51 protein-coding genes, 1 tRNA gene and 1 pseudogene (1 of these 53 running past the window's edge) are annotated in these 57,671 nt (G+C 50.5%); 16 read left to right on the top strand and 37 right to left on the bottom strand.

Going from position 1 to position 57,671, the window contains the following annotated elements; all coding sequences use genetic code 11:
• From ACG2F4_RS09000 to ACG2F4_RS08960, 9 genes are all read right to left on the bottom strand, one after another.
• Nucleotides 1-1,239, bottom strand: the 5' portion of a protein-coding gene (locus tag ACG2F4_RS09000; RefSeq protein ID WP_395259964.1) for a hypothetical protein. It extends 903 nt beyond the left edge of the window; only the first 1,239 of its 2,142 coding nucleotides appear in the window; it begins with the start codon at nt 1,237-1,239; its stop codon lies off the left edge, out of view.
• Between the two features lie 1,053 nt (nt 1,240-2,292).
• Nucleotides 2,293-2,379, bottom strand: a tRNA-Ser gene (locus tag ACG2F4_RS08995).
• An 86-nt stretch (nt 2,380-2,465) separates the two neighbouring features.
• Nucleotides 2,466-3,095 (bottom strand): energy transducer TonB, encoded by a 630-nt coding sequence (locus ACG2F4_RS08990; protein WP_395259962.1) that lies wholly within the window; start codon nt 3,093-3,095, stop codon nt 2,466-2,468.
• A gap of 80 nt (nt 3,096-3,175) precedes the next feature.
• Nucleotides 3,176-3,910 (bottom strand): lysophospholipid acyltransferase family protein, encoded by a 735-nt coding sequence (locus ACG2F4_RS08985; protein ID WP_395259959.1) that lies wholly within the window; start codon nt 3,908-3,910, stop codon nt 3,176-3,178.
• A gap of 1 nt (nt 3,911) precedes the next feature.
• Nucleotides 3,912-4,850, bottom strand: a complete 939-nt coding sequence (gene murQ, locus ACG2F4_RS08980) for an N-acetylmuramic acid 6-phosphate etherase (protein WP_395259956.1) — start codon at nt 4,848-4,850, stop codon at nt 3,912-3,914.
• An 83-nt stretch (nt 4,851-4,933) separates the two neighbouring features.
• Nucleotides 4,934-5,299, bottom strand: a complete 366-nt coding sequence (locus ACG2F4_RS08975) for a DUF4260 domain-containing protein (RefSeq protein WP_395259955.1) — start codon at nt 5,297-5,299, stop codon at nt 4,934-4,936.
• 152 nt (nt 5,300-5,451) lie between these two features.
• On the bottom strand, nt 5,452-6,957 hold the full coding sequence (gene accC, locus ACG2F4_RS08970) for an acetyl-CoA carboxylase biotin carboxylase subunit (protein WP_395259953.1): 1,506 nt from the start codon (nt 6,955-6,957) through the stop codon (nt 5,452-5,454).
• A 6-nt stretch (nt 6,958-6,963) separates the two neighbouring features.
• On the bottom strand, nt 6,964-7,683 hold the full coding sequence (locus ACG2F4_RS08965; RefSeq protein ID WP_395259950.1) for an esterase family protein: 720 nt from the start codon (nt 7,681-7,683) through the stop codon (nt 6,964-6,966).
• A gap of 73 nt (nt 7,684-7,756) precedes the next feature.
• Complete coding sequence (locus tag ACG2F4_RS08960) at nt 7,757-8,734, bottom strand: phytoene/squalene synthase family protein (RefSeq protein ID WP_395259948.1); 978 nt, start codon at nt 8,732-8,734, stop codon at nt 7,757-7,759.
• Nucleotides 8,735-8,914: 180 nt separating this feature from the next.
• On the opposite strand from ACG2F4_RS08960, the gene ACG2F4_RS08955 reads away from it, so the two are divergent.
• Nucleotides 8,915-9,865 (top strand): phosphoribosylaminoimidazolesuccinocarboxamide synthase, encoded by a 951-nt coding sequence (locus tag ACG2F4_RS08955; RefSeq protein WP_395259946.1) that lies wholly within the window; start codon nt 8,915-8,917, stop codon nt 9,863-9,865.
• Between the two features lie 62 nt (nt 9,866-9,927).
• On the opposite strand, the gene ACG2F4_RS08950 is transcribed toward ACG2F4_RS08955, so the two are convergent.
• On the bottom strand, nt 9,928-10,269 hold the full coding sequence (locus tag ACG2F4_RS08950; RefSeq protein WP_395259944.1) for a gamma-butyrobetaine hydroxylase-like domain-containing protein: 342 nt from the start codon (nt 10,267-10,269) through the stop codon (nt 9,928-9,930).
• A gap of 97 nt (nt 10,270-10,366) precedes the next feature.
• Here ACG2F4_RS08950 and ACG2F4_RS08945 point away from each other — a divergent pair, with 97 nt between their 5' ends.
• Entirely contained in the window at nt 10,367-11,071 is a 705-nt protein-coding gene (locus tag ACG2F4_RS08945; RefSeq protein ID WP_395259943.1) for a hypothetical protein, read from the top strand.
• 185 nt (nt 11,072-11,256) lie between these two features.
• Complete coding sequence (locus tag ACG2F4_RS08940; RefSeq protein WP_395259942.1) at nt 11,257-11,745, top strand: YajQ family cyclic di-GMP-binding protein; 489 nt, start codon at nt 11,257-11,259, stop codon at nt 11,743-11,745.
• Between the two features lie 49 nt (nt 11,746-11,794).
• Here the strand turns inward: ACG2F4_RS08940 and ACG2F4_RS08935 are convergent, their stop codons facing one another.
• Nucleotides 11,795-12,232, bottom strand: coding sequence for a CoA-binding protein (locus tag ACG2F4_RS08935; protein WP_395259940.1), 438 nt, complete (start codon nt 12,230-12,232; stop codon nt 11,795-11,797).
• 152 nt (nt 12,233-12,384) lie between these two features.
• On the opposite strand from ACG2F4_RS08935, the gene ACG2F4_RS08930 reads away from it, so the two are divergent.
• A complete protein-coding gene (locus tag ACG2F4_RS08930; RefSeq protein WP_395259939.1) occupies nt 12,385-13,479 on the top strand; it encodes a DUF2914 domain-containing protein in 1,095 nt (364 codons plus the stop codon).
• Nucleotides 13,480-13,873: 394 nt separating this feature from the next.
• Nucleotides 13,874-14,308, top strand: coding sequence for a peptidylprolyl isomerase (locus tag ACG2F4_RS08925; RefSeq protein WP_395259938.1), 435 nt, complete (start codon nt 13,874-13,876; stop codon nt 14,306-14,308).
• 356 nt (nt 14,309-14,664) lie between these two features.
• On the opposite strand, the gene ACG2F4_RS08920 is transcribed toward ACG2F4_RS08925, so the two are convergent.
• The gene (locus ACG2F4_RS08920) at nt 14,665-16,092 is read right to left on the bottom strand and encodes a PQQ-dependent sugar dehydrogenase (protein ID WP_395259936.1); all 1,428 of its coding nucleotides are present in this window, start codon (nt 16,090-16,092) and stop codon (nt 14,665-14,667) included.
• A gap of 404 nt (nt 16,093-16,496) precedes the next feature.
• Here ACG2F4_RS08920 and ACG2F4_RS08915 point away from each other — a divergent pair, with 404 nt between their 5' ends.
• From ACG2F4_RS08915 to ACG2F4_RS08895, 5 genes are all read left to right on the top strand, one after another.
• Nucleotides 16,497-17,186 carry an AAA family ATPase gene (locus ACG2F4_RS08915; RefSeq protein ID WP_395259934.1) on the top strand — a complete coding sequence of 230 codons (690 nt, stop codon included), beginning with the start codon at nt 16,497-16,499 and terminating at the stop codon, nt 17,184-17,186.
• Nucleotides 17,187-17,370: 184 nt separating this feature from the next.
• The gene (locus ACG2F4_RS08910) at nt 17,371-18,360 is read left to right on the top strand and encodes a Gfo/Idh/MocA family protein (RefSeq protein WP_395259931.1); all 990 of its coding nucleotides are present in this window, start codon (nt 17,371-17,373) and stop codon (nt 18,358-18,360) included.
• A gap of 66 nt (nt 18,361-18,426) precedes the next feature.
• Entirely contained in the window at nt 18,427-18,951 is a 525-nt protein-coding gene (locus ACG2F4_RS08905; protein WP_395259929.1) for a hypothetical protein, read from the top strand.
• A 111-nt stretch (nt 18,952-19,062) separates the two neighbouring features.
• A complete protein-coding gene (locus ACG2F4_RS08900; protein WP_395259927.1) occupies nt 19,063-19,254 on the top strand; it encodes a hypothetical protein in 192 nt (63 codons plus the stop codon).
• 22 nt (nt 19,255-19,276) lie between these two features.
• A complete protein-coding gene (locus ACG2F4_RS08895; protein ID WP_395259924.1) occupies nt 19,277-19,909 on the top strand; it encodes a cysteine hydrolase family protein in 633 nt (210 codons plus the stop codon).
• Nucleotides 19,910-19,971: 62 nt separating this feature from the next.
• On the opposite strand, the gene ACG2F4_RS08890 is transcribed toward ACG2F4_RS08895, so the two are convergent.
• The 17 genes and pseudogenes from ACG2F4_RS08890 to trpE all read right to left on the bottom strand — a co-directional run bounded on the left by ACG2F4_RS08890 (nt 19,972) and on the right by trpE (nt 40,899).
• Nucleotides 19,972-21,051, bottom strand: a complete 1,080-nt coding sequence (locus ACG2F4_RS08890) for a 2-oxoacid:ferredoxin oxidoreductase subunit beta (RefSeq protein WP_395259922.1) — start codon at nt 21,049-21,051, stop codon at nt 19,972-19,974.
• 58 nt (nt 21,052-21,109) lie between these two features.
• Nucleotides 21,110-22,957, bottom strand: coding sequence for a 2-oxoacid:acceptor oxidoreductase subunit alpha (locus ACG2F4_RS08885; RefSeq protein ID WP_395259919.1), 1,848 nt, complete (start codon nt 22,955-22,957; stop codon nt 21,110-21,112).
• 256 nt (nt 22,958-23,213) lie between these two features.
• A complete protein-coding gene (locus ACG2F4_RS08880; protein ID WP_395259916.1) occupies nt 23,214-26,507 on the bottom strand; it encodes an amidohydrolase family protein in 3,294 nt (1,097 codons plus the stop codon).
• 109 nt (nt 26,508-26,616) lie between these two features.
• Nucleotides 26,617-27,891 (bottom strand): annotated as a pseudogene (gene bioA / locus ACG2F4_RS08875) (adenosylmethionine--8-amino-7-oxononanoate transaminase); the annotation flags it as partial.
• Between the two features lie 268 nt (nt 27,892-28,159).
• Nucleotides 28,160-28,789, bottom strand: coding sequence for a dethiobiotin synthase (bioD, locus tag ACG2F4_RS08870; RefSeq protein ID WP_395259913.1), 630 nt, complete (start codon nt 28,787-28,789; stop codon nt 28,160-28,162).
• Between the two features lie 160 nt (nt 28,790-28,949).
• Nucleotides 28,950-29,750 (bottom strand): methyltransferase domain-containing protein, encoded by an 801-nt coding sequence (locus ACG2F4_RS08865; protein WP_395259911.1) that lies wholly within the window; start codon nt 29,748-29,750, stop codon nt 28,950-28,952.
• Nucleotides 29,751-29,833: 83 nt separating this feature from the next.
• On the bottom strand, nt 29,834-30,517 hold the full coding sequence (locus ACG2F4_RS08860) for a hypothetical protein (RefSeq protein WP_395259907.1): 684 nt from the start codon (nt 30,515-30,517) through the stop codon (nt 29,834-29,836).
• Nucleotides 30,507-31,682 carry an 8-amino-7-oxononanoate synthase gene (bioF, locus tag ACG2F4_RS08855; protein WP_395259905.1) on the bottom strand — a complete coding sequence of 392 codons (1,176 nt, stop codon included), beginning with the start codon at nt 31,680-31,682 and terminating at the stop codon, nt 30,507-30,509. The genes ACG2F4_RS08860 and bioF overlap by 11 nt, the downstream gene beginning before the upstream one ends.
• A 16-nt stretch (nt 31,683-31,698) precedes the next feature.
• A complete protein-coding gene (locus ACG2F4_RS08850) occupies nt 31,699-32,814 on the bottom strand; it encodes a DUF4837 family protein (protein WP_395259902.1) in 1,116 nt (371 codons plus the stop codon).
• Nucleotides 32,815-32,837: 23 nt separating this feature from the next.
• Nucleotides 32,838-33,653 carry a tryptophan synthase subunit alpha gene (trpA, locus tag ACG2F4_RS08845; protein ID WP_395259899.1) on the bottom strand — a complete coding sequence of 272 codons (816 nt, stop codon included), beginning with the start codon at nt 33,651-33,653 and terminating at the stop codon, nt 32,838-32,840.
• 99 nt (nt 33,654-33,752) lie between these two features.
• Nucleotides 33,753-34,937 carry a tryptophan synthase subunit beta gene (gene trpB, locus ACG2F4_RS08840; RefSeq protein ID WP_395259896.1) on the bottom strand — a complete coding sequence of 395 codons (1,185 nt, stop codon included), beginning with the start codon at nt 34,935-34,937 and terminating at the stop codon, nt 33,753-33,755.
• 36 nt (nt 34,938-34,973) lie between these two features.
• Complete coding sequence (locus tag ACG2F4_RS08835; RefSeq protein ID WP_395259893.1) at nt 34,974-35,648, bottom strand: phosphoribosylanthranilate isomerase; 675 nt, start codon at nt 35,646-35,648, stop codon at nt 34,974-34,976.
• Between the two features lie 126 nt (nt 35,649-35,774).
• Nucleotides 35,775-36,599 (bottom strand): indole-3-glycerol phosphate synthase TrpC, encoded by an 825-nt coding sequence (trpC, locus tag ACG2F4_RS08830; RefSeq protein WP_395259891.1) that lies wholly within the window; start codon nt 36,597-36,599, stop codon nt 35,775-35,777.
• 8 nt (nt 36,600-36,607) lie between these two features.
• A complete protein-coding gene (trpD, locus tag ACG2F4_RS08825; RefSeq protein WP_395259888.1) occupies nt 36,608-37,636 on the bottom strand; it encodes an anthranilate phosphoribosyltransferase in 1,029 nt (342 codons plus the stop codon).
• 92 nt (nt 37,637-37,728) lie between these two features.
• On the bottom strand, nt 37,729-38,322 hold the full coding sequence (locus ACG2F4_RS08820) for an anthranilate synthase component II (RefSeq protein ID WP_395259886.1): 594 nt from the start codon (nt 38,320-38,322) through the stop codon (nt 37,729-37,731).
• Nucleotides 38,319-39,335 (bottom strand): tryptophan--tRNA ligase, encoded by a 1,017-nt coding sequence (gene trpS / locus ACG2F4_RS08815; protein WP_395259884.1) that lies wholly within the window; start codon nt 39,333-39,335, stop codon nt 38,319-38,321. The genes ACG2F4_RS08820 and trpS overlap by 4 nt, the downstream gene beginning before the upstream one ends.
• Nucleotides 39,336-39,420: 85 nt before the next feature.
• On the bottom strand, nt 39,421-40,899 hold the full coding sequence (gene trpE, locus ACG2F4_RS08810; protein WP_395259882.1) for an anthranilate synthase component I: 1,479 nt from the start codon (nt 40,897-40,899) through the stop codon (nt 39,421-39,423).
• 314 nt (nt 40,900-41,213) lie between these two features.
• Here trpE and ACG2F4_RS08805 point away from each other — a divergent pair, with 314 nt between their 5' ends.
• From ACG2F4_RS08805 to ACG2F4_RS08795, 3 genes are read left to right on the top strand one after another with little or no spacing between them, the layout of a single operon-like run.
• Nucleotides 41,214-42,773, top strand: a complete 1,560-nt coding sequence (locus ACG2F4_RS08805; protein WP_395259879.1) for a hypothetical protein — start codon at nt 41,214-41,216, stop codon at nt 42,771-42,773.
• Nucleotides 42,774-42,775: 2 nt separating this feature from the next.
• Nucleotides 42,776-43,792 carry a PorV/PorQ family protein gene (locus ACG2F4_RS08800; protein WP_395259877.1) on the top strand — a complete coding sequence of 339 codons (1,017 nt, stop codon included), beginning with the start codon at nt 42,776-42,778 and terminating at the stop codon, nt 43,790-43,792.
• On the top strand, nt 43,789-44,721 hold the full coding sequence (locus ACG2F4_RS08795) for a PorV/PorQ family protein (RefSeq protein ID WP_395259874.1): 933 nt from the start codon (nt 43,789-43,791) through the stop codon (nt 44,719-44,721). Before ACG2F4_RS08800 ends, ACG2F4_RS08795 begins: the two co-directional genes overlap by 4 nt.
• 150 nt (nt 44,722-44,871) lie before the next feature.
• On the opposite strand, the gene pssA is transcribed toward ACG2F4_RS08795, so the two are convergent.
• From pssA to ACG2F4_RS08755, 8 genes are all read right to left on the bottom strand, one after another.
• Nucleotides 44,872-45,675, bottom strand: coding sequence for a CDP-diacylglycerol--serine O-phosphatidyltransferase (gene pssA / locus ACG2F4_RS08790; RefSeq protein ID WP_395259871.1), 804 nt, complete (start codon nt 45,673-45,675; stop codon nt 44,872-44,874).
• Nucleotides 45,676-45,767: 92 nt separating this feature from the next.
• A complete protein-coding gene (locus tag ACG2F4_RS08785; protein ID WP_395259869.1) occupies nt 45,768-46,472 on the bottom strand; it encodes a phosphatidylserine decarboxylase family protein in 705 nt (234 codons plus the stop codon).
• 4 nt (nt 46,473-46,476) lie between these two features.
• Complete coding sequence (gene rseP, locus ACG2F4_RS08780) at nt 46,477-47,814, bottom strand: RIP metalloprotease RseP (protein ID WP_395259867.1); 1,338 nt, start codon at nt 47,812-47,814, stop codon at nt 46,477-46,479.
• Between the two features lie 15 nt (nt 47,815-47,829).
• The gene (locus tag ACG2F4_RS08775) at nt 47,830-48,978 is read right to left on the bottom strand and encodes a 1-deoxy-D-xylulose-5-phosphate reductoisomerase (protein WP_395259865.1); all 1,149 of its coding nucleotides are present in this window, start codon (nt 48,976-48,978) and stop codon (nt 47,830-47,832) included.
• Between the two features lie 200 nt (nt 48,979-49,178).
• Nucleotides 49,179-50,081 carry a histone deacetylase gene (locus tag ACG2F4_RS08770; RefSeq protein WP_395259863.1) on the bottom strand — a complete coding sequence of 301 codons (903 nt, stop codon included), beginning with the start codon at nt 50,079-50,081 and terminating at the stop codon, nt 49,179-49,181.
• A gap of 18 nt (nt 50,082-50,099) precedes the next feature.
• The gene (gene pgeF / locus ACG2F4_RS08765; protein ID WP_395259861.1) at nt 50,100-50,864 is read right to left on the bottom strand and encodes a peptidoglycan editing factor PgeF; all 765 of its coding nucleotides are present in this window, start codon (nt 50,862-50,864) and stop codon (nt 50,100-50,102) included.
• Complete coding sequence (aroE, locus tag ACG2F4_RS08760) at nt 50,845-51,705, bottom strand: shikimate dehydrogenase (RefSeq protein WP_395259859.1); 861 nt, start codon at nt 51,703-51,705, stop codon at nt 50,845-50,847. The genes pgeF and aroE overlap by 20 nt, the downstream gene beginning before the upstream one ends.
• A gap of 75 nt (nt 51,706-51,780) precedes the next feature.
• The gene (locus ACG2F4_RS08755; RefSeq protein WP_395259857.1) at nt 51,781-52,287 is read right to left on the bottom strand and encodes an SRPBCC family protein; all 507 of its coding nucleotides are present in this window, start codon (nt 52,285-52,287) and stop codon (nt 51,781-51,783) included.
• Nucleotides 52,288-52,455: 168 nt separating this feature from the next.
• Between ACG2F4_RS08755 and ACG2F4_RS08750 the strand changes: the two genes are divergently transcribed.
• The 3 genes from ACG2F4_RS08750 (at nt 52,456) to ACG2F4_RS08740 (ending at nt 57,437) form a co-directional block, all read left to right on the top strand.
• The gene (locus ACG2F4_RS08750; protein ID WP_395259855.1) at nt 52,456-53,811 is read left to right on the top strand and encodes a DUF1302 family protein; all 1,356 of its coding nucleotides are present in this window, start codon (nt 52,456-52,458) and stop codon (nt 53,809-53,811) included.
• Between the two features lie 418 nt (nt 53,812-54,229).
• Nucleotides 54,230-56,563, top strand: a complete 2,334-nt coding sequence (locus ACG2F4_RS08745; RefSeq protein WP_395259853.1) for a carboxypeptidase-like regulatory domain-containing protein — start codon at nt 54,230-54,232, stop codon at nt 56,561-56,563.
• Between the two features lie 130 nt (nt 56,564-56,693).
• Nucleotides 56,694-57,437 (top strand): hypothetical protein, encoded by a 744-nt coding sequence (locus tag ACG2F4_RS08740; protein WP_395259850.1) that lies wholly within the window; start codon nt 56,694-56,696, stop codon nt 57,435-57,437.
• The last annotated feature ends 234 nt before the right edge of the window (nt 57,438-57,671 follow it).

Here is a 57,671-nt window from a genome sequence, read left to right as displayed (position 1 = left end):
AAGCGCATCGATGGTAATAGTTTGCGCCTCATTGTCGTTAAACAGGTCAACCACATCGGTCCCGTTGGAGGGGTCATCGTCATTCACGATCACGTTGCGCGGTACAACCACTCCAAAGGCCTCGTCTATTGCCAGGTTGTTGATTCCGACTGTCGCTCCCATCTGATCAGATTCATTGATCGTGCGGATATCTCCGGAACCGTCCTGGGTGTTTTCCGTCGCCCCCTTGATGTTATACACCAGCTTATTATCCTCGGCAAAGATCCGTACATCCGAAAGGTCAATACTTTCGTCCGGGGCCGTGCCGGAACCGGATCGCGGTATTTGGTCAAACTGAACGGTTACGCTGTCTCCGGGATTATAGGGCGCCCGCCGTATCCCTGGAAATGAGATGATCAGCGGTTCTATTCCCAGATCGATATCGTTTACAATCTGGTCTATCTGCAGCTCTCCCGTTGCTATCTGGATGTAGTGGGTGGGATCTTCAAATCGAAAATTCGCATCGTCAATGGCCACTGACCCGCTGGTTGAAAATTCCTGGGCTTTTATTGCCGCTTCGACCTGCGAGGCAACAACATTTTGTCCCTCCAGCTGGCTCACGATCAGCTCATCCGGGTCATCCTCCATCGGCTGGCTGTTCCAGCTTACATCTACTTCAGCTTTTAAATTCTGCAGAACATCTCCATCCGAGAAGTTGATCTGAAATGAGCGTGAGTTCCCGTCTTCCAGCTGCTCACCCGCCCCCATTTGATCGGTGCCGAGAGTCACGTCTGGACTTCCTCCCGATATTAACCGAAGGGTGATATCGTCAATGGTAAATCCAAGCTCGTTGGTGACATCAATGGTGATGCTGCCTGTATTCCCTTTTATTGTGGCGCTCTGCAGATAATCGGTCGAAATATCAATTTCCACCGTTTCAGAGCCTCCCGGTATGGTGGTTGGGGGACCAAAAAGCGCGGGGTCCAACCCGGTTACTGATTGGAAACCGGCACTCCCGAGATTGCCTGACGATGAAGAAAAATTATTCAGCGCAATTTCGCCCACGCTTGCGTTCACCGAGGTAGGATCGACATCAATTTCAGGAATTGCCCCGTCGAGTTCGCCAAAATCGAAATCCTCTTCCTTCGACAACCGGATGAATCCGTCATTATCCGTTGAAAAAAGAGATTCAAAATCAGGATCTGTCGTATCAATCAGGGCGTCGCTGCTTCCCATAAACTGGTAAGTCTTCTCTGACATTAAAGGCGCCTGTACCTTTTGGTCGACCTTGAAATCAGGACTGTTGGGCTGCTCGCATGCCGTAAGAGTAAGAGCAAAAAATAGAACTGTAATATATAGCGACTTCATAACCGTGTGATCGTTAAATATATAGAATGGTGATTTTGTTGCACCCCTGTTAAACCGGTGGAAACTAATGACATATTTTGTCAAGAATCAACATAAAATTTATTCAAAAGGTATATTTTATTTTCAATAAATACTGAATCCTTATGGGTATATCCTTGCAAAACAGTCTTTTAGGTCACTATACTGGTAAAAATATTAACAATGTATAATCAATCTTATCCGCTCGGGCATTCTCCGCAGATACATCTGACTGATATCGGACATATACGAAACTGAAACAGGCATTCTGGTTGAGAATTATCTCGAATCCAGGATAGGTATGACAACCAACTGAAGCTCAGATTGGAGCGGTGCATACAGCGGCTATTGTAAAATGGAAACAAACGTTAGATCGGATTAATATTCATACAGCTGGTCGCGGGGAAATGGCATCGACCGAAGGAACTTCCCTTTTCAATATTTATTTATTTATTTGGGACCCATGCAGAGCCTCCTGTTTTGCTGGGAAGTGGTTGTGCCACCGACCTTGTTGACCCAGCCCATATTACCTTACAATAATGTATGCATAAATATATGTACCCTGATGGCAGGCAGTATCTAACATCATATGTTACCGAGCTTTTTAGTTGACAGGGTATAAAGCGCTGCGAGATTTGCCCTTCAGCTGCGTTAAAGGGAAATTACCTGCTTAAGGTACAACGGTACGCCTGCGCGGCCATTTCCCCTTTGCCTTGCTGAAGAACAAATTTCCTGGTGAGAAATTCGGGCTAAACGGAAGTATAGCTGCGCCAGAGCGAGGAATTGAGGTTCTGTAAAATCCTCTTATTGGAAGCCGGTTCGCTCCTGTACGCATGAAAGGAAAGCTGAACTGCGTACGGCATCAAAAGAACAACTTCGTCAGGCAAACCAATATAAACTTTGCCTGACAAGTGCTTGAACATACAGCGGAGAGGGAGGGATTCGAACCCTCGGTACCCGTGAGGGCACACTCGCTTTCCAGGCGAGCCCGTTCGACCGCTCCGGCACCTCTCCAAGGAAGTGCGCAAATATAGAGGAATGTGGCAGTTTAATCAAAAGAAATTTCTCTTGATCTCTCCTGGCTGTTAACGATTTACCTGTTAAAAGCCGAATGAAAAGATATGCTCCGTAAAAGCCTTTACCGGTTCCCCGTTGTTCTTTGCCGGCCTGAACTTCCACTTCAAAGCAGCTTCCAGAGTGGCCTCGGTCAATCCATAATTTATGCTGTTTACGATCTCGAAGGAATCACCTTTTTTGTCATATAGCTTAATCCTGGATATTGACGCCTCTTCCACATTGCCTTCCGTATTTACCAGGAAGCTAACCCAAATCTCCGCCTTTATATCCGCCTTTTTGGCTTCTTCAGGCACGGTGGGTTCCACGATACGCACCAGGCTGGGCGATTGCTCCGGGTTGGCGGCCACCTGGTCTCCTTCTCCTCCGGGACCAGTTCCAATTTCCTCGATGGGGTTGGGCAGATTTTGGCGATTCAACTCTTCAACCACAATCGGTTCCTCCTCAATAATCTGATCGTTCGGCACCGGTACCGGCACCTGGGGAGTGGGCGGTGGCGGTGGCGAGCTCCGTTGCGTGGTTATCTGTACATCTTCAATAGCAATGGCGTCGTCAATCGGCTCAAAATCCTGGTAAGTACCGCCGCTCTTTTGCTCAACGGGCCAGAAAAGAAATAACGCTATCATCAACACTTCGGCCACAATGATAGTACCCATAATTTTGATACGGTAGGGCTGACGATGCAGTATGTCTGTTATCTTTTGAAACAATAATATCTCTCCGTTAATACGGTAGTTTATGAGTCTGGATCGCTTCTAAGCGCGTTTAATTCGTTGATCAACCGGGTGTGGACATGTTCTCTCAGATCTTTAACCGTATCAAAATCATTGGGGTTCACCGGCTCCAGCACCGATACCGAGAAACGCTGTTTAAAGTTGAATTTCCATGTTCCCACAGGCATCGCCTGGTATCCCCCTTCCAAAACGAGCGGCTGTATTCTAAAATTATATCGGCGGGCCAGCGTAAAAGCTCCATCTTTAAACTGACCGATCTCGCCCGTTTCAGTGCGCGTCCCCTCCGGAAAGAACATGGCGGGAATACCCGACTGAATCGGCTCTACCAGCTCGTCCAGCAATTTAACGGATTTCAGGCTCTTGCGGTCAATACCTAAATGGCCCGTCATCGTAATAATCCACCCGAGAAAGGGAATCTTGAACAGGCTTTTTTTGGAGACCCATTTCATGGTCCACGGCAGCAGATAGGTTAACGGCATATCCAGGAAACTTTGATGATTGGCAACAAACACGGTCGGTATTCCCGGTTCATAATTTGAAGTGCCTTTAATCGTAATTTTCCAGCCTGGAACCACTTTGAGCAAACAAAACGCAAGTCCCTTTAACATACGATTGGGCAGCTGGCGGTGCCGGTCAAAAGGGAAGGTGAGTATAAACGTGATGGTGACCAGCACAAAAAAAGTGACGAAACACACGGTCCACCAGATCCAGTTAATACCACTCCAAAAAGTGCGCATATCACTGCCGGTTATCTTTTAAGCTCAGAAACGCTTTCCGTATAAAACCGTCATGTTTTTCAAGGAGTTTCCGGGCGCTGTCGGCGGACAGGTCGCCAAGGGCCATAAGCAGCGCAGTTTTGACATGTCCACCGGCCTCTTCCAGCTTTTGGGCGGCCTGGGGGTAGTTCAGGTCAGTAAAATTCATAATGATGCGCTTGGCCCGCTCGCGCAGCTTATTGTTGGTCAACATCAGGTCGACCATCACATTTTCATATACTTTACCCTGGCGTATCATTACACCGGTGGTAATCATGTTGAGAACCATTTTTTGGGCGGTCGCACTTTTCATACGGGTACTGCCCATTATTACTTCAGGACCAACCGGTACGTCAATAAGCAGATCCACCTGCAGGTTAAACTGACCGGGGGGTACGGTAGTCACAAAAATGGTTTTGCATCCCCGATTACGTGCCTCCTTTACCGCCCCGTGCACATACGGGGTGCGCCCGCTGGCCGCCAGTCCACAAAGGATATCAGGCGGATCCAGTTCGATCTGCTCCACCGCCTCGGCGCCGTTGGATTCATAATCCTCGGCCCCCTCCTGTGCCACAAACATCGCCTCCCGGCCACCTGCGATCAGCCCCACGACCTGTTCGGGATCTGAACCAAATGTGGGTGGACATTCTGCGGCATCGAGCACGCCCAGCCGTCCGCTGGTGCCGGCTCCCGCGTAGATCAACCGCCCCCCTTCCTGTAGCGATTCTTTAACCATTTCAATCGCCTCGGCAATACGATCCAGCTTTTTTTCCACCTGGAAAGCTACCTTTTTGTCCTCCTCATTGATAAGCCGGGCAATTTCATGCGCATCAGCCAGGTCGATGCCGCGGGTGGCGGGATTCCGCTGTTCGGTATCAAGCTTTTTGAGCTGGTCGAAAAGATCCTGGTTCTTCTGTGACAAAACAGGGTATTTTGGAGTTCGAGATTATGAGCGGAGACAATAACAATCAGCGTTGACCCGGAACGGACCTGGAGCAAATCTAACTATTCTGAACCATTTTTGTTGCCAATCCATCCCAGGTGGGTGTGCTTGAAGGAGTCAGCATGTTTAAGTCCGTATCCCAGCATGCGATCCATCGAGGAGTGGGCAAACAGGATAATGCCGATCATCTGCGTGGTCGAATCAATAAGATAGTAGCCCACCAGGTATATCAAAACCGCGATCCCCCGGTGATGAAAGAGATTGTAGATGAAAGCCCCGACTTTAGTTCCCGCCCCATAGCCGATCATCGAAATATCCGGTACAAGGATGAGCAGCAAAAACCACCACCAGGGATAGCCCGTGGTAGAGAAAAGGACGATTGAGAGCAGCAGCATGCCGAGTTCTTCCAGGCGAACCAGTGTTTTCATGTTATCGGTACTTTGTATTTCGAAAAAGCGATTGATTAAAACGCTTCCCCTCGGTTGCAAACAAATGAATTTAATAACGCCGGGAGTCTGCCCGACAGACCAGCAGTCGATACCGGGGCGAACACAGCGCAGCTGCTAAGCGAACACCCTCGCTACATATTCCGGCGTTTTTGCCACCAGTGAGAATTAGAGTTACGGGCAGGCTTCATCTCTTCATTTTCCTTCACACCGCCGTTTTCTCCACTCCGGGCACGTTTGAGCAATGTCGCCGCAATCGATTGTAAATCACGATTACTCTGATGCAGTTTGTCCGGTTTAAAATGATCGGGTACAAAGTGCGTGTCATACTCCGCGTTCCGGAACGCTTCATGCCTCAGCACATAACGACAAAAGGGGATGGTGGTGCGGCATCCCGCAATCTCATATTCCTCGAGCGCCCGCAACATCCGCCGTATCGCCTCATCGCGATCTTTACCATGGCTGCACAGCTTTGAGATCATCGGGTCGTAATTGATCGTTACCTCTTGTCCCTCCTCCACCCCGGCATCCACCCGGATTCCGTGGCCCGACGGGATGCGGTGTTTCGTCAGCCGGCCGGTGCTGGGCAAAAAGTTGTCGCACGGATCTTCTGCATAAATCCGGCATTCGATGGCATGTCCCTGTTGTGTAATATCTTCCTGTTTAATCGGCAGCGTTTCGCCCTCCGCCACCCGTATCTGCAACTCTACCAGGTCCAGACCCGTCGTCAGTTCGGTTACCGGATGTTCAACCTGCAGCCGCGTATTCATCTCAAGGAAGTAGAAATTGCGATCCCTGTCGACCAGGAACTCGATCGTTCCCGCCCCCACGTAGTCGCAGGCACGGGCCGCAGCTATGGCCGCCTCGGCCATTTCCGCTCTCAATTCGGGCGTAAGGATAGCACAGGGCGCCTCCTCAATCACCTTTTGATGCCGGCGTTGAATCGAACATTCGCGGTCATACACGTGCAGCACATTCCCCTGCTCGTCCGCAATAATCTGGAACTCTACGTGCCGGGGCTCCACCAGGTATTTCTCGATATAGACGCGATCATCCCCGAAGGCGTTTCGCGCTTCCGAACGCGCGGCCTTAATTCCGGACCGAAAGCCGCTTTTTTCACGAATAATGCGCATTCCTTTGCCACCGCCGCCTGCCGCTGCTTTTACCAGCACAGGGTACCCGATCTCTTCAGCGATCTTTTCAGCTTCTTCGGGATCCCTGAGCGCCTCCTTTGTCCCTGGTGGATATGGCACCTCCGCCCTGCTCATCAGCTCGCGGGCTGCCATTTTATCTCCCATCAGCCGGATGGAGTCGGCACCGGGACCGATAAAAATGAGATTCTCCTTTCGGCACCGTTCTGCAAAATCCCCGTTTTCACTGAGGAACCCGTATCCCGGGTGAATGGCATCGGCTCCCGTCTGCCGGGCGGCATCGATAATCTTGTCGAACACCAGGTAGCTTTCCGAAGAGGCGGCGGGACCGATATGCACCGATTCGTCGGCGTGCAGGACATGAGGAGTGTTGGCGTCCGGGTCGGAATAGACGGCAACGGTCTCGATACCCATATCCCGACAGGTGCGTATCACGCGAAGGGCAATTTCCCCGCGATTGGCAACCAGTACTTTTTTAATTTTGGTCATATCCCTCTATACGATGTGGATTTTAAACATCTGCTTCCATATTTCCCACTCCTTCTCCTCGTCCGTCTGCATCTGCCAGACATCCAGCTCGTGCTCCATCATTTTAGTCTTGAAAATTTCATCAAGCCTGTATGCCAGCTCTTTTCTCGGGTCGTTGACATAACTGACCAGCCGGAAGTCGACCTGCCGCACCTGTTCCAGCAGTTTCTCATTGTTCAGGTTGGGGACATAATCTACCGGGTTATTGTAGTAGATATTTTCATCATAGTAATCGTCCATGAATGGTGTGATGTCGTAGACTCCGCTAATGCCGATCGCCTTGCCGAAACTTTTCGGGTGTTTAAGGCCCAGGTTGATGGCGTGATACCCTCCCATGTCGACCCCGGCTATAATCAGGAAATCGATAGCACTTTTTTCCTCAATTTTCGGAACGACCTCCTCAATAATGTAGGATTCATACTGGATCTGGCGGATAATCCGTTGTGCCGGTGAAATACTGGTGTTGAAAAAGCTCTCCTCGTCGGCAGATTCAATACAAAACAGCTGGTTGTACCCGTTCTCCAGCTGGAAGGAGATCGCTTCCACCATCCCCTTCTCTTCCCACTGTTTCGCTCCCTTGCCGCGGGTCGGAATCGCAAGAACGGGAGTCCCCGCCTCGCCATAGGTGCGCAGTTCCATATTTTTACCTAAACTCGGACTCCGCCATTTCTCAACTTGTTTCTCCATGTAACAGGCCTTTCTCTTGTTTGGAATTTAAAATCAATATAAAAGATCGAAATCTAATGTGTAAGGACTATTATCAGGAAGAAAAATATTTCATCCGGTAGAGCACGCGAGGCAGGATGGTTATTTTTTCGGTTGCATTCAGGTAGGCTCGTTTTTCAAACACGTTGTAGCCGTTCTCCTCAATTTTATCGAGGATGCGACCGTAATTGAAACTCGCAAGATACACCGGCAGGCGGCTGTCTTTTTCCAGCATTTCGATGCCCCTGTCTGTACTTCGGTAGTAGTTGCGTGTTCGCTCAATCTGGAACTGCATCAACTCGATGAATGCGTCGGTCCGGCGGTGGGAAAACATGTCTTTTTCCGTTACCCCAAACCGGTCGAGCTCCTCCTTTGGCAGGTAAATCCGATTTTTCTCCAGATCTTCGCCCACATCCCGCAAAATGTTGGTAAGCTGCATGGCGATACCGAGATCGATGGCGTGCTGCAGGGCCTGTTCATCACTGTAACCGAACACCTCGCTGGTCATCAGTCCCACAGTCGAAGCCACTTTGTAGGAATAATCCCAGAGCTCCTCAAACGTTTCATAACGATTTTTATACAGGTCCATGCAGACGCCTTCCATCAGTTCAAAGGGCAGTTCCACCGGAATCTGGTAGCTGCGAAGCACGTCGGAAAATGCCAGCAGTATCGGGTCGTCAAACCGCTTGCCGTTGTAGGTCTCTTCCAGTTTCTGTTTCCACCGGTCTATTCTGTTGCGGATATCCGGATATGTAACCTTTTCCCGGTCAATCAGGTCCTCGGCTTCATCCACCAGATCGTCCACATACCGGCAGAGAGCGTATATCGCAAATATTCCGCGCTGTTTCTTGTTGGGCAGGAATCGCGTAGCCATGTAAAACGTCTTGGCGTGCTGGCGGGTCATCTCGCGACAGCGGATATAGGCCTCTTGCAGCTGCTCGTTCTCCACTTCCTCCACCACCGAACGGTGCAGGGAGGTCCGCTCATACAGCGGGCGAATCAAATTATAAGGTATCCGGAAAAGATCAGTCATTTTGCCTTTATCTTGCTTTATAGCCTACCATACAAATGTTGCAACCGCCGCTAATAGTTCCCATCGTACATGCCGACCGATAAATTATTGCGCGGAAATAAGAATTGGATTTCAGATTAAGCAGATATTTTTTGATTTTCCTTCAGGTTAAATTTTGTCAATACAATCATATCAAGTTACATGGATCGAGATGAAGCGTTGAAACACTGTATTACTCAAACCAGTGTACCGGGGCTGCCCGCTCCCTACCGCGGGAAGGTGCGCGAGGTGTATGAACTGGATCGCGACACCCTTGGCATTGTGGTGAGCGATCGCATTTCTGCCTTCGATCATATTATGCGGCAGGCCATACCGTACAAGGGACAGATCCTGAACCAGCTGTCGGCATTCGGTTTTGAAAAAGTAGATGACCTGGTGGATACGCACGTGCTGGATGTGCCGCACGCCAACGTCACAATTGCCAAAAAATGCGACCCGGTTCCGGTAGAAGTGGTGATCCGGGCCTGCCTCACGGGACATGCCTGGCGGGTCTACAACGCCGGGGAACGCCGGCTCTGTGGGGTTTCGCTGCCCGAGGGCATGGCAGAAAATCAGCGATTCAAAGAACCGATCCTGACGCCCGCCACCAAGGCCGAAGAGGGACACGATGAGGATATATCGGAACAGGAGATTCTGGAGCAGGAAATTGTTGAGGAGCATGTTTGGCGGGAAATCCGCGAAAAAGCGTTCCGTGTTTTTGAACGAGGGCAACAGGTGGCGGCCGAGCAGGGGCTGATTCTTGTAGATACCAAGTATGAATTCGGGCTGCACAACGGCCAGGTTACTTTGATCGATGAAGTTCATACGGCCGATTCCTCCCGCTACTTTTATGCGGATGAGTATGAACAGCGCCTGAAAGCGGGTAAACCTCAAAAACAGCTTTCCAAGGAGTTCCTGCGGGAATGGCTGATGGAGCATGATTTCCAGGGCCTTGAAGGACAAACACTGCCCGATCTTCCCGACGACTTCCGGTGGGAGGTGTTTGAACGATATGCTGAGCTCTTTGAACAGCTAACCGGCCGGCAGTTCGAACCGACACCGGTAAGAAACTTTGACGACACGCTGAAAGCCATTTTTACGGAGTATAACTGATCGATGGCAGACTGCCTGTTTCGCCCCCGGACATTTGCCTTGACTTTCCGGGATGCCGAATCTTACTTCTGCCGGGAATAACACTGCTTGCAGGGACACAGCTTCCGCAGGGTCTCCCACTGGTACATACCGTCGCTGTGGCCGTCACTCCAGAATATTCGCACGGCGTGATTTCCCACCTGGCGGATATTCTCTACCGTTACCTTTCGCGGGGGATCTACAAAAAAGTACGACATCTCAAAATTTCCCATCTCCCCGTGACCTCCCCTGCACTTTACACAGGGACAATTTTTGCGCAACCCGTACAACGGGTAGCGGGAAAGGTGCCCGTCAGCCCATTGTATTTCCACTTCCTGTTCTGAATTTCGTACTTCAACCTCTTTCGGCTGATATTTCTGATCCATGTATCTCAAAATTTTGATTGAAAAGCTCCATAAATGGAGCTTGAATGATAACCATTCAAAAAGTAATTTTTCAGCAACATTTTAAGTAAATTATTCAATGATATTACTCGTAACAACGCTTACCGCCGTATTGCTGATCTCCGGCTGGTTCGGGTATCGCCAGTACCTGCGGCTTGAACACCTGAATCAACAGAACCTTTCCCGGGCTATGCTCGGTGCCGTACTCGTATTTACTCTCCTTTTTCTGGCGCACTGGATCGGCATTTTCCCTGAATCCGCGGCATCACATATAACAATGGCACTGTATACACTGGCAACGGGATTTTTCATCGGAAATGGGACAAAGCTCATCGTGAAGAAAAACCGAGCAGGCGCGATAGAGTATATGCAGCGATCATTCTGGATTGATGTCGCCCCAAACCTCATCGCTACCCTGCTGGTGGCATATGGCATTTACCGCACCGGTATCCTGACACTTGGCCCCTTCACCGGCATCGGCGTTACGTCAGGAATGTCTCTGATCGGCTTCGGCTTTTTTGGATGGACCGTTCGGATTGTTCCCGAATTTCGTTCAAAAGGAATCCTTATCCTGGATCAATTTATCGAATGGAAACTGGTGCTGGCTTTTGAGTGGTTCTCAGAAGAGGTAATTACCATCGACTATATGACAGAAGACGGGAAAATTTGTGAATTTAATACTTCCATCCCACCGGAAGACCGGATACTGGTTGAGCGGCTGTTGGGCAGGCGCATACGAGAACATGAAGAAGAGCGCAAAAAAGTGCTTGGCGAAACGGGTTAATATTCGGGAAATTTGCTACCTTATACCGATTAGTAATGGTTAATGTGTGGAATCGGGAGCGCGAACTTTCGCATTTATGCTCTATGACCTTCCATTTTCTATTTAAAATACACTGCTCCCTTGATTAGAAATTCAGCGGTAGCAACGTTAGTATATTCAAACACCAATGCCAACCGGAACACTGTATGCCCTCGTTCGATATTGTAAATAAAATTGATGTTCAGGAGATCGACAACGCTGTCAACAATACACTTAAAGAGGTAAATGGACGCTACGATTTCCGGGGTCTCCACACCGAAGTCATTTTTAATAAGAAAGATCATTCCATTCGCCTGGTAGCCGACGACAATATGAAGATGAATGCCGTCAAGGAGATGCTCACCCGAAATGCCATCAAGCGTGGCATAAGTCCTAAAGTGCTGCAGTTTTCCCCGCTTGAGGGTACTTCAAAAGGCCACCTTAAGATGGAGATTCCGATCCGGGAGGGAATCGACCGGGATACCGCAAAAACCATTGTAAAAGCGATCAAAAGCCTTAACCTGAAAGTTCAGCCTGCCATACAGGACGACCAAATACGCGTGAGCGGGAAAAAGATTGACGACCTGCAGGCTGTAATCAGGCACTTGAAAGGCCTGGACCTCGATGTTCCGCTGCAGTTTACAAATATGAAATAGTTTCCTGTGAACTGGCGGACAGAGCGCCTGTTTCTGTTTCCCGGTCAAGCTAATGATCCTGGTCTGCACCAGTACTTACGGCACGATGCTCTACCATCAGGCACCGCTCCTCAATATACTGTAGTCCGGCGGATGCCGCCTTCTGTTTTGCCTCCCCGGACGAGACGCCGAGCTGGGTCCACACCACCGGCTTGTGCCCGGTCTGCTGTACCCGATCAATTACGGTATCTACCATTTCTGCTGTGTATGCTGAATTCCGAAAAATATCCACCACATCAATTCGCTGCTCTTTCGGAATATCTGTCAGCTTCGGGTAGCATTTTTCTCCGAGCACCTCTTCATACTCGGGATTTACGGGAATAATCTGATACCCCTGATCCTTAAGATACCGGGCTATATGATGGCTGGTGCGGTATGGGTCTGTCGAACACCCGATGATGGCGATCGTTTCCGCACTATTAAGTATATCTGCTATTGAGCGTTCCATAGATCAAGTTATGTGAATAGTATCGTTCCTGGCTGAAGATACAGATCCAACAGGCATTCTAGCCAAATTAATTTGCCAGTTGTCTCAATATTTCAATTTATTACGGGTCGGTTGTTATCCCGAATTATGCAACGAGAAATTTATTTTTCCATATGATAGAAAAGGTAAAGGCGGCATACGAACGTCATCAAAAATACCTGCCGGTACTGTTTTTTATCGGTGGATTTATCTGGGATTCCCTGACCCTCGGCCGCGTGGACAGTCTTTACAGCAATATTGTGCTGTGCACCTATCTTACAGCTCTAACCGTATGTCTTTATCTTTTCAACCTGGCGGATGATGGCACCTGGAAAGGAACGTTCCTGGAGCAGTATGAAAGATACCTTCCGCTGGCGATCCAGTTTTTTCTCGGGGGGTTGTGCAGTGCCTACGTCATCTTTTATTCCCGCAGCGTGTCCCTGACCAAGACGATGGCTTTTTTTGTCATTCTGGTTATCCTGTTTCTGGCCAACGAGTCGCTCAAACACCGTATCTCGAACAAATATCTCCAGTTTGGAGCCTATTTTTTTGTCAATTTCACATTTCTGACCTTCTTTTTGCCGATGGTCCTGAACGAGATGAACACGTTTGTATTTCTCGTTTCTGGAGCAACCAGCCTCGGGTTTACCCTATTTTTCATTCTTTACATCTACATTCGAAGTCCCTCTACCCGGAGAGACATTAACGGTTTCAAAATTACGGGTCTTATTATCGGCCTCTATCTGCTCATCAACAGCTTTTATTTTCTCAACCTTATCCCTCCTGTTCCACTTGCACTCGAACAGGGGATTGTAGCCCGGCACGTGGAGAAAGAGGAAAATCGCTTCACGGTTACCTACCAGCCCAACACGAAATACTATGTCTTCTGGAGACCCTATGCGCCAGAAATTTATTTGCGGCAGGGAGACAGCCTCTTCGTATACACCTCAATATTTGCCCCGGCCGACCTTCAGAAATCGGTGTATCACCGCTGGCGCTGGTACAGTCCCCATACCGAGAGCTGGGAAGTAACCGATGAAATCGGGTATGAAATTACCGGGGGACGTTCCGGCGGTTACCGGGGATATACCTACAAGGAGCAGCTGAGTCCCGGAAGGTGGAAGGTGGAAGTGGTTACCGACGAAGGCCAGGTGCTGGGAAGTATCGATTTCAGGCTGCACAAGGATTCTACTCAACACCAGGCCGAGCTTGTCCGGGAAACCTACTAACCTCACGATAATTTGTGTAAAGATCATGTACCCTGATGGCAGGCAGTATCTAACATCATATGTTACCGACCTTTTAAATTTGACAGGATGTAAGGCGCTGGGAAATTTGCCCTTCAGCTGCGTTAAAGGGGAAATCACCTGATCAACGTACAACGGTACGCCTGTGCGGCCATTTTCCCTTTGCCTTGCTGAAGAACAAATTCCCTGGTGAAAAATCCAGGTTAAACAGGATACACTGAATCCCTGATTCCAATTGTAGTTGTTAATTGTGGCAAAGCCCCTTGCTATGCATAGCTCCACAAAAATTAATTGGCTTTAAAAATAAGTATTCTGAAGGATAATGGTTATATTATCGATTGAATTTTAGATAACTGTAAAAAAAGAAAGGTACATTTTGTCCAAAGTTAAAGAAGGAGACAAAGTCAAAGTTCATTATACCGGTACTCTCGAAGATGGTACGGTATTCGACTCCTCCCGCGAACGGGAGCCACTGGAATTTACTCTTGGCGAAGGTCAACTGATTCCGGGTTTCGAAAAAGCTGTTATTGGAATGGCAGAAGGGGATTCCACCTCCGTCGATATTCCATCTGACGAAGCGTATGGTGAACGTCGTGATGATCTGGAAATCGAAGTAACCAAAGAAGAGCTTCCTGATGAAGTTGATCCCGAAGTGGGCATTCAGCTGCAGGTCAAGCAGAATGAAAACGGGCGCAGTATACCCGTGACCATTACCAAGGTCGAGGAAAACCAAGTTACACTGGATGCCAACCATCCACTGGCTGGTAAAGATCTTAAGTTTGACATCGAGCTGGTAGAAATTAGCTCATAATTTTTCGAGGGGGGAGGAATTTATTTCTTCCCCTTTTTACTTTTCTTTCATCAAGCTGCTCTTTACCGTTCAGATACCTGACGGTGGCTGCATTCCCCCAACCTTTTTTGTAACCCCGCACAGTACTACAGCCTGAGATCCTCCTGCTGGATAGATCCAAAATCAATATGGCCCTCCTGTTTTTATTCCAATTAAAGCCTGCCAACAGTCTCCCGTTCAGAGATGGTTTAAAAAACATGGTGACCAGACCGCGATTGAGTACAAAATTAGCCCGCACGTATCACAGGTTCACTTCGCAAAAAAGAAAAGGAGTTGCATCCGCCGGATGCAACTCCTTTTTTAAAACGGCCGCCAATCTATCGAATGTTCTCTTTTACTTTACTGATTCTGACTACTTTCCCGGGATCATTTAGTACAACGTAAATAGCTCCGTCAGGCCCGGTAACTGCCTCCCGAACCCGGCCGTGATCCTTCAGGATAACCTGGTCATGTATCACCCGGTCATTCTTTACATTCAGAAGACGAACCTCCTCGTAGGCCAGTGCCCCGACGAGCAGCCGGTTTTTCCACAGCGGAAACATCTCTTTATCATAAAAAGCGATACCTGAAACTGCGATCGACGGTCGCCAGTAGTAGGCAGGCTGTTTCAACCCCTCTTTGGCCCGTTCCCTAGTCATAATACGGCCGTCGTAATGAATGCCGTAGGTAATGACCGGCCAGCCATAGTTGCTGCCGGCACGCAGCAGGTTTACCTCGTCACCGCCACGGGGTCCGTGCTCAGCATCCCATATACGGTCTGTTTCCGGATGGATCGCCAGCCCCTGGGGATTGCGGTGACCATAGGTATAGATCGACGGCAGGGCTCCTTCGTGGTTTACAAACGGATTGTCATCCGGGATGCTGCCGTCTGGATGGATTCGGTGCACTTTGCCGTTCGGCAGCGACAGGTTTTGCGCATTCGGGCGTTGACCGCGGTCACCTATGGAAAAATAGAGATACCCTTCTTCGTCGAACACGATGCGGCTGCCGTAGTGATGTCGCGTGCTGACGTACGTCTCGTGCGGAGCCTCAAAAAGTACCTGCTGGTCTATCCACCTGTTATTATTGATTCGGCCCCTGACTACGCGGGTCATTGCCAGGGTGTCCCCTTCCTCCGATGTTATGGCGTGGCTGTACGAGAGGTATATCCACCCGTTTTCGGTAAAGTCCGGATCTGCTGTTACATCAAGCAGCCCCCCCTGTCCCTCGTGCAGAACCTCAGGGGTGCCGGAAACCGGCTCGTCAATCAGCGTACCGTTGATAACCAGCCGGAGCCGCCCGGGCCGTTCGGTAATAACCGAAAGCCGCTCATTGATAAAATCAATAGCCCAGGGGATCTCGAGACTGTCGGCATAGGTCTCGACTCTGATATCGTAATCAAGGGTTTGGAGGGTATCAGATACGGCATCAGCGGCTACCGGCTCCCCGGACTCTACTTCCCGGATAAAATCGATAACGCTGTTGATCTCCTCATCACTGAGCGAACTTCCGAAAGCGGGCATTCCCTGCTCCACAATTCCCTCTTTAATATTGTTCAGGAGGTCGCTCCTGGTGTCGCCGTACTTCCATTCTCCATCCACCAAGCTGGAGCCACTACCCCCCTGCAATTCCGCTCCATGGCAGGAGGCGCACATATTCTGATATATTTGCTGTCCGGAATCTTGTGCCCATCCCTGGGAGAACATCAGAAAGGAGCATATAAAAGTAGCCAAAAGAAAACGATCACCACACGTAAATAGATTCATAGTACCCATTACCATTCTTGGATATTTAATATTTATAGTTCTGGTCGCTGTTAAATTGTTGTACCATCTGCTTAAATAATTCTGGAAACTAATGAAATAAGGCAAACTTTAAAATTCGATATTGGTTAAGCGATTTAACGCTTTCGCCGGCAACGGCCAACGTCTGCCCCTGTCTGTGCGGGCATCCAAAGTACGATGTCGAACCGTGAATATGACGGGAAACCCCTTCCGAAAAAATTCTCCCAAAAACATACCGGTCAAATCAACAGTTAGTCATTTAAGATTACTGTTCGCAAAAAACAGCCTCTTTTTTTTAATTTTCTTCACATATTCCTGTTACATACGTACTATTAGTAGCAAGGGTATGCTGGTATCATCACTTTTTGAAATAAAAACGAGTTATTATGGGCAGGAAAATAACGCAAATTATCGAGGATCAAATCAATGCCTGGAGACATCAAAACAGGAAAACCCGGCAACGGCCTCAAAAAAAATTTTACCCGATTATAACCGTGTCACGAGAGTTTGGGGCGCTCGGGGCGGCATTGGCAAATATTATGGGAGAACGGCTTGGCTTCAAAGTCTGGGACAACGAGCTGCTGTATGCTATTTCGGACGAGCTGGGTAGTAACGAAAAGTTCCTTGAATCGGTGGATGAACGCCGTCGAAAACTTGTCGAAGACAACCTCCTGGGCTTGATGAAAGACAAAAATACCAATACCAATTACCTGCTCTCTCTCAACCGGGTTGTAAAAGCAATTGAAGAAGTGGGAGAAAGCATTGTTGTGGGCCGGGGAGCTGCATATATCTGCCAAAACGAATTATCTTTTCATCTTCGCGTGGTCTCCCCCCTGGCCAAAAGAATTGAGGGGTATGCCAGCCGGGAGAATATCTCGAAACAACAGGCGGAAAAGATCATTCAAGAAAAAGATGCCGAACGCGACGAGTTCGTTAAATTCAGCTTTAACAGGGATGTCAACACCGCATCCGATTATGACCTGGTAATCAATTCGGGAACCTTTGAGCTGGAAGAGATGGCCGATATCGCTCTGCGGGCGTACAGTACAAAAATTGGCGAACCGGTAACCTCGTAGCATGCTGGCATTGTACTACAGCATACGATACATGGCGTAGAGTTTCAGCCAGACCATCCATCGCAAAATTTGTCGATATCCAACCTTTTTTTAACGCATATTCATAAACAGTGCATAGTTAGTGAATTTCCGTTACCTTCATTCCGAAGGATTAAAAAGAGTGTTAACAAGATAGATCATGATCATGGACCGCGTACGGTTTGGAATACTGAGTACGGCAAAAATCGGGATTGAAAAAGTGATTCCTGCCATGCAGCAGGGGCATCTTTGCGAGGTAACCGCCATCTGCTCGCGCACCCCTGACCGAGCAGAAAAAGTGGCTGAACAGCTTGACATTCCAACGGCATACGGTTCCTACGAGGAGCTCCTATCCGATCCAACTGTTGACGCAATCTATAATCCCCTGCCCAATCACCTGCATGTTCCATGGACTCTCAAAGCCCTGGAGGCGGGCAAGCACACCCTCTGCGAAAAACCGATCGGTCTCTCTGCCGATGAAGCCCAACAGCTGGCCGACCAAAGCGCCTCCTACCGGGATCTGAAACTCATGGAAGCGTTTATGTATCGATTTCACCCGCAGTGGGAAAAGGCAAAGGCCCTGGTGGATCAAGGTGATATCGGGGAGCTGCGGACGATCAATTCTGTTTTTTCCTACTTCAACGACGATCCCGAAAATATTCGAAACAAGCCGGAGATGGGCGGCGGCGGTCTGATGGATATCGGCTGTTACTGTATCTCACTTGCCCGCTTTCTCTTTGACGATGAGCCTGAGGCCATATGCGGCAGCGTGGAATTTGATCCCGTAATGGGAATCGACCGGCTGGCCTCCGGCGTCCTCCGATTTGCTCGCGGCACATCCACGTTCACCTGTTCTACGCAGCTTGTACCCGACCAGGGAGTGACTATATACGGAACGGAGGGTAAAATTGAGATCGAAATACCATTTAACGCCCCACCGGACGTGCCCACCCGAATCTGGCTCACCCGGGACGGCCGCACCGAAGAGATCCGGTTCGAGGTTTGCAACCAGTATACCCTGCAGGGCGACGCATTTTCCCGGTCCATCCTGGAAAACACGGAAGTGCCCACTCCCCTTACCGATGCCGTCAATAACATGAAAGCGATAGAAGCAGTTTTTAAAAGCGCCGAGACCGGCACATGGATTGAACCCTGACTGAATGCTCTGCTCGATTCAAACCTTGCTAAACTGAATATTAATACAACTACTCGTCCTGTTATCTTGGATCACAACCACCAGACAAGACAAAAACTTACCAAACAAACCGTCAGCGGACAGGCGGTATTGTCCCGCTTTTTTGAAGAAATTTTAGAGGAACAACCAGAAACGGTCCGAACTATTGAGCTGACCTATTTTGCGCTGACTGTCACCACCATTTTTTACCTGCAGTATGGTGAGCAAGATAACAAAAAGGCGCTGATCGACGAGGTAATTACAGCTGTTTTGCGGAAGGAAACAGGTCGATCAGCTACCAATCCCGATCTGAATATTGAGACGGCACACCAGGAATTTAAAAATCGGCTTTCGAAATACAGTGCGCTCATCACCCAACTGTTGCAGGACGACCGTGACCACAACCCGATTGCAGAATTAGTAATCAAATTCTATGAGTCGGCCACCCAAAAATCGGCAGCGGATAAAACCTTTAGTACCGGGAAAGCGGGAACAGTACTCTCTAAATATATCATCGACAACATCAAGTATGTCCAGAGAGAGTTTCGCACACCCTCCCCGAACCAGGGCTAACAACTGCAGTTCCCTGTTGCGTCCCGCTTGTAAACCACGCTTCCAATGTATTACTTTTGCTTCTGTTCACACTGGAATTTTAGTTTGAATCCCTAAAATGACCCTAGTTTTATGGAAAAACTCAACAGAGTGCGAGGCGCAATAAAAGATTATATTATGGAAAATGGGCGGGAATATGAGCGGCTTCTGTTTTCCAGATCATTTTATAACCAGCTGAAAGAGGAAGCTACCGAAGATGCCATCGATTTCCCCCGGATGGAGATAAAAAGCGAAGTGAATTACGATTTTAAACTGCTGCCCTAAAAACGTCTTTCTCATCCATACTATGGGTAACGATCGCTATACACAACCGGACTGGTCGCGCTCTGCCCTGCTGACCATCGACATGCAGGAAGACTTTACCCGGCCGGACGCTCCCGCCTACATCCACGGCACGGAAGAAATGCTAGAAAATTTGCAGGATTTACTCTCATATTTTCGCCATAAAAAGCGACCTGTATTCCATATTGTCCGCCTGTACCGGCGGGATGGCTCTAATGTGGATCTATGTCGTCGGGCTTCGGTTGAGCAGGGGAATCAGGTGGTGGCTCCCGGTACCCCCGGTGCCGAGCTCGTTCACGAGCTAAAACCCGATACCGGCATATCACTCGATCACAATCTTCTTATGAGCGGTGCACCCCAGCCATTCTCATCCACGGAATGGGCCCTTTTCAAGCCCCGCTGGGGCGCATTTTACCAAACCAGGCTGCAACAGATGCTGCAGAAGCAGCAGGTCAACACGGTGGTGATTGCCGGATGCAATTTCCCGAACTGCCCACGTACCACGATCTATGAGGCCAGCGAACGCGATTTTAAAACAGTTTTGATACAGGATGCTACTTCAGGAGTCTACAAAAAGGGAATCGAAGAGCTGAAAAAAATTGGCGTATCTGTTATTAAAACTGAGGAGTTGGTATAAAAGAAAACCCCCGGGAGATATAAATCCCTCGAGGGTTGAGATTGATAAAATAGCGAGCCTCTTTATTTAATCTCCCATGTTTCCGGTCCGTGGAGCAGCGCATCCAGGTCGCCCTTTCCTTTGCGTTCAACGGTCTCTTCCACCTGCAGGTTTACGCCGTCATCGTATGTGGGGCGATCAACGGCATAAAGCACCCCAAACGGACGCGGCAGGTGTGTTTCGCCGGGTGCCGGCGCATCAAAAAACTGGGAAAGCAGGTAGGCTTTTGTCTTGTCTGTCTCGTCATGAACCCAGAGATCATCCTTGCTGTATCCATCTTCTTCCAGCGAAACCACTTCCGGCTTCAGGCCGTCGAGGCGAATGCCCCTGTCGTCATCCTTTCCAAACACGAGTGGTTCTCCATCTTCGAGGTAGATCGCCTCCCGGGGTCGTGTTTTACGGTCGGTAAACAATTCAAAAGCGCCGTCGTTAAAGACAATGCAGTTCTGGTATATCTCCAGCATGGAAGTGCCTTTATGCTGGTGGGAACGCTTCAACATTTTTTGCATGTGGCGGGGATCCCGGTCCATCGTCCGGGCAACAAATGTGCCGTCAGCCCCCATGCTGAGCGAAAGCGGGTTGAAGGGATGATCAATCGAACCGAACGGGGTCGATTTGGTCGAGGAACCCTCCGGGGAGGTCGGCGAATACTGCCCTTTGGTGAGCCCGTAGATCTGGTTGTTAAACAGGAGCAGATTGACATCCACATTGCGGCGCAGGATCTGGACAAAGTGGTTGGCTCCGATCGAAAGCGAGTCGCCGTCGCCTGTAATGATCCACACGCTGAGATCAGGGCGCATCACTTTTAGCCCTGTAGAAATAGCCGGGGCACGACCATGAATGGAGTGCATTCCGAACGTATCCATGTAGTATGGAAAACGCGCTGCACAGCCGATACCGGAGATAAAAACAATATCTTCTTTGGCCACCCCGATATCAGGCATCGTCTTTTGAACCTGTTTGAGAATAGTGTAATCGCCACAGCCGGGACACCAGCGCACATCCTGGTCTGAAGAGAAATCGCTGCTGGAATACTCCGGCAGATCCCCGTTACCGTTGGTTACTTGTTCAAGGTGTTCAGTTATTTTGGTTTGGATAGCCATGGTTAAAAAATGAGGTGTTCAGTATTCAAAATATGGTATAGCTAATTTACGCAGGGTATCAGACCGACGCCTTAATCTCGTTTTTGAGCTCTTCAACGCCAAAGGGGCGCCCCTTGATCTTGTTGATGCCTGTCGCCTTTATCTGGAATTTATCCCGGATCAGGCGTACCAGCTGACCGTTGTTTATTTCCGGTACCAGTACATTGTCGTACCCGTTCAAAAGCTCCTCGAGATTCCGGGGAAATGGCGAGATATACTGCAGGTGGATATGAGAAATGTCCATCCCCTCCTCTCGCAGCTCATGAACAGCCGTTCGTATGGACCCGTAGGTTGATCCCCAGCCCAGCACGACTGTCTCCCCGTTTTCGATCCCGTTGTCTATCTCCTGCAGGGGAATAAATTCCGCGATTTTATCAAGCTTGGCCTGGCGCTGCCTGACCATCTTTTCGTGGTTTTCGGGATCGTACGAAACGTCACCGGTTTCATCCTCCTTCTCAAGACCTCCCACGCGGTGTTCCAGCCCTTTGGTACCCGGAATGGACCATGAACGGACATAGCGATCGTCACGCACATATGGCAGAAATTTCTCCCCGTCACCGTTGGTACGCGCGGGTTCAAACTGCACGTCTATATTCTTCAGATCTCTGGTCTGGGGAAATTTCCACGGTTCCGAACCATTGGCCAGGTACCCGTCCGAGAGGAACATCACCGGGATCATATGCTCAAGGGCGATACGACAGGCTTCAAAGACCATATTGAAACAATCGGCCGGCGATTTTGGAGCAACGATCGCCGCCGGGCTTTCCCCGTTCCGGCCATACATCGCCTGCATCAGGTCAGCCTGCTCCGTTTTGGTGGGCATACCGGTAGACGGGCCGGCTCGCTGAATATTGAGTACCACCAGCGGCAGCTCTAGCATGACAGCCAGTCCAATTGCTTCTCCTTTAAGAGCGATGCCGGGACCCGACGAGCTGGTAACGCCGAGACTGCCGCCAAACGCTGCCCCGATGGCCGAGGATACCGCCGCAATTTCATCTTCTGCCTGGAATGTATAGATACCAAAGTTTTTCTGTTTTGAAAGCCCGTGAAGAATATCGGAGGCCGGGGTGATCGGGTAGGAACCGAAAAAGAGCGGAAGCTCGCTTTGGTGCGCCGCCGACACAAGCCCCAGGACCGTGGCATCGGTACCCGTTATATTGCGATAAGTCCCCGGTTCCAGCGAGGCTTCCTTCACTGAATACCGTGAGCTGAATACCTCGGTGGTTTCCCCGTAGTGGTATCCCTCCTTGAGCACCTTAATGTTGGCATTCGCAATTTCCGGCTTATCCTTGAATTTCTGTTCCAGGAACGTAATCGTCGACTGCAGCGGCCGGCTGTACATCCAGTACAGGAGTCCCAGTACAAACATGTTTTTACAACGCTCAATCTCCTTGTATCCCAGCTCGCTGTCGGAGAGGCTCTCCTTGGTAAGCTTGGTGACATCGACCTCCAGCACGTTATATTCTGATAGCGTGTCGTCCTCCAGGGGACTGACATCGCCTTCGTAATTGGCCAGGTTCATGTTCCGGCTGTCGAACCCGGAGGTATTTGCAATAATCGTCCCCCCCTTGTTCAGGAGCGGGAGATTCGCGATCAATGCAGCTACATTCATGACTACCAGCACGTCACATTTATCACCGGGAGTCAGGATTTCCTTGCTCCCGAAATGGAGCTGAAAGGAGGAAACACCGGGTACTGTGCCCGCAGGTGCCCGAATTTCGGCCGGAAATTCAGGAAGGGTGCGAAGATCATTCCCTTCCAGGGCGGTGGTATTGGTAAATAGGGAGCCGGTCAGCTGCATTCCATCACCGGAATCACCGGCAAATCGAATGGTTACTTCTTCCCGTTCCGTGTACTGTTCACTCATTGGTTTCTGCTAAAAATTCAAAATGACAATTACCCTGCAAAAGTACGGAATTTGGATGAGAGTTATTAAATAACGTCAGCTTGTTTAAAGGATTTCCCAAAAGTTACGTCTTCTGACTATTTTATGATATACATTTACAAATAGCGCAGACTGAAATGTGGGATTAACCACCGTGTTACATACTGTTTAACGGATTTATCACAGCGTTGCGTCGTGCTCCACTAAAGGACATTCCTGTTCCCCGCACTCAGTCCGTTCAGTGGGATCGACCGATTCCGCAGCTACACTGGATCGCCCCGTGAACCCGGGTGTGGGAGTCGGCGTGCCAGTCAAACTGACCGGGATTGTACCCCTCCTGCTCCCACCAGAACGGCAGTCGTTTTGTTTGACGATGTCCAGCCTCATTCATGGTTGCCGCATCATACAGACGCCCGTTAATCAAGGTATAGGCCACCTGCTCCGTATTTCGAATGTTTTCCAGCGGATTGCCATCAAGCACCACCAGGTCTGCCAGCTTTCCTTCCTCCAACGATCCCAGTTCATGATCCATACCAATATATCGGGCCCCGTTTATCGTGGCGGTTCGCAGTGCCTCCATCTCCGTCATCCCCCCCTGTTCAAACATCCAGAGCTCCCAATGTGCCCCCAGCCCCTGTAGCTGACCGTGAGCTCCGAGGTTCACCGTTACATCCCGGCGGTACAGCTCTTTGGCAAGGGCCGCACTGGCGATATGGCCGATTTCATATTCTTCATGGGGAACTTTGGTGCGGTGGCGAGACCGGGCGTCGATTATGGAACGCGGAGTAAAATTGAGCAGGTGCTCTTTCTCCCACACGTTGGTATGTTGATACCAGTAGTACTCGCCGCTGATACTTCCGTAATTTACGACCAGCGTCGGAGTGTACCCGGTTTCACTTTCGCTCCATAACGTTTTGACGTCATTGTAGGCGGGAAAAATCGGGATGTTGTGCTCTATTCCCGTATGGCCGTCCAAAATCATGCTCATGTTGTGGGTAAACGTGGAGCCCCCTTCCGGCATTACCATGACCTCGAGTTCGCGGGCCGCCTTGATCACCTGCTGACGCTGGTTTCTCCGGGGCTGATTGTAGCTCTTCACCGAAAATGCCCCGAATGCCTTCGTGCGCTCAATAGCCGATTTCGCATCCTCATAATTATTGATTACTGCTTTGTATTCGGCATCTGCCCCGTAGAGGATACGACCGGTGGAAAAGATGCGCGGTCCCACCATATTTCCGGAACGAACCATCTCGGCCTGGGAAAAAATCATCTCGGTATTGGCGGATGGATCGTGTGCTGTAGTTACTCCGTATGCCAGGTTTGCAAAATATTCCCACTGCTGCTGTGGACTCAGTCCCTGCCGGAAGTTACCGATATGGGCGTGCACATCCACGATGCCCGGGATAATCGTTTTACCGCTCACATCCACCACTTTTGCATTATCCGGGATATCTACCCCGGAGGCGGGACCGACTGCCGCAATTCGGTTGCCATCAACGACGACAGTCCCGTTTTCAATCACCTCATCCTCCCCGTTGATGGTAATCAGGCGCGCCCCGGTCAGCGCCAACATCCCTTCAGGCTTGTCGGCTTCCAGCTCAAGTCCTATCGGCTTGCCCTCTTTATGCCCCAGGGGCAGCTCCTTGCCTGTTTCCAGATCATTATTCAGAAAGTCAAACGCATCCTGCAGCGCAACCGAAAAATACTCTTCCCCCAGTGTCCAGCGCAGCTCGTCACTGTCGGCCGACCAGTGCAGGTTGATGCCGGCATCCTCAGCCACGTGAGTGACCGGTATCGCCTTGGTGTCGGCACTGAGCGTTATATCGGTACCCGACCGGGGAAACGGCGCAATATAGACCTTGAACAGTTCATTGAACGCTATCCAGTTGTTGTCGGGACTCACCACAAAATTATTGGCATATTTGGAGGTGAAATGCGTTCGTTCGTTGTTGCCAGACAGATCTACGCTCTTGAATGCATTATCCAGGTATGATCCTCCAAGAAAAAAGATACGCTTCCCGTCTGTGCTAAACTGCGGATCGGTACCGTGATCCACGATCCGGTGTTTCGGTCCGCCCCCGGCGGGCATGGTGTATATTCCGGGATTTTTGGTATAGGCGTACCCGTGGTGGTTATTGCCCTCCTCCATGCGGAACAGGATCGTTTCTCCATCCGGTGAAAACGATGGATTTCGATAGATCCCTTTTTCCGACGTTATTTCAACAGGCTTTCTATCTTGCTGATCGAGATCCAGCACCATGATCGCCCCTTTTGCGGTATCACTCCAGGTAGTATAGACCAGCTGATCGCCCTGCGGGGAGAACGCAGGCTCAAACTCCAGGTATGGACTTCCCGTTAACCGTTCGGGAGTGCCATCCGGCAGCTCTTTTTGCCAGAGCTTGCCGGCCGCATTAAACACCAGCAGCTTGCCATCCGGAGAGGTTACCGCATGGCGAATCGCTTTGGCTGTAAACCTGTCCGGAGCGGGATTTTGCCTGAAGGTGACGGCATCATAGATACGGTGCGTAGCAGTTGCTTCAAATGGAATTACCTGGTCTTCCAGGGTTTCCACGTTCAATTTGTAAACTTTTCCCCTGGCCCAGAAGAGGAGATGCCTGCCATCCGGTGTCCAGTCAAAATTGGTATACGGTCCAAAAATAGCCCAGGCTTCCTGCTGATCCTTGCTGAGCTGATCGTAGACCGGTGTCTCAATGCCGGTTTCCAGGTCATGAATATAGAGCACGCTTTTGGCACGCACACGGCGCACGAACGCCATCTTTGTACCATCGGGAGAGATCGTCGGACTGATCGCACCGCCGGCTCCGCCTGTAATACGTTCGGTCTCCCCGGTCTCGCGGTCATATCGCTGGACCTGGTAAATCTGGCTGTTGGGATCCTTGTTATACTGGAAATATCCGCCGGGATATACTGCTTCGCTGTAGTACACGTACCGTCCGTCGGGCGAAACAAATGGCTGGCCGAGATCCTGCTGATCATTGTTTTTCTCGACCAGCTGAATTCCCTCGCCGCCACTTTTGTGGTAAAGCCACAGTTCACCCGCGCCCAGCGAACGGGTAGAGCTGAAATGCTTTTTCGCGACCAGGTAATCTCCTTCCGGCGACCATACCGCATTGTTCAACAGCCGGAACTCCTCGTTGGTCACCTGCCGGGCATCGGTGCCGTCACGGTCCATCACCCAGATATTATCCCCACCGCCGGCGTCACTGGTAAAGGAGATCTGGCTGCCATCAGGACTAAACCGGGGCTGTATTTCATAGGCCGGTCCTTCCCGCAAAATACGGGCTTCTCCTCCTTCCACCGGCATAATGAAGATATCACCCAGCAGATCAAAAACGATATGATCGCCATCCGGACTTACATCCAGGTTCATCCAGGTTCCCTCATTCGTGGTTATTTCCACCTCTTCATAGGGTCCTCCGGGATCAGTCACATCCCAGGCCTCCTCTTTCTCCTGGGCCGTTGCAAGGGTAGTACAACAGATTAGCAGAACGGTATAAAGATAAAATCTCATAAAATACGGTAGGTTAGCAGGTTTAAGAATGAAGCATCAAGGTACAAAATTTTTAAAACGGGTTCTTCGTGCTCTCTGCATCGGGAAAGCACCAATCATTAGCGGACATCTACTCAAGCAACGCCCGAATGCCCTGGTACATCGTCGTAAGTTGATCGCGCGTGGTACAATATGGCGGCATCAGGTACAGTACATTCCCGAGGGGCCGAAGCAGGAGACCGTGATCCACGCACTCCTTTTTGATGCGATCGGCTACTTCATTCAGATACCCATCCTCGGCGTCTGTGACAATCTCCATGGCTGCAATCGTACCGGTTACGCGCTGTTTTTTTAGTTTTGGGTGATCCATCAGTGCGCCAAGCTCCTCTTTGTGCCAATCTTCCATTGATCGGAAAACCGGTTCGTGCTCGTTCATCAGTTCCATCGAAGCCAGAGCGGCCGCACACCCTATGGGATTGGCTGTGTAGCTGTGCCCGTGCCAAAATGTTTTTTGGGGATCTTCACTGTCAAAGGCTTCATAAACCTTATCAGAAGAAACCGTCACCGAAAGCGGAAGAAACCCGCCGGTGAGCCCCTTGGCCAAGCTGATAATATCGGGCTGTACCTGGGCGCGGTCGCTCGCAAACCACCGGCCCGTGCGTCCAAAGCCGGTCATCACCTCGTCAAACATCAGCAGTGTTCCATACTGGCGTTTCACCCACTGCAGCTTTTGCAGGAAACCTGGTCGACACATCCGCATGCCCCCGGAACCCTGGACCAGCGGTTCCAGCAGGATACCCGCATAGCGATCGGGATTTTCATTGAGCATCTCTTCCAGCTGGTTGATGACCTGGTCTTCCTTTTCCTCCGCAGAGTCGTCTTCGATCCACGTATGGGGATAGGGCAAAAATTCAACGTCAAACAGCAACTCACTAAAGACCTCGGTAAAAACGGACCGCCCGCCCGCCGACATCGCCCCGAAAGTATCACCGTGATAGGCGCCTTCAAAACAGATAAACGTCTTGCGCTCCTCGCCCCTGTTTTTCCAGTACTGCCAGGCCATCTTCATACCCACTTCCACGGCCGTGGATCCATCATCAGAAAAAAATACCCGGTTTAGATCACCCGGCAAACGGTCTGTAAGCTGTTCGGCAACTTGTTCAGCGGGATCGTGCGTAAAATTGGCGAAAATAACCTGTTCCAGTTTGTGGGCTTGTTGCCGGATGGCATCCGCTATCTTCGGGTGCGCGTGACCGTGAATATTTACCCACCAGCTGGAGATGCAGTCCATTATGCGGCGACCGTCTTCCAGTTCCAGCCAAAGTCCTTTCCCTCTATCCACTTTCAGCGGTTCTGGTGCATTCTTGATGATGGTAAAGGGATACCAAATGTTTCTGTGCATGAGAAATGTTAAATCTTGGGATTCTGTGGAGAATTGTTACAATGAATTTAAACTTGTAGAGGACTTTGCAAATCTGTTGTTTTGGCCAATATCGTCAATTTCGCGGATTTGAAATCCTCATTTATGAGATATAAACTGCGGTTCCGAATCCGTTCAGGGGTTGATCTTGACCAAAATCCCTGGTTTTGCAAAGCCCACTTGTAGTGCTTTCCAGGTGTGCCATTTTGGGATAAAATTCCGCCTTCCGTTACCAGTCTGTTTTGCCGGCTGATTACAGGTCAGGAAAATGTTTCTCAAATTCTTTTTGGAGGGTCGGGGCATCGATCTGTTGCAGCGGCTCAATCTCTGCCAGTACCCGTATATTCCCGTACTTTTCAATAGCCCGGCGATTACTGTCATTTTTGGGTCCATTCATAATAACTCCCAAAACATCGATGCTGCGGGAGCGCAACGCCTCGAGAGAGAGAAACGTGTGGTTCAGGGTCCCCAGCTCACTTCGGGATACCAACAGAACGGGCAGGTTCAAATATTTGATGAGATCGATAATCATATACTCATTATTCAACGGAACCATCAATCCGCCGGCTCCTTCAACCACCAGGTGACCTGTTTCAAAATCCGGAAGTTCAAATTTGTGAAACTCTATCTCAATTCCGTCGATAGCCGCGGACGCGTGGGGTGAAAGTGGTTCTGTAAGCCTGTACTGTTCGGAAACAAACTGCTGGCTAGATATATTCGTAACCCGCTGCACAAACTGGGTATCGGTCTCTTCTTCAAGTCCGGATTGAACCGGCTTCCAGTAGGTACCGTTCAATCCCTGGGTTAAAAGCGCTGAAATCACGGTTTTGCCAATGCCGGTATCTGTACCGGTAACAAAAAATGCGGGGGGTAGCTTATGCACGATTTTAAGATTTAGTAAAGTTCACTGCGCAATTCGAATGTTGGCGACACTTCATTTGACCGGCAATGGTCGATTTTTATCTCCACGGAATTTATGAATAACACCCTTTTTTGTAAACAAAAGGTATCCCCGGGGAGGCCGATCCTCGATAACAGCTGCATTACGAGTCAAAATTACGCTTGACCGCAATAAACACCACGTGGTAGCTAACCTCAATGTTACCACTCGTTTTGTTGTCCCAGTGAGTGACGAGCATTTTCATTTCCCGGGGCGAGAGGTGCCGTCCCTGTTGCTGGGTTCCGGCGCCCATTTTCTTCAGGTGGCGGAAAAAATGGGCCGCACTTTCAAACCTTTGGACCACGGTATCTTCAAAGTAGTCAACCTGTACGGGTCCCCCGGAGAGCTTGACCAGCAATTCTTCGGTGTCGGGCAGCTCGTTGCCGGTGTAGGGGAGGCCCAGATCGCGACACGCCTCCTTCCATTCGGGAAAACTTTCATGACCCGGAAACGACCCCAGCAGCAGTCCGCCAGGCTTTGTCGCCTCCAGGAACCGTCCCAGGGTAATCGCCGGGTGTTCAAACCACTGGGCTACAAACCCACTGACCGTCATGGCATACGTTTTCGGCTCCACATCGAGATTCTCTGCGTCGAGGGTCCGGAATGTAGCTGCGTCGTGATCCCCAAATTTCTGTTTACATATTGCAACCATCTCCGGCGAAATATCGGTGACCTCCAGCCGGCGATTCGGCAGCAGTTCAATAAGACCCTCGGTCACAAACCCGGTACCGCAGCCCACTTCAAGAATGGGGCCCCTGGGCAGTATATCGATCCACGGTCGCAGGGATGCGATCAGGCGGTCCGCTATTCCGCGTTGAACCTCAGCGTGATTATCATAATAAGGGGCCGCTTTTCCAAAATTGCTCCGTATGGTTGATTTGGTGAAGTTTTTGGTTTCGCTCATCACGTTGTTGCTCTGCTATAATTTTCCTGAATTATTTCTCAATGCGATCGATTCCGTTGAGTTAACGCCGGGAAGAATGTTACCTAGTCAAACAATTTCTCGATCTCGGGCTGAATAAAAGCCCAGCACTGCTCAACATGGGTGAACGGCAGCGCATGTCCGGCTCCTCTCACTTCAAAATAGGTGGCGTTTTCCTGGAAGATATTATATAGCTCACGTCCCTTTGTTTTGGGAACAATAGCATCAGAGGAACCGTGAAGGATACAGATATTTTGTCCTTTTTTCAGTGATTGTATGTCCAGCGAAGACTGATTAAGCGCCCGGAGATCGTGCAAAAGCTGTTGGTGATCTGCCTTTTTGCTGTCGATTTCCGGTGGTTGCTCAGGCTTATAGGCATTTTCCATAAACTGCTGAAGTACCGGTTCAGGATCTTCCTCAAGAGACTGAATCATCTTATTCAGAATAAGTTTTGATCTTCTGTTGAACTGGGCCGCAACCGGATGAAACTCCCGAAAACCACCAAATATGACCACCATGTCTGCCTGGGCAAGCTGCTGGCCGGGACACAGATGCAACCCGTAGGAGTGAGTGAATACGAGCGTTATGTCCTGGTCATCAATGACTTTTACGGTCAGGGGATCTCCCCAATACCCCCTGTCGGAGGGGTGTAGCAAGATTTGATCCGGGAGCACATTCTCCCAAGGCTCCCAGCACGTGCGGTCAAAAGCCCAGCCGTGCCAGGCAACCAGTTGAGCGCTATCCTTCATTCCACCTCCGAAGTACTTTTGTAAGTTGATCAATATGCCGGGCCTGGTGTTTGCTTGAGATCGTCAACCGGATACGGGCACTGTTCTCAGGTACCGTCGGCGGTCGGATAGCGGTGGCCAGGATTCCATTCTCCTCCATAAAATCGGCCAGCTGCAGTGTTTCCCGGTCATCCCCAATAATCACAGGAATAATCTGAGTAGCAGAGCCTCCCGTATCAAACCCGTATTCATTAATTTGTTGTCTAAGGGTTGTGATTATCTGGTGATACCGGGTGCGCTCCGCTTCCAAACGGGGAATAAGGTCTACAGCGGCATCCAGGGCACCGACAACGGGCGGAGGCAGGGCCGTCGTATAGATAAATCCGGGACAAAAGTTGACCAGGTACTGTTTTATTTTTTCTGAACACAGCACGAATGCGCCAAACGCGCCAAACGCTTTGCCAAACGTTCCGAGGGTAAGATCCACTCGCGGCTGATCAAAAGCCAGCCCGCGTCCCCTTTCGCCCCATACACCAACCGCGTGAGCATCATCCACGAACAGCAGCGCCTCATACCGTTCCGCGAGCCTGCAGACCGCTTCCAGGTCGCTCCGGTCGCCGTCCATGCTAAAAACCGTCTCGGTGACGATTAAAATCCGGTTATAGGATCTGGAGGTGCCCTTTTCAAGTAACCTCTCCAGGTGCTCCATATCGTTGTGATTAAACCGATGGAATGTGGCCCGGCTCAGGAGTGCTCCCTGCAGCAAACTGTTATGAGACCGCTTGTCAGCCAAAATCAGCGAATTTCGATCTGTCAGTGCCTGGAGAATGGTGCTGTTGGCCTGGAAACCGCTGTTGAAAAGGAGGGCCGCCTCGGCATTAAATAGTTCCGCAATTTTGCGTTCCAGCCGTGTGTGAATGGTATAGGTACCGCTGATAAGCCGGGAGGCTGCAGATCCGACTCCATACTTATCCGCATATTGCCGGGCACGCTCCCGGAGTTTCGGGTGGTGCGACAGGCCCAGGTAATCGTTGGAGCAAAAGTTGACTAAGTTCACTCCGTCCCGTGTGACCTCAATACCGTCTTCTCCGGGGTTTAACGGCTGAAGGGTACGGAGCCGGTCTTCCTGTGTACGGAGTTCAAGGGCCTGGTCAATAAAATGCCTTTGTTGTGCTCGTTCCGACACCTGGTGTGGTTATTGGTTAATTATTGGTTGCCAAATCGGGTTGGTTCCAGGTAGAATCGCTTTCAAATGTCCGAACCATCGCCCTGAACTGGCGTACGAATCGCCGTTTTTGATATTTAGGGGCAAATTGGACAAATCCGAGCATAAACAGTCGCTGGGTCTCATCATCATAAACAGTGAGATTGACAAACGGTCCGCCCATCGCGTCATGCGTCATCCTCCACCAGCCAAGCGTTTCGTAAGCAATATCGCCATTCAGTTCAAACGATCGTGTTCGGGGTGAAATGCGATATTCTGTTGTCACATAGGAACTGTCGCGCGAACCACGGATCCATTTTTTCCACAGGGAATCGCGCTTGGCGTTGATCCAGTCCTGATCCATAAAATTTATGTTGGGAACATCCTCTTTCCACCATGCCCAGAAACGGCGATCGTTGTTGGGCAACTGCCGCTGCAGCGTATAAAAGTAATTGGTCTCGCCCTGTTCATCGACGTAAGAGGTATCCAGGTGGGTGTAATAATCGTGTTGTACGCGTATTTTCCAGCCGTGATTGGCCATCATGGAATCTTCTATAGCAAACTTCTCCCCTCTCTCGTAAATCTCTTCGGTCCAGCGCGCCAGCTCTTTGTCCACAAGACTTTGAACAATATTTTCCTGGCCACGCCTAATCTTGGAGGCCAGTGCTGAGTCGCTCTCGGAGCTGAGTATCATGGTCCACTGGTTGCGGTACCACCGGTTCTGAAGGGGGAACGCGTACGCCTCACCTGCTCTCACCGCCTCTTCCACTTCATCACTCAACAGGGCCCTGACGAAGCTGCCCACATTGGTTTCAGCATCAATCGGGGAGGCAACGATAATATTTTTATTGAATTTGATCTCCTCCAGCTCCTCGTTGGTTTCAAAATCCCTGAATGTCAAATTGAAGCGGGGCTCATATCCGAGGAAATATTCGATTTTTCCGCCGTAGGTAGCCCGGATCGCATTGGCTGTTTCGCTGTCAAACCGGGTGGAATCCATCAAAACCACCACATTCCCAAACTGCCCCTGGGCTTCCCTGCGGTAGTCACCATCACAGGAGAGAAAGGCGATGGCAGGTAGGAGAACCAGAATTATCGATTTTAAAAACTTCATCGGAAATTACTTTAAATTGATTATTACTGCTTACCATACTTCAACCTGTTAACAAAAGCAAACACCTTTTCCTTCCAGCCGTTTTCAGGGTAATGACGGCGTATGTTGTCGATGAGTGCACTGCCTACAATAAAACCCTGGGCTTTTGCCGCAATACGCTCAGCGTCTTCATGCGAGCGTATGCCAAAGCCGATCATTTTGGGATTTTTCACAATATTTTCGTTCACCCGATCAATAAACCGGGCTACCGATTTTGCAACCTCTTCCCCCTCGCGGGCCCCGGTTACGCCTGTCACTGACACACAGTACACAAATCCTTCCGACTTCTCATCGATTTTTCGCATCCGCTCGTCCGACGTATTGGGAGCTACCAGGTAGATCATCGAAAGACCGTGGCTTTTTGCCTCTTCGTCGATCAGCGCGGACTCCTCCGGGGGAATATCCGGGATGATGAGCCCGTCGACCCCAACGTCGGCAGCCTTCTCGCAGAAAGATTCCACTCCATAGCGCAACACGGGATTCATATATCCCATCAGGATGATCGGGATCCCGGACTCTTGCCGCACCTGCCTGACCATCTCGAATATCCTGTCCATCGTAATGCCATTTTTGATGGCTTCCTCACTGGAATACTGGATTGTCGGTCCGTCGGCCAGTGGATCACTGTACGGCATGCCGAGCTCGATCAGCTCGGCCCCGTTTTCTTCGAAACCGAGGATAAGGTCTACGGTCGACTCGAGGTCGGGGTAGCCGGCCGTCAGAAACAAGCTCATAATTTTGGAAGAATCGTGCTGGTCAAACAGCTTTTTGATACGATTTTGTCGGTCGGTTTCAATCATTATATATCATATTTGGTCATTTAAAATAAAGGGTACAGGAAAATGATCGGGATAACTACAGCTGGGCATGGGCAAATCAGGGCACTCCGCTCCAATGTGCTAAAGATGTTTGGAGATGGTAGTCATATCTTTGTCCCCGCGGCCAGAACAGTTGAGGACCAGGATCTCACCCCCTGAAGTTTCCGGCATCAATTGGTCAAGGTATGCCACCGCGTGTGCTGTTTCAAGGGCCGGGATGATGCCTTCGGTAACGGAAAGCAGCTTTACGCCCTCCATTGCCTGTTCATCGGTAATCGCCCGGTAGGTGACGCGGCCCGACTCGAACAGGTGGGCATGTTCAGGGCCGATGCCGGGATAGTCCAGGCCCGCACTAATGGAGTGGGCCAGCTGAACCTGCCCTTCCCTGTCATGGAGTAGCAGGCTCCTCGATCCGTGCAAAATTCCCTCAGTACCGATGGTGATCGTGGCGGCCGTCTGGTCGGTATCAGCTCCCAGGCCGGCGGCTTCAACACCGTACATCTTGACAGACTCTTCATCCACAAAGGGCGCAAACAACCCGATGGCATTTGACCCGCCGCCGACACAGGCCACGAGGTAGTCCGGACTCCTGCCTTCGGCCTCCATGATCTGCTCCTTTGTTTCCTCACCGATGACACGCTGGAAACTGCGCACCATTTTGGGATAGGGATGAGGTCCCACGGCGGAACCGATGACATAAAACGTGTCATCCACATTGGTTACCCAGTCTCGGATCGCCTCGTTCGTGGCATCCTTCAGCGTTTGAGAGCCGCTGGTCACTTCCCGGACCTCGGTTCCAAGAAGCCGCATACGATCGACATTAAGCTTCTGGCGCTCAATGTCTTCAGCCCCCATATACACAATGCATTTTACCCCAAACTTTGCACAGGCGGTAGCGGTGGCCACTCCATGTTGACCCGCACCGGTTTCGGCAATAATGCGGTCTTTCCCCATCCGCCGGGCCAGCAGTACCTGTCCCAGCGCATTGTTTATTTTATGAGCGCCGGTATGGCAGAGATCCTCCCGTTTCAGGTAGATTCGAGCCTTGCCATAGTGCTCCGTCAGGCGGTTGGCATAGGTCAGTTCAGTCGGGCGCCCGACATACTCTTTAAGCAGCGATCGAAATTCCCGCTGGAAAGCGGCATCGCTCCACGCATCATCAAACGAGGCTTCCAGCTCTTCAATGGCCGGAATCAAAATTTCAGGGACAAATTTCCCCCCGAACTTCCCGTAATACCCTTCTTTTGTCGGCAAATCGTATTTCATAGATCTTGTCATTTGATCAATTTGGATTTTAAATTCCTACAGGTCTCCTGTCTCCTGAAGGTTCCATATGTCGCGCATCTCATCCATAAACGCTTCAATTTTGTCATACTCTTTTTTACCCGGCTTGCTCTCCAGGCTGCTGGAAAGATCCACGGCATAGGGATCGGCAACTTTGCAAGCCCGGCGAACATTCTGAACATCCAGTCCACCGGAGAGAAAAAACGGAATTCCGTCAGCCACATCCCTGATGATATTCCAGTCAAATGTTTGGCCGGTACCGCCCCAAAGCCCGTCTACCTTGGTGTCAAACAGCAGGTAATCCACTTGTGACCGGTACGGCTCCACCTTCCGGTGAATACTTTTGGCCGAATCCGAACTGCTTACATGGATCGCCTTGACCACAGATTTTTCGATCAGTCCACAGTATTCCGGCGACTCATTGCCGTGCAGCTGTACCAGATCTATCCCGGTTTGGGTCGCAATCATGTTCACATCATCCAGCGGCTGGTTCACAAATACCCCCACACATTCGGGACCTTCAATCCAGTTGATGATGGCGCCCGCTTCTCCCGGTTCGATATAACGCGGACTCTCCTCATAGAACACAAATCCCATATAGTGAGCCAACGCCCCGGAAGTAAACCGTGCATCCTGCAGGTTCGTGAGTCCGCATATTTTTACTTTTGTTCGTTGTGAACGATCAGCAAACATCTGTTTTCTAACTAATTAGGAAATCTTTTCAGGATTCTTTGCAAAGCGGCGTTTCGCCCGGTCCTGGTGTGGCCGTGTATTCAACTTAATTCATTTTTAAGTGACCTTTTCCCGTGCGCAGATATCTCATTTGTCAAAGTTTTCTTCCTTTTCTGCTTTTAATATTTTGGCTCCTTCGATCAGCTGCCTAACCGCTTCCCCGGGATCCGGCTGACGCATAAAATATTCCCCTATAAGGGCAGCGTGGATATCTTGTTCCTGCAGCAGCCTGATGTCTTCGGGAGAACTGAGTCCACTTTCCGATACTCGCACCGTTCCATCCTCAGCTTTCTGAAGAAGCCCGATACCGCGGTGCAGGTCTACCTCAAACGTGCGCAGGTCCCGGTTATTGGCGCCCAGAATATCGACCTGGGTTAAGTCAATGACATCCAGGTCCTCCTCCGAGTAAACCTCCACCAGGGCGTCAATTTCAAAATCACGCGCCGCCGCCAGCAACTCCGACAATTGATTCCCTTCTGTTATGGCAGCAATCAACAGCACGGCATCCGCCCCATAGGCGCGGGCTTCCTTGACCTGGTATGGATCGATAATAAAATCTTTTCGCAACAAAGGGATTTCAACCGTTTTAGAAGCGGTTTCAAGATACTCAAGGTGTCCCTGGAAAGCGGGTTCATCGGTCAATACCGAAAGGGCTGCCGCCCCGCCCCGCTGGTATTGGCCTGCGATACGCGCTGGGTCAAAATCCCTGCGGATCAGTCCCTTCGAGGGCGATGCCTTTTTTATTTCCGCGATAATTGAAACTGTTTCACTCCCGGCAAGTGCTTCCGCAAAATCTCGCCGATTCCGCTCAAAACACTCCATACTCTCCAGGTCTCTGAGTGAGACCTGCTTCCGGCGTTTCTTGAGATCGATCGCCGTTTGTTCAACAATCTGTTCTAAAATAGTGGCCATAACTGGATTTACGCGATGTCGTTACTAGCTTCGATATATCGTTCCAGCGCTTTTTGGGCTGCTCCGGATCGGAGGCTTTCTTCGGCCAGCTCCCTGGCTTCATCCAGGTGTTTGACTTTGCCGCTTGCATGGATGGCGAACGCGGCATTAAGCTTCGTAATGTTTGTCTGGGCCGGCGCGGCTTTATTCTTCATAATATTTTGCATAATCGCGGCATTGGTCCGTGCATCCCCTCCCATCAGCTCCTCCATGTCAACCCAGTCAAAATCCAGGGATCGCGGGTCAAAGGTAATCGCATCTGACACAAATTGATCCTTGAGTTCATATATTTCAGACTGGCTCGTCAGGCTTATCTCATCCAGCCCGTCGTGGGCATTCACCGTGTAGGCAAAACGGGTATCGAGGTTTGCAAGGATGTGCGCTATCGTGCGGGCCGTTTCCTTGTTAAAGGCCCCGATCATCTGCCGGCGGGTTCCCGCGGGATTCAGCAGCGGCCCCAGGATATTGAAAAACGTCCGTATTGCCAGACCCTTGCGGGCAGGCATCACGTGCTTCATGGCGGGATGGAAATTGGGGGCAAACATAAAAACCAGGCCCGTTTCGTTAAAGACCTCTTCCACTCCCTCCTTTTTCAGGTCAATAACCGCCCCCAGCTCCTCCAGGACATCGGCACTGCCGCTTTTGCTGGAGACACTACGGTTCCCGTGTTTCAGGACGGGCACTCCGGCGCCGGCAACAACAAACATCGCGGCCGTCGAGATATTGAATGTTCCCGCCTGGTCGCCGCCGGTTCCGCAAAGATCTACTGCCCCCTCAACATCTACCTCCGGCTTGATCGCCGCATCCCGCATAACGCGGACAAACGCCGTAAGCTCCGATATGGTTTCTCCCTTGGCCCGCATTCCATACAGAAACGCGGCCGTCTGGGGATCGTTGACTTCCCCCTCTATAATCGACTGCAGGGCCGAGGTGGCTTCATCATCTGTGAGATCCTTCCCATCGAGCAGTTTTTCAAGTATATCAGTAAATTTTTCCATGCCTTTTGCTACAAAAAGTTAATAAATAACTGCGAAACTTCGTGTTCAATTATATAAGCAGCCAATATAGGTCCTTCCGATATCCTGCTTAATTATACCTTTTTTGTAATATTTGTGACTCCAACACTGTCCAGCCAGTTGGCCACGAGCCGGGGGCCTGCGTCGGTCAGGATACTTTCCGGGTGAAACTGGATTCCCTCAACAGGGAACTGGCGATGACGCACCCCCATGACAACGTCATCTTCACTTCGGGCTGTTACTTCCAGTGCTCCCGGTATTTGATGCGGATCAAGGACCAGCGAATGGTAGCGGGTAGCCGTAAATCCATCAGCGATGCCGTTGAATATGGTTTTGCCATCATGGTGGATCTGCGACGTTTTCCCGTGCATCAGTTTCGGTGCGTGTACCACTTTTCCTCCAAACACCTCTCCTATCGCCTGGTGCCCAAGACAAACGCCCAGTACTGGTATCCGAGCGCCAAGGGCCTCGATCACCGGTTCCGTGATACCGGCCTCGCCGGGCCGGCCCGGTCCGGGGGAGATAAGGATTCCGGCGGGAGCCATTTCGCGGACTTCTTCTACTGTCATCTCATCGTTGCGCACCACCCGGTAGGCATCGGTATGGCCCGCCACAATGTGAACCAGGTTATAAGTGAAGGAATCGTAGTTGTCGATAATTAAAATCATTTGGCTTCTTCCAAAATATTAAAGTTTCGGACAATACCGGTTACCTCCCGTACAGGTTCCATCACGCTTTCGGCACGCTCGCGTGCCTTCCTGCCTCCCTCGCGCATTACGTCGGTCACATAATCCATATTCTTCGCCAGGTTCCTGCGCTTTTCGCGGACTTCCCCGAAATATTCATTAATCATTCCCAGCAGCTCTTTTTTGGCGTGCCCGTATCCATACCCGCCGGCCCGGTACTTTTCCGCGATCTCGTTCTGCTTCTCCTCTTCGGCAAAAAGCTTGATCAGCGCAAATACGTTGCAGGAATCCGGATCTTTGGGATCATCCAGCGGGGTGGAATCGGTTTTAATCGACATCACTTTCTTTTTCAACGTTTTTCCCTCATCAAAAATACCGATCGTATTTCCATACGACTTGCTCATCTTCTGCCCGTCAAGGCCGGGGACCACAGCCACCGATTCCACGATATGCTCTTCCGGCAGCTTCAGGTATTCTCCATCATAATGGTGATTGAATTTACCCGCCAGGTCGCGACAGATCTCAATATTCTGCTTTTGATCCTGCCCCACCGGTACCAGGTCGGAATGGTATATGAGGATGTCCGCGGCCTGCAGAATCGGATAGGTAAACAACCCGATATTGGGATTCAGTCCCTGGGCTACTTTGTCTTTATAGGCAACGCCTTTCTCCATCAGGCTGACCGGGCAAAAGGTGCCTAATATCCACGCCAGCTCGGTTACCTGCGGCACGTCGCTCTGCGCAAAAAATGTGCACTTTTCGGGATCCAGTCCCAGCGCCAGGTAATCCAGTGTTATATCGTAGGTATTTTGACGAATCTCCTCCCCGTCGTTGATCGAGGTCAGGGAGTGATAGTTGGCGATAAAATAGAACGCATCGCCCTTTTCCTGCATCTGGATGTGCTGGCGGATAGCGCCGAAATAATTACCCAAATGCAGTTTGCCCGAAGGGGTTATACCGGATAATATAGTCTTTGGTTTAGCTTCTTGCTCCATTAGTTATTACTGAGTTTTCAATATAATTCCGTGTTCGTATTGCGTATTTCGTACTGCGTATTATATCGAGGCGATACGTAATACGCTAAGTGATATCCAACGCCACACTCAATGCCTGGACAAGTGCCCCGGCTTTATCCTTCGTTTCGAAATACTCGTTCTCCGGATCGCTGTCGGCCACAATGCCGGCTCCCGCCTGAATATACACTTTGTTCCGGGAGACTACCATTGTTCTTATGGTGATGCAGGTGTCCATGTTGCCCGAAAAGTCGAAATAACCCACCGCCCCGGCGTAGGGGCCGCGCTTGGTGGGCTCCAGCTCATCGATGATCTCCATTGCACGAATTTTGGGAGCTCCGCTGACCGTACCCGCCGGGAAGCATTGCATCAGGGCATCCACGGCGGTCTGGCCCTCCGCGAGTTCGCCGCGGACATCCGACACGATATGCATGACATGGGAATAGCGCTCGATCACCTGGTTGCGTACCGGCTTTACCGTCCCGGACTTGCAAACGCGGGACAGGTCATTCCGCCCCAGGTCAACAAGCATCACGTGTTCGGCGATCTCTTTCGGATCGTTCTTGAGCTCTTCTTCCAGGGCCTGGTCCTCTTCCGGGGTGTCGCCCCGGGGTCGGGTTCCCGCAATCGGCAGCAGTTCTGCGGTGCCGTCCTGTACCCGCACCAGCACCTCGGGGGATGAGCCAACCAGCGCAAAATCGTTGAAATCCAGGTAAAAAAGATATGGCGAGGGATTGACCATCCGAAGCGCGCGGTAGAGCATAAAACGGTCGCCCTCAAAATCGGTATCGAACCGCTGGGAAAGTACCACCTGGAAGATATCCCCCTCATAGATATACTCTTTTGCCGTCTCCACAATCTGCTCGAACTTCGACTTCTCCATATTGCTTTTGAGCCGTTCCGGGTAAATATCAAACGGTTCGGCAGGGCTAACCGGTTTCGTCACCAGGTTTTCCAGCTGGTCAAGGCGCTGCTGTGCACTGTTGTAAAGGGTTTCAAGGTTGAGCTCATCTACGGCCTCGTCCGAGTCAACAAAAACAGTCTTAATGATAATAATCTGCTGCTTTACGTGATCGAAGGCAAAGATTTCATCATAAAAAGCCCATATCGCCTCCGGCAGATCGATATCATCTTCCGGTTGATCGGGCAGGTGTTCCACGTCGCGCACCGTATCGTAGGAAGAAAATCCCACGGCACCGCCGGTGAGCCGCGGCAAGCCGGATAATTTCGGCTCACTGTATTCGGTGGTAAGATCCCTGAGTGCTTCAAAATAGGAGCAATCGAGTTTTTTCCACGCTTGCTCTCCTTTCCGGAGCGTCACCCGGCCGCCACTGTAATGCAGAATTTGATAAGGATTCCGACCCAAAAAAGAATAGCGGGCAAGTTGTTCACCACCTTCTACCGATTCCAGCAGAAAGGGATATTCAGTCTCTTTCCGGATCTTCAAAAAAAGTGAAACCGGTGTTAACACATCAGCCATGAGGCGACGATACACCGGGATTGCGTTATACTCCCCGGCCAGCGATTTAAATTGGTCGTATTTCATTCATTTCCTTTTTTGTTATCGACATCATGAAACCGGTACACAGCCGACAACGATTAACAAGTCACGACAATAAAAAAACCCACTTCCTTTTGAGGAACAGTGGGTTCTGCTACTAAAATCTAAAGGTCAGTTCATACCTTACCCACTGCCTGGCGGATACTCCAAACAGGCCACCACCAATTGCGGGTAATATGAACATCGTGTTTCTGCATTTCGCCTCGAAGATAACGGGGGGATTCGCTAAAATCAACTGCTTTGTTATCCTGACCAATAAACAATATTATAGATCAACTTGAGCAATCCAACAAGGAGTAATGAAAAAACCCACTTTTGCGCTTACGAGCCTTGTTACCACTTTGATCCTGCTGCTTCCTCCCGCCACGCGAGGCCAGGTTGTCGGGCCGGTACCCTCTCCATTCCGATCAATTGAGCAAAACAGCGTCTCCATTATGGAATCATATGGAGACACGCTGTGGATCGGGCCGGGATTAAATCGCAATATCGGCAATCAGGAACACTGGTTCCTGCCCGAAGGGGCTGACAGCGTTACGGCGGGACGCGGGCGTGTCTATTCACTGGCGCTGGCTCCTGATACTGTTCTTGCGGGATTGGGATTTAACCTGCAGCAGGCGGACGGGACGGTGCAAACCGGTGTTGGCTATCATCTTTCCACCGATGGTGGCGATCACTGGTCGTTTTGGCCTCTGCCGCTCGACTCAGAAGCTGACACCACCCTGATCTATGGCGGTCATTCCTACCGGATGCTCCCGATCATCGTGCCGCAGCAGTCTCCCCCCTTTGAAATTGATTTTTCCGGAAATACGGCCGTTACGGCCAACTGGGCCTCCGGTATCCTCCGGAGTCGCGATTTTGGACAGCACTGGGAACGCCTGGTTCTCCCCCCACAGTCGGCCGACCAGCTTGTGCCCTCGGAGCGTTATACTTTTTCCACCGCCGATGGCTCAAACCGCTACGACCCGCGATCGGATCAAAACCTGCTGGGTTTTTCGGTGTTGATTGACAGTGATCGAAATGTCTGGGCCGGCACGGCGGGAGGGATCAACATCTCATCGGACGCACTTTCGGCTCCCCAAGACAGCGTCCGATGGAGCCATATCCAGGTTGATGGGAGCCGTTTGCTGGGAAACTGGATTATCGAAATAGAACAGCAACCCTCCACGGGCGATATCTGGCTGACCAACTGGATTTCCGGCGTTACCGAAAATGAACAATACGGTGTGGTACGGACCGGAGATGGCGGAAAAACATTTGAGCCGGTACCGTTTCTGACGGGTAAGCGGATCAATGATCTTGGCTTTATGCAAAATCGTGTATTTGCTGCAGGTGACGAGGGACTGTACATAAGCTCCGACAAGGGGGATAGCTGGAGAGAGGTTGAACAGATCCAAAGTGCTGACTCATTTATCAAGGCCTCTGCCCGCTATTACAGTGTGGCTGTCACAGAGCAACGGGTGTGGATTGGCACCTCCGACGGACTCGCTTCTACCCCGGACGGCGGAAAGACCTGGGAAATTACCAGGGTCAACTTCCCTCTGGCGGGTGGCAACCAGTATCAAAACAGCGATCCAGAGACCGATTCCTTTGCCTATCCCAACCCGTTTTCCCACTCCCGGCAGGAGATCGTCCGTATAAAATTTCGCGTTGAACGGCAGGGAGAGGTCAAGATCAGACTCTTTGATTTTGGAATGAACCTGATTCGCGAACTGGAAAACCGCTCGTTTGCAGCCGGCACGTATGAGGCCGTGTGGAACGGACGCGACAAAAATGACGAACGTGTTGCCAACGGCCCCATTTTCTACCTGGTGGAGTCGCCGGGAAATACAGCCCGAGGAAAAATATTAGTACTGGATTGATCATGAAGTATAAAAAAGCACACAATCGCTGTGGTCCCGGCACATCCTGTTGCTGGTTGCCGGTACTTGTTTTCGGCTTTATTGTTATTCCTTCCTGTCTTTGGGCACAGGCCGGCGGGCTGGCCGGTTCCTTTTCACGGCTGGGATTTGGTCCCCGGGGGATGTCGATGGGCAACGCCATGAGCAGCACCCCTGGAGATGGCTTCTACAGCTACTACAATCCCGCGCATGCTGCCCGTAACATCAACGGCCGCCAGCTCGATGTTTCAACCTCCCTGATGAAATTTGACCGTACGCTTCACCAGCTTAACGGGGCCCTGCCACTGCCTCCCAAAGCGGGAATTTCCTTCTCAATCCTGAATGCCGGCGTGGACAATATCGATGGTCGTACCAGGAGTGGATACCATACACAGATGCTTTCAACGAATGAGTACCAGTTCGCCTCCGCCTTTGGGATCCGGCTTACTCCCCGATGGAATTTGGGCGTCGGCATCAAGTTGTACCTTGCAGACTTTCACGCCGCACTCCAAAACGTCACCAGTTTTGGGTTTGACCTTGGAACGCTATACAAGGTATCCCCCACGCTGACGCTGGGACTGGTTATTCAGGATCTGCTTGCAGAATATCCCTGGAATACCGGTACGCTGTATGGCGATAGCTCAAGCGGTACAAATGTTGACGAATTCCCAACACAGCTGCGGATCGGGGCTTCGTATCAGCTTTTCCAAAACCTGCTGGTAGCCCTCGATCCCGGGTTATTACTGGAACCGTCCCCCGGTTCTGACCCGATATTTCAGCTGCGGGCCGGGGGACGCTACCGTATCCACGAACAGGTATCGCTGCGAGCGGGATGGCAGGTTGGTAATCTTCGCTCGATCGCAACCAGCAACAATTTCAGTGCCGGGTTTTCCGTGCATCTGCCTTTTGATCTTTTGGCACCTTCTGTAGATTACGCCTTTGTACCCGAGCCCAATTACGTCTCTACCATGCACATATTCGGATTGCAGCTGAATCTATGAAATTACGTTTCATTCTTCTTACCGCACTGTTACTGCCGGGGGCTGAATCCCTCAGAGCGCAGTCAAACGGACTCGATTTCCTGAATATCGGTCCAAATACCCGCTCGCTGTCCCTGGGAGAAGCAGTCACAGCCTTCCCCATGGGTGGTTCTTCAATCTATACGAATCCCGCAAACCTCGCGCTCGATACCACTTCCACGCTCACTGCCGATTACACGCTGTGGATTGCGGATCTTTACAACAGTCACATTGCGGTCAACCTGAAGCAAAATAACAATCAATCCCTGGCTTTCGGGTTACTCAACAGCCGCTCGGATAATTTTGAGGCCCGATCGGTGCCGGGACCCTCGGAGGGATCGTTTTCAGTGCACTATCTTTCGCTATCGGGGGGGTATGCCAAAGCTTTCAACAATATATCCATAGGGGCGGCTGCCCATTTTATCCGGGAAGAATATTTTGTAAATCACGCCTCCGGCTACAGTTTTAACGTGGGCGTCTCAAGCTACTGGATGAATGGACGGCTGCGAGCCGGTGCTTCCCTCCTGAGTGTGGGGAAGATGAACAAGTTAAACAACCAAGCCACCGATCTGCCCTCCAATATCCGGGCCGGAATCGTTGCCCGACTTTTCCGATTTCTTCCGCCGAAAAATCCCACACTGCCGGTTTGGGTTACCTTATATGGGGATTATATATCTTTCTTGGAACATCAGCCCGGAGCGGCAGCGAATCACTTTTTCAACGTGGGAATCTCTTTCGAGGTGGCGGAACTGATCGAGGTACGCGGGGGCTACAAGACGGGGCAGACCGACCGTCCCCTGGCCATGGGAATAGGCCTTAAAACGCAGGCACTGAGCTTCAACTACAGCCTGATCCCTTTTGAAACGGGGTTCGGAACGGCTCATTCTATAGGCATTGAATATTATTTTTAACTTTTAAACCATCGGTGCACTGTTAATAATCAGCCACTGCAATAAGTATTGCAGGTTGAAGGTTGAAGGTTGAAGGTTGCAGGTTGCAGGTTACAAATTACCTTCAACCTTCAACCTTCAACTTTTAACTTTCAACCTGTAACCGATACTCTAGATCTCCTCCCCAAAAGCCTCGTGCCAAAAAGTGATGCCTCCCACAATAATACCTTTGATAATAAACGCCGAAAATACAATCATCAGCCCGATCTCCTGGAACAGTACAATCACAATTCCATAGAACAGAAACAGAAAGATACGCCCTTTATACTTTCGGATCGAGGCTTTGTCAAAGCTCGGCATTTTGTCAAATGGAATAGTGCTGACCATCAGGAATGAGAGCAACACGATTACCGGGATCAGGACGGTGTTAATTCCACTCTTAAAATCGGCAAAAAGGTCAGGCCGGTCATAAAACGTCAGGTAAAACGAGGCCAGTATAAGCGCCTGCGCCGGGGTGGGCAATCCTTTAAAAAAGTCGGTTCGTCCCTCTTGGGCATCCACATTAAAACGGGCCAGGCGCACCGCTCCGCACAACGGAGGCAACGCACTCAGGATAATTCCAACAAACGGCAGCTCGTTGAGGCCGAAATGGTATAACAGAAATCCCGGCGCCACTCCAAAAGAGACGACATCGCTGATTGAATCGAGCTCGATTCCAAACTGGCTGGTGGCGTTCGACAGCCGGGCCATAAAGCCATCCAGCGCATCAAAAAGTCCCGCAAAAACGATCAGCCAGGCCCCGAAATAGAGGCTTCCTTCCGAGATACTGATAATCGACAGGAATCCACAAAACAGGTTCATCAAAGTGAAAAAGCTGGGAACTGCAATACGGGGTATCGGCTTTCGTTCCCGTTTGTGTTTATTCTTCCGCCGCTGTTTGCGATAACGTTTCCATTTTTGGATAGGGTATTTCATAGATCAGGATTACGAGCTCCAACGATCAGATTCACGGCACAAATATATTGAGGCAACCATGCACTGAATCTGCTTGCTGATATTGGTTTCACTTAACGGTTAGAAATTTCTGTTGTCTCTGCACTGTCCATTCCGGATTTTACCGGGGCGTCACCCACTCGCCCCAAGACTGTTTCTCCCGCCACCGTTCGGTCGCCTTGCTGCACCAGAAGGGTGGTTTCAGGCGGTACCAGTATATCCATTCTGGAGCCGAACTTCATCATGCCGAACCGTTTTCCTGCCTGGAGCTGATCCCCTTCTTTAACATTGTACACGATACGCCGGGCCAGAAAACCCGTAATCTGTCGATAAAAAACTTTTGCTCCGGAGGCATGGCGGACCCCGAAGTCCGCCCGCTCATTGAGTTCAGAGGCCTGGTGATCCCACGCCATTAGGTATTCCCCGGGATGATATTTGAGGTACTCCAGGGTGCCGGAGATCGGGTTCCTGTTTACATGCACATCCACAACTGAAAGAAAAATACTGATCTGCGTGGCCTTTCCTTTGATGTAAGTGTTTTCCTCCACCTCTTCCACCAGTAGAACTTTACCATCTGCGGGGGCCAGCACCAGGTTTTCATCACCGGGGACAATACGATCGGGATCACGAAAAAAATTAAGAATGAGTGCCACAAGTCCGAACATCAGCCCGTAGGCGAGGTAAGTAGTCCAATGATCGAGATATGATACCGCCACGCTCACTATTACGGCGAAAACGACGACAATAAAAATTGTGGGATACCCTTCTCTGGCCAGCATGCTCCTACCCAAATTGTCTAATTATATCATTGAACGTAACAAAAATGAACAACGCGATGATCAAAATGAAGCCGATCTGCTGCAATGCCATCCGTACCTTGGCCGAAGGTTCACGCCGGGTAATGCCCTCGTATATCAGGAACATCAGGTGACCGCCGTCCAGCACGGGAATCGGCAGGATATTCATGATGGCCAGTGTTACACTGAGGAACGCGGTAATCTGCCAGAATCCCAGTGCACCGCCGGAATCGGTAGCCTGTTTTGTCACGTTTGCAATAGCAACCGGCCCGCCCAGGTTTTCCCGCACAGAGATGGAACCTGAAAACATCTTGCTGAACCCCTGTATGATACCGTTCAGGGTTTCTCCCGTCCGGTCAAAGCCGTTTTTAATGGAACCGACCAGCCCGTATGTCAGGTGTTCAACCTGGAATATGTCGGTTCCCGATGGAGCGCTGATCCCGATGATATCCTGCTCATTGGGAGTCACGGATAATTCGATCTTCTCCCCATCCCGCAGAACTCTCAGCTGCAGCGGGCCCTCAGCCGATTGAATATGCTGGACGAGCTGCAGCCAGTAGTCCACCGGTTGCCCGTTGACACTGACAATCCGGTCTCCCGCCATTAGGCCTGCAGTATCGGCCGGACTTCCCTCCTGAACCTGGTTTACCTGGCTTGGAAGCGCCAGCATTGGTGTCAAGAATCCCTCCTTGTTGATCCGGTCCAGCAGGCTGTCGGGCACGGGCACAACTGTTTCGCTCCCGTTTCGGAGGACGCTATACTCCAGGTTTTCTTCCAGGAGCTGGCCGGGGGCCACCAGTTCCTGGAAATATTTGACTCTCTGGCCGTTAACTCCCACTATTTTGTCTCCCGTTTGAAACCCCGCCTGCGCTATCACCGATTCTTCCGGGACGTAAATGCCATCAATACTATCAAGCAAAATGTTGGATTCACCATACGAAAAAGCGATACCTGCATAAATCATGACGGCCAACACCATGTTGAAGATCACCCCGGCAGTAATTACAATCATACGCTGCCATACCGGTTTGCTGCGATATTCCCACGGTTTCGGTTCTTCATTTACATGGTCGGTATCCATGCTCTCGTCGATCATTCCCGAAATCTTTACATAGCCTCCCAGGGGAGTCGCACCGATACAGTAGTCGGTTTCGCCTTTTTGTATTCCCCAAATTCGGGGAGGAAACCCCAGTGAAAAACGCTCTACCCGCATACCGAAAAGTTTGGCTGCCAGGAAGTGTCCCAGCTCGTGGAAGAAAACCAGAATCAACAGGGCAAGAGCAAATATGCCAAGTGTAGATAGTAAATCAATAACCCATTCCATGAAGTGTGCCTGTATTTAGATCTTTGATGCCAAATTCCTAGTCGTTTTATCAATTTCCGTCAATGCAGCTACTGATATTGTAATGTCCGACTCTAACGTTTTTAAAGCAGTTTCAATTATTTTTGGAATCTGAATATAAGGAATTTCCTTATCCAGAAAGCGTTGAACAGCTATTTCATTAGCCGCGTTCAGAATCGCCGGTGCTGCCCCTCCCTGCTCAAGCGCCTGTAGTGCAAGCCGTATGCAGGGGAATCGATCGTAATCGACCGGCTCAAAAGTGAGTTCGAACGCCTTTTCCCAGTTTAATCGCGGAACTTCGAGTGGGAGCCGATCCGGGTATGTCAAGGCGTAAAGGATGGGAACTTTCATGTTCGGCGGCCCCAGCTGCGCCTTGCTAGAACCGTCCACAAACGTAATAATCGAGTGAATAACACTCTGTGGGTGAACAACCGCCTCAATTTTATTCAGCGGCAGATCAAACAGCCAGTGGGCCTCGATGATCTCAAGTCCTTTATTCATCATCGTGGCAGAATCGATAGTGATTTTTGAACCCATTGCCCAGTTGGGGTGGTTAAGGGCATCATCCACCGTTATATTTTCCATCTCCTGTCGGCTCCATGTCCGAAAAGGGCCGCCACTGGCTGTAATCAACAGCTTTTCTATCTGTTCACGGGGTTCCCCCACCAGGCACTGGAGCATGGCACTGTGTTCGGAGTCTACCGGTATAAGCTGGTCAGACTTCCCATTTAGCAGGTCGGTGATCAGCTTTCCGCCAACCACCAGAGACTCTTTGTTGGCCAGGGCCACTTTTTTACCCGCTTTCAGCGCGCTAACCGTTGGCCTGAATCCGACGAACCCGACCAGACTGTTTAATACAATATCGGCCTCATCCAGGGCTGCCACCTCTTCCAGTTTATCATTACCGTAGAGGATCTTCGTCTCTCCGTGTTGAACAGCCCCTTCGAGATCACTTCGGAAACTTTCATCACACAGCAGGGCTACAGCCGGACGAAACTCGTTAACCTGTTGAGCCAGGGTCTGCCAGTTGCTGTTACAGGTCAGCGCCACAAGCCGATATTGTTCGGAGTGTTCCCGAACAATATCGAGGGCCTGCATTCCGATGGACCCGGTGGATCCCAGTATTACCAGTGATTTTTGTTCCACGATAAAATTAGCTGGTTAAAAAGCGTTGGAAGATAGAGAAAATGAGCCGGAAATTAGAATGAATTTAATAATTCATCCCTTGCCACGGCATATTCATATATTATGTCGATAGAACAGTATCGAAATATGCCTGACGATTATTATCCGGCATCGCTGAGTTTTACAGAGGCCTGCCCAATAGGCTGGCCACTCATTTGCATTTAACCGGTTTCATACTCCTTCGCTGCCCTGAACATCACGGCGTGCGCCTCCACCGTCTCTTTTAGTGTCGGCGCGTACCCACCGGAGAGCGTCAAAACCAGCGGAATGTCGCGATCCGCCGCCGTCTTTATGACCCTTCGGTCGCGCTCTTCAAGACCTTTCAGCGAGAGCGACAGCCTTCCAAAATGATCGGTTTCAAGGGGATCAATGCCTCCCAGGTAGAATATCAGATCCGGCTCAAAACGCTGAAATATTGTATCCAGTGCATCGCCCAGCTGTTGAAGATAGACCTTGTCACCCGTTTTATCCGGCAATCCGATGTCCAGTGTGGAAGGCGGCTTCAGAAACGGGTAGTTCTTTGCCCCATGTATTGAGAACGTAAACACATCCGGATTGTTACCAAAGATGGAAGCGGTGCCGTTGCCCTGGTGCACGTCACAGTCCAACACCAGAATTTTGCGCGCCCACATGCTTTGCTGTAAGACCTTTATCGCCACGGCGATATCATTGAACACGCAGAAGCCCTCTCCGTGTCCCGGCATGGCGTGGTGCGTCCCGCCCGCCAGGTTGCCGGCCAGTCCATCCTGCAGTGCCATCAACGCGGCATTGATTGTGCCCTGAACAGCCAGGCGGGACCGCCGTGCCAATCCTTCCGACCAGGGCAGCCCCAGCCGCCGCATAGCTTTCTTGTCGATATTTCCCGCCATAATACCCTCTGCGTATTCCTCATCATGGACGGTCAGCAGGTTGGTCATGTCCACCAAACCCGGTTCCACAATTTCGTACTCACCTATGATATTTCGTTCAGTCACAAAGCGGTACAGCCCCTCGAATTTTCCCATCGGAAAGATATGATCATCGGGGATCGGGGCGTTGTAACCAGGAGAATAGCTGACTCTCATGCACGCCTGCTCTTCAAATTAGTCCGAAAGTTGGATAATTGCCATCATGCGCCCGGTGTGCCCGTTCTCCCGGCGGTGAGAATAGAAAAGCTTGGCATCGCCGACGGTGCATCTCTGATCAGCCTGGATGTGAGATCGGTCAAGTCCCTGCCCTACCAGTTGGCTTTGCAGAAAAGCCCTGAGATCAACATGAGGTTTCTCAAAAGAAGAGCGGTCTACGAACCGGGCGGGGAACTGTTCGGCCACCTCTTCCCCCACCTCAAAATGCTCCTGGCAGATGCAGGGGCCTATCCACGCCCTGATGTCAGAAGGGGTGCAGCCCTGTTCCCGCATCACCTGTAATCCATTCGGCAATATATCTCCCGCCGCCCCGCGCCAGCCCGCATGAAGCGCCGCCACAACATTCATCACCGGGTCTGCCAGTAATACGGCCGCGCAGTCCGCTACCTGTATACCAAGGGCCAGCCCGGGAATCCGCGTCACCAGTCCATCGGTTTCGGGAAAAACGCCACCGCTGTTTACAACCCTCACCCGCGTTCCATGCACCTGTTCTGCAAAGGCCGTCCAGTCTGGCTCCTGGCCAAGGGCTTTAAAAAGCAGATCCCGGTTGGCAACCACCTGTTCCCGGCTGGCATCTGTATTAAAACCGAGGTTCAGCCCCGGCACGTCGGCCGAACTGTTTACAAGCTCGGCATTCTTCTGCGTAAACCAGGCATTAATTCCTGTTTCATCATTTAGAATGGAAGGTTCGACAAGCTTCAGGTTATTCGTATAAATACTCATTGAGCTTTTCTTTTATGATTTCTGTCGGGAACGGTTTGCCGGTCCAAATCTTGAAAGATTCACTACCTTGATGGATCAGCATATCGAGACCACCGATTGTAGTGGCCCCTGCCTGTTCGGCCTGCTGCAGAAACCGGGTTTTATTGGGTTTATAAACGATATCATAACAGATTTTACCTGACAGAAATTCTCTCTCGCTGTCTCGTACGGGCGACGCGTCGATGTTCGGTTCCATTCCAAGCGGCGTGGTATTGACGATCAAGCTCGCCTCATCGCTGTAAGCCGACCATTCCCCGTAGCCGACCACCCTCACTCCGGAATACTGTGCAAAAGCGCTGTTGCGGGCGGGACTGCGCGAAACCAGTATAAGCTCCTCGACCCCGGTTTTCACCAGCGCAGCTACAATCGCTTTTGAAGCTCCCCCGGTTCCAAAAATGACCGCCCTTGTACCGGCCAGCTCATCCTCCATCGGCTCAAGGGGTTTCAGAAAGCCGTAAAGATCGGTATTGGTAGCAACCAGCCGGTAATCTCGTTTAAAGATGGTATTAATAGCGCCGATATCCCTTGCCAGCGGTTCCACTTCATCTACATAGTCCATGAACATCTCTTTGTAGGGAACGGTAATATTCGTCCCGTGAAACCGGTTGCTGTTAAAATGGGCTGCAATGCCGTTAAATTCGGAAGGATCCAGGTCGACAGCAAAATATCGCAGGTCCATGCCGTAGTGATCTGCAGCGGTATTATGCATCAGCGGAGAAAGACTTTGCGAGACAGGGTGCCCGAGCAGCAGCAAATGAGGCTGGTTGGAATTGGTCGAGTTTTTAAATTCGGAAAATCTCAAACTTTTCGTGGTTTCTTTAAACAAAAAATGCGTGCCGTAAAGCACGCATTTTTTTATAATATGTCAAGGCTTACCTTAGACTGTAACCTCGTCCTCCTCAGCTTCAGCCTCCTCCTCTTCGGCTTCAATTTCTGCCAAAGTCGCATCGGCTTTTTCTTTATACTTGTTACTTTCGGCTTCTGATTTAAAACGATCCAGGTCTTTTTTCAACTGGGCCGGAAGAGCTTGAATAAATGCAGCCAAGTCCTCTTCAGGCTCACCATAGAAGGTCCGATAATCCAGGCTGAAGTCAACACGAGTACGCTCTCCGTTGTCAAGCGGAGTAAACCGAATAGTACCGGTTTGATTCAAATTGCCGTTGATGGTTATCCAGGCAAACCGCGTATTGCGAAGATTGTCAATAATATTGGTTGTCCATTGAAACTCTTCGCCACCTATTTGAGTTGCAAATTCAAACGTTTGAGAGTTAACTTTATTAACTTTATCTATTCGTTCTAACAGGTGAGGAAAGTAGAGCGGATCGCTTAGATATTCATAAACTTTGGCTAGAGGTAAATCTACTTCAATTCTTTCGTGCGCCATAGTAATTCTTTCTTCGAAATTGAAAGGTTAGCATTTGAATGATGACTAATTAAGTCACTTCGTAGGAAGCACCCACAATGCAATAAATTTAAGCATTTTTTGCTTCATCAGCAATTTATTTACGATTTGAACCCCTGAAAAATACTTAAAAAAATCAACCCCCTATTCGTGAAGCTTTATCCCCGTTTATTTACCGTTCTGTTCAGTTTTGGCATTTTCTATTTATTTGGTTTCTCTTCAGAAAGTTATGCTCAAACCAAATTCACCGGATTTATCCGCAACTACAATGCTGTGCAAACGGTGCCCGACCATAATATCCTGGTGGGACGTAACCGGTTCAGGCTTAACTTGCGTCATTCGCTTTCTGCCGGACAGATTGTGGTCTCCAACGATGTTCAGAATTATTATCATCGATCTGTCGACTCATTATCATACCGCTTACGGGAGGCCTATGTTGAACTCTTTTTCAAAAAAAGCGATCTGCGCCTGGGGCGACAGATCATAGCGTGGGGCCGTACGGATGGGGCGTTTGTTACCGACCTGGTATCACCGGCAGATTTGTCGGAATTTTTAACGCGTAGTTTTTCCGATATCCGCACAGGAGTAGATGCTTTGACATACTACAGGTATTTTGGCAGTGACTACCTGCAGCTGGTCGTCAATCCGGTGTTTAGTCCCAATAAGACTCCTGAACCGGGAGACCGGTGGTTCCCGAGAACCTTTTTCGATGGAGATCTGCCCGTTCAATTTCAACAATTTCGCCGAGAGCCCGCCCTAAAAAACGCTCAGGCGGCCGGCAGGCTGGCGATGCGCTCCAACCTGCACTATGATCTCGACCTGGGAATTCTCTACTGGCATTATCCCAATCCCGGGTACTACAAAACGTTCCAGGCGGAGCCCGGTACTCACGGAAATCTGCATCTTCAGGAACATTTTACGCAAAGCCTGGTTTTTTTCTATTCCGGCGTCGTGCAGCTGGGCAATCGATTATTATTTAAATCCGAATCCTCGTTCTATACGCACCGCTCGTTCGATTACCTTCCTGAGGACCTGCAGGAAATCAATTATGAAAATCCAAGTCCCGGCGAACAATTACGCCTGAAAGAGGCGTTCAGCCGCAATGATGACGGATTCCTGGCAGACCAACCCTGGCTGATCGGCATGGCGGGCCTGGAATATGAGACCGGGGGATGGACCATCGGCACGCAGGTTATCAGTGAGTTTATCTTTGGTCATGACGATGAGCTTTTGCAAAAGCAACACTACCGCTACGCCACCCTGCTGCTGCAGCGCAGTTTTATGAGAGATAAGCTGGAGTTCCGGGGTTTCGGTCGCTATAATATCGACGGGCGGGATTTCTGGGTCAACCCGGAAATAACCTATTCCGGAATTGACAGCTTCGAAGCCTCCCTTGGCACTCATCTCTTCGGCGGACCTGAACCAGAGCCTTTTTACGGGCATCTTTCTTTTGAAAACTATTCTTCAAACAGCTTCGGGTACCTTCAGGTTACGGCCTATTTCTAGCCCGCATTTCTCACAAGTATTTTGGATAAATTCCTATAACTTTATGGGTTACAATAACTTATACCATTTTTACTGCCAAATCAGCATTACAGTCTGTAATAGGCTGCGAAATTGGCCTTTCAGCTGCGTTGAGGACAAATTTCTTGGTAAAAAATCCCGGGCTAGTGTATTCATTGGCTGATTAGGGTAACAGGTATTTGTGGAATACGGATATTTTTCGGCTTTATACCCGATATTCCAACCGGGACAGGTGTTGAAGCCGTTGATTTTTGGGATGATAATTCTTTAATATTTAATGATCATAAACCATGACTCAATCTCTGTCAATTCTACGTTTTTTGCCGGCACGTGCTATCTCCTGATCTTGGTCAACTGAAATATACCGAAGACCTGCTTTTAAACTCCAACATCATATAACGTGAGCGATAAACTGATACTCCGGCAGGCTCCCCTTTTCCCAGGTATATCCCTGTTTTCCATCCGTTTTGAACCAGCAAAAAATATCGTGGTTCGGATACTTCTTGCCGTGGTATTTTTTATGCTTGCCCTTGGCAGCGCCACAGCGCAGACCGCTTCCGTACGGGGGCTGATCAACGACGCCCAGAGCGGACAACCGCTGGAGGGCGCAAATGTCGTCTTGCAACTGACAGACACCCGGCAGGTCAAAGGGCGGGCAACCGACGCCAACGGGTTTTACCAGATCAGCAATATAACACCCGGGAATTATGTCTTGCGTATTAGCTACGTAGGCTACATGCCGTACCAGGATACCCTCACCATTAAACGCGATCAAAATCTTACATTCAGCATCTCCCTGCGGCCAGACAGCGAACGGCTGGATGAACTGGTTGTGGCGTCCGGGGGGGCGGCCCGACTGGAAGGAGGACGACAGAAAGTATCAGCCACAGATCTGAGCAGAGTGCCCACTCCTGCCGGCGGAGGAGACCTGGCCAGCTACCTCCAGACGCTTCCGGGCGTGGTGACAGCCGGTGACCGGGGAGGACAACTCCATATCCGGGGCGGAACACCCTCCCAAAACATGGTGCTTGTAGACGGTACGATGATCTACCAGCCGTTCCACATCCTTGGATTTTTCTCCACTTTTCCGGAAGAGCTGGTCGCCTCGGCCGACTTTTATGCGGGTGGTTTCGGCCCCCGGTACACCAGCCGAATCTCGTCAGTCCTCGATATTGCGATGAAAGATGGTAACAGAAATGAAGCCGAAGGCACCGCTTCCGCAAGTCCTTTTCTCGGAGAAGTGGTAGTTGAGGGGCCCCTTTCAGAAGGGAAATCATCCTGGATCGGATCAGTTCGCCGTTCATTGATAGAGCAGACAAGCCCCTGGTGGCCGGGAGGTTCCCAGCCGCTGCATTTCGAAAGCCAGTATCTGAAAACGAGTTTCTTTGGCAACAACAATTCGCGGTGTTCTGTCACAGGTGTCCGAACCTATGACCGCGGCCGCCTTGACGAGCAGGAGAATGATGTCATCAGGTGGAAAAACCTGGTGGCCGGCGGACGCTGTGTGGCCCTTCCGGAAGGATCTGACCTGCTGTTCGATATCAACGCCGGACTTTCTTACGTATCCAGCGCAGCAGGTGGCAGCGAAAACCCGGAGCGAACTTCACGGGCCACAAGGGTAAACCTGGACGTAAACCTGAGTCGCTACTTTGATCAAATTCGGGTTGATTACGGCATGTTTTTTCGCACCACTACGTTCAATTACGAGATGAGTGAGCTATTCGGAGGACCTCAATCAGATTTCAACCACCTGGCCAGTTCCGGTGCCTATGCCAAGGCCACCATTCCCGTCGGCAGCCGGGTTATGATTCAACCGGGAAGTGCAGTCACCATTTATCGCAACTCATTTCCCGTCAGCATTGAACCCCGGCTTCGGCTCTCATGGCAGCCGCGGGGGCTTGAACGCGAAACATTGCATTTGGCAGGCGGAATATATCGGCAGCCGGTTACCGGCATCAGCGACAAGCGGGATGCGGGATCAGTTTTTAAAACATGGATGCCGGTCCCAACAGGAGGAGCTGAAATGGAAGCTTGGCATGGACTGCTGGGCTGGCAGCAATCGGTCCGGACGGGGTTAGAGTGGTCGATAGAAAGCTACTATAAGCGTTTGCAAAACCTGTCGGTGCCCACCCGAAATTCCACCACCCGCTTTACCACCGACCTTGTTCCCGCTGAAGGATATGTGCTGGGCGGCGATATTCGCCTGGAGTATCAGTCCGGCCTGTTTTACGGGTTACTTGGGTATGGTTACAGCTGGACTGAATATGAAACCCGGGCTGGAAACGTAAGCGACTGGGCGGGGGATTCCGACAGACGATTTCACCCACCCCACGACCAGCGGCACCAGGTCAACTTCCTGGCCAGCCTGGAACACGGAGGATATACCGTGGGACTACGCTGGCAACTGGGGACCGGTTTTCCCTTCATACAGCCACAAGGTTTTTTTGAAGCCCTCCCGTTTTCAGAACATCTGCCTATTACGCGGCAGGATCCCGGTACCCAGCGCGTGATCACCCAAAGGGGACGTTTGCCCGTCACCCACCGGATGGATATATCGGCGGAACGGAGCCTTGCGCTGTCCTCCGGCCGCCTGAATATTCAGGTGGGCGCCATCAATTTATATGACCAGGAAAACCTGTTTTACTATGATGTATACAACAACCGGGGCGTCGACCAGCTGTCGTTTACCCCCTACTTTTCAATAAAATACGAACCCGGCTCACTGGATTTTTGACCTGCATACAATGTTGCAATTGATGATCCAAAATAAAAAACGCCATCAACCTTTTAGTTTATACCCGTTTATTCTGGTTTTGGTATTTGCCACTTCAGGTTTCATGAGCTGCGACCCGGCCTTCAACCCAGTGAGCGATGACGATGAATATATTTTTGCGATTCAGGGATACCTGGATGCTTCTGCGGATACCCAGTGGGTTCGGGTGATGCCGATACGAAAGTCGGTCGATCTCAAACGGGATGCCCCTGCAACTGTTGTTCTCGAACATCCGGAAAGCGGCCAGTCTGCGGTTATGAAGGACTCGCTGTTTGAATTTGTATATACTCACGCGGTAAACTACTGGTCGACGATGAATATTAAAGCGGGAGAAACGTACCGGCTTACTGCAGAACGTTCAGATGGAGCCACCAGCAGTGCAACCGTGACGCTCCCGGAGGATTTTCCAACACCCGTAGTTCAGATGGGGCGTTCAGGATTCGACTATGTGTATATCAACGGGATAAAAAAGCTGGCTGACGTGCATACCCGCTTCCATACCGAATCGGGAAAAATCGTCGTCGTTCCTCACATCCGCGATACTGTAAGCCGCAGATCGGACGACTATGTGGTGGCTATAGACCCGGCAGAAGACCTGGCCGCTTTGGGTGAGCATAATACTGATGGCTACACCCGAAAAGAGATCTTTGTAGCGGCCGGTGGACCGAACTGGCCACCGATGGGATCAATTGATGAAGACCTGATCTCCATGCCTGAAGGCGTTTCAAACGTTACCAGCGGAGCGGGATATCTGGCCGGCATTGTTAGCAAGATCCTGCCTTACAGGTGCTGCTTCGACGAAAACGGGGACCACGCTCCCTGCCCTCTTGAGTAATTCCACTGCAATTTGGTAGATTTCTATGCCACTGTCCAATCGGTTGCATTACATCCCCCTCCCTGTTGAAAGCTTCAACATAACCTGGATTTTGCGGGGCTATACCAGGGCCAATATAGAACTAGACCTCTTCATACTAATAACGCGTTTAGGGGTTAGGATTTTAACAATTTTAAACTAAGAAAGGCCATGCAAACGCTTGATATTCAATATCTTAGGGATGTTAATTCTCAC

The organism is Halalkalibaculum sp. DA3122, assembly GCF_043951865.1.
In the GTDB taxonomy this organism is placed as follows: domain Bacteria; phylum Bacteroidota; class Rhodothermia; order Balneolales; family Balneolaceae; genus JAMQKA01.
Note: the sequence above shows the minus strand (reverse complement) of the source record. Positions and strands in the feature narration are given on the sequence as shown.

Excerpts from the sequence above, each read along its gene's own strand:
- ACG2F4_RS08990 (WP_395259962.1), bottom strand. The coding sequence starts at position 3,095 with ATGGGTACTATCATTGTGGCCGAAGTGTTGATGATAGCGTTATTTCTT.
- ACG2F4_RS08985 (WP_395259959.1), bottom strand. The coding sequence starts at position 3,910 with ATGCGCACTTTTTGGAGTGGTATTAACTGGATCTGGTGGACCGTGTGT.
- ACG2F4_RS08975 (WP_395259955.1), bottom strand. The coding sequence starts at position 5,299 with ATGAAAACACTGGTTCGCCTGGAAGAACTCGGCATGCTGCTGCTCTCA.
- accC (WP_395259953.1), bottom strand. The coding sequence starts at position 6,957 with ATGACCAAAATTAAAAAAGTACTGGTTGCCAATCGCGGGGAAATTGCC.
- ACG2F4_RS08965 (WP_395259950.1), bottom strand. The coding sequence starts at position 7,683 with ATGGAGAAACAAGTTGAGAAATGGCGGAGTCCGAGTTTAGGTAAAAAT.
- ACG2F4_RS08960 (WP_395259948.1), bottom strand. The coding sequence starts at position 8,734 with ATGACTGATCTTTTCCGGATACCTTATAATTTGATTCGCCCGCTGTAT.
- ACG2F4_RS08955 (WP_395259946.1), top strand. The coding sequence starts at position 8,915 with ATGGATCGAGATGAAGCGTTGAAACACTGTATTACTCAAACCAGTGTA.
- ACG2F4_RS08950 (WP_395259944.1), bottom strand. The coding sequence starts at position 10,269 with ATGGATCAGAAATATCAGCCGAAAGAGGTTGAAGTACGAAATTCAGAA.
- ACG2F4_RS08945 (WP_395259943.1), top strand. The coding sequence starts at position 10,367 with ATGATATTACTCGTAACAACGCTTACCGCCGTATTGCTGATCTCCGGC.
- ACG2F4_RS08940 (WP_395259942.1), top strand. The coding sequence starts at position 11,257 with ATGCCCTCGTTCGATATTGTAAATAAAATTGATGTTCAGGAGATCGAC.
- ACG2F4_RS08935 (WP_395259940.1), bottom strand. The coding sequence starts at position 12,232 with ATGGAACGCTCAATAGCAGATATACTTAATAGTGCGGAAACGATCGCC.
- ACG2F4_RS08930 (WP_395259939.1), top strand. The coding sequence starts at position 12,385 with ATGATAGAAAAGGTAAAGGCGGCATACGAACGTCATCAAAAATACCTG.
- ACG2F4_RS08920 (WP_395259936.1), bottom strand. The coding sequence starts at position 16,092 with ATGAATCTATTTACGTGTGGTGATCGTTTTCTTTTGGCTACTTTTATA.
- ACG2F4_RS08915 (WP_395259934.1), top strand. The coding sequence starts at position 16,497 with ATGGGCAGGAAAATAACGCAAATTATCGAGGATCAAATCAATGCCTGG.
- ACG2F4_RS08910 (WP_395259931.1), top strand. The coding sequence starts at position 17,371 with ATGGACCGCGTACGGTTTGGAATACTGAGTACGGCAAAAATCGGGATT.
- ACG2F4_RS08900 (WP_395259927.1), top strand. The coding sequence starts at position 19,063 with ATGGAAAAACTCAACAGAGTGCGAGGCGCAATAAAAGATTATATTATG.
- ACG2F4_RS08895 (WP_395259924.1), top strand. The coding sequence starts at position 19,277 with ATGGGTAACGATCGCTATACACAACCGGACTGGTCGCGCTCTGCCCTG.
- ACG2F4_RS08890 (WP_395259922.1), bottom strand. The coding sequence starts at position 21,051 with ATGGCTATCCAAACCAAAATAACTGAACACCTTGAACAAGTAACCAAC.
- ACG2F4_RS08885 (WP_395259919.1), bottom strand. The coding sequence starts at position 22,957 with ATGAGTGAACAGTACACGGAACGGGAAGAAGTAACCATTCGATTTGCC.
- ACG2F4_RS08880 (WP_395259916.1), bottom strand. The coding sequence starts at position 26,507 with ATGAGATTTTATCTTTATACCGTTCTGCTAATCTGTTGTACTACCCTT.
- ACG2F4_RS08865 (WP_395259911.1), bottom strand. The coding sequence starts at position 29,750 with ATGAGCGAAACCAAAAACTTCACCAAATCAACCATACGGAGCAATTTT.
- ACG2F4_RS08860 (WP_395259907.1), bottom strand. The coding sequence starts at position 30,517 with ATGAAGGATAGCGCTCAACTGGTTGCCTGGCACGGCTGGGCTTTTGAC.
- ACG2F4_RS08850 (WP_395259902.1), bottom strand. The coding sequence starts at position 32,814 with ATGAAGTTTTTAAAATCGATAATTCTGGTTCTCCTACCTGCCATCGCC.
- trpA (WP_395259899.1), bottom strand. The coding sequence starts at position 33,653 with ATGATTGAAACCGACCGACAAAATCGTATCAAAAAGCTGTTTGACCAG.
- trpB (WP_395259896.1), bottom strand. The coding sequence starts at position 34,937 with ATGAAATACGATTTGCCGACAAAAGAAGGGTATTACGGGAAGTTCGGG.
- ACG2F4_RS08835 (WP_395259893.1), bottom strand. The coding sequence starts at position 35,648 with ATGTTTGCTGATCGTTCACAACGAACAAAAGTAAAAATATGCGGACTC.
- trpC (WP_395259891.1), bottom strand. The coding sequence starts at position 36,599 with ATGGCCACTATTTTAGAACAGATTGTTGAACAAACGGCGATCGATCTC.
- trpD (WP_395259888.1), bottom strand. The coding sequence starts at position 37,636 with ATGGAAAAATTTACTGATATACTTGAAAAACTGCTCGATGGGAAGGAT.
- ACG2F4_RS08820 (WP_395259886.1), bottom strand. The coding sequence starts at position 38,322 with ATGATTTTAATTATCGACAACTACGATTCCTTCACTTATAACCTGGTT.
- trpS (WP_395259884.1), bottom strand. The coding sequence starts at position 39,335 with ATGGAGCAAGAAGCTAAACCAAAGACTATATTATCCGGTATAACCCCT.
- trpE (WP_395259882.1), bottom strand. The coding sequence starts at position 40,899 with ATGAAATACGACCAATTTAAATCGCTGGCCGGGGAGTATAACGCAATC.
- ACG2F4_RS08805 (WP_395259879.1), top strand. The coding sequence starts at position 41,214 with ATGAAAAAACCCACTTTTGCGCTTACGAGCCTTGTTACCACTTTGATC.
- ACG2F4_RS08800 (WP_395259877.1), top strand. The coding sequence starts at position 42,776 with ATGAAGTATAAAAAAGCACACAATCGCTGTGGTCCCGGCACATCCTGT.
- ACG2F4_RS08795 (WP_395259874.1), top strand. The coding sequence starts at position 43,789 with ATGAAATTACGTTTCATTCTTCTTACCGCACTGTTACTGCCGGGGGCT.
- pssA (WP_395259871.1), bottom strand. The coding sequence starts at position 45,675 with ATGAAATACCCTATCCAAAAATGGAAACGTTATCGCAAACAGCGGCGG.
- ACG2F4_RS08785 (WP_395259869.1), bottom strand. The coding sequence starts at position 46,472 with ATGCTGGCCAGAGAAGGGTATCCCACAATTTTTATTGTCGTCGTTTTC.
- rseP (WP_395259867.1), bottom strand. The coding sequence starts at position 47,814 with ATGGAATGGGTTATTGATTTACTATCTACACTTGGCATATTTGCTCTT.
- ACG2F4_RS08770 (WP_395259863.1), bottom strand. The coding sequence starts at position 50,081 with ATGAGAGTCAGCTATTCTCCTGGTTACAACGCCCCGATCCCCGATGAT.
- pgeF (WP_395259861.1), bottom strand. The coding sequence starts at position 50,864 with ATGAGTATTTATACGAATAACCTGAAGCTTGTCGAACCTTCCATTCTA.
- ACG2F4_RS08755 (WP_395259857.1), bottom strand. The coding sequence starts at position 52,287 with ATGGCGCACGAAAGAATTGAAGTAGATTTACCTCTAGCCAAAGTTTAT.